Annotated in this window: 58 protein-coding genes and 1 tRNA gene (1 of these 59 cut by a window edge); 21 read left to right on the forward strand and 38 right to left on the reverse strand. The window is 66.6% G+C overall.

The features are described 5' to 3' along the window. A partial coding sequence (locus tag AC0IYU_RS30490) for a hypothetical protein (RefSeq protein WP_472124997.1) occupies positions 1-2,022 on the reverse strand: 2,022 nt, incomplete at its 3' end. A 519-nt stretch (positions 2,023-2,541) separates the two neighbouring features. On the opposite strand from AC0IYU_RS30490, the gene AC0IYU_RS30495 reads away from it, so the two are divergent. The 7 genes from AC0IYU_RS30495 (at position 2,542) to AC0IYU_RS30525 (ending at position 10,409) form a co-directional block, all read left to right on the forward strand. Continuing rightward, positions 2,542-3,876 (forward strand): EAL domain-containing protein, encoded by a 1,335-nt coding sequence (locus AC0IYU_RS30495; protein WP_472125000.1) that lies wholly within the window; start codon positions 2,542-2,544, stop codon positions 3,874-3,876. Positions 3,877-3,918: 42 nt separating this feature from the next. After that, the gene (locus tag AC0IYU_RS30500; protein WP_472125003.1) at positions 3,919-4,650 is read left to right on the forward strand and encodes a winged helix-turn-helix domain-containing protein; all 732 of its coding nucleotides are present in this window, start codon (positions 3,919-3,921) and stop codon (positions 4,648-4,650) included. A gap of 101 nt (positions 4,651-4,751) precedes the next feature. After that, positions 4,752-5,453, forward strand: coding sequence for a response regulator (locus AC0IYU_RS30505; RefSeq protein ID WP_472125006.1), 702 nt, complete (start codon positions 4,752-4,754; stop codon positions 5,451-5,453). Continuing rightward, the gene (locus tag AC0IYU_RS30510; protein ID WP_472125009.1) at positions 5,450-7,846 is read left to right on the forward strand and encodes an ATP-binding protein; all 2,397 of its coding nucleotides are present in this window, start codon (positions 5,450-5,452) and stop codon (positions 7,844-7,846) included. Before AC0IYU_RS30505 ends, AC0IYU_RS30510 begins: the two co-directional genes overlap by 4 nt. Positions 7,847-7,960: 114 nt before the next feature. Further along, entirely contained in the window at positions 7,961-8,983 is a 1,023-nt protein-coding gene (locus AC0IYU_RS30515) for a thiamine pyrophosphate-dependent dehydrogenase E1 component subunit alpha (protein ID WP_472125012.1), read from the forward strand. 5 nt (positions 8,984-8,988) lie between these two features. Next, positions 8,989-9,966, forward strand: a complete 978-nt coding sequence (locus tag AC0IYU_RS30520; protein ID WP_472125015.1) for an alpha-ketoacid dehydrogenase subunit beta — start codon at positions 8,989-8,991, stop codon at positions 9,964-9,966. 20 nt (positions 9,967-9,986) lie between these two features. Next, on the forward strand, positions 9,987-10,409 hold the full coding sequence (locus AC0IYU_RS30525) for a MarR family winged helix-turn-helix transcriptional regulator (protein ID WP_472125018.1): 423 nt from the start codon (positions 9,987-9,989) through the stop codon (positions 10,407-10,409). A gap of 332 nt (positions 10,410-10,741) precedes the next feature. Here AC0IYU_RS30525 and AC0IYU_RS30530 read toward each other — a convergent pair whose 3' ends face one another. Then, entirely contained in the window at positions 10,742-11,509 is a 768-nt protein-coding gene (locus AC0IYU_RS30530; protein ID WP_472125021.1) for an SDR family oxidoreductase, read from the reverse strand. 124 nt (positions 11,510-11,633) lie between these two features. On the opposite strand from AC0IYU_RS30530, the gene AC0IYU_RS30535 reads away from it, so the two are divergent. Both AC0IYU_RS30535 and AC0IYU_RS30540 read left to right on the forward strand, forming a co-directional pair. After that, positions 11,634-12,602, forward strand: coding sequence for a LysR family transcriptional regulator (locus tag AC0IYU_RS30535; RefSeq protein ID WP_472125024.1), 969 nt, complete (start codon positions 11,634-11,636; stop codon positions 12,600-12,602). Positions 12,603-12,680: 78 nt separating this feature from the next. Next, positions 12,681-13,700, forward strand: coding sequence for a Bug family tripartite tricarboxylate transporter substrate binding protein (locus tag AC0IYU_RS30540; RefSeq protein WP_472125027.1), 1,020 nt, complete (start codon positions 12,681-12,683; stop codon positions 13,698-13,700). A 9-nt stretch (positions 13,701-13,709) separates the two neighbouring features. On the opposite strand, the gene AC0IYU_RS30545 is transcribed toward AC0IYU_RS30540, so the two are convergent. Next, positions 13,710-14,033, reverse strand: a complete 324-nt coding sequence (locus tag AC0IYU_RS30545; protein ID WP_435487532.1) for a DUF1840 domain-containing protein — start codon at positions 14,031-14,033, stop codon at positions 13,710-13,712. A gap of 12 nt (positions 14,034-14,045) precedes the next feature. Then, a complete protein-coding gene (locus AC0IYU_RS30550) occupies positions 14,046-15,317 on the reverse strand; it encodes a class I SAM-dependent methyltransferase (RefSeq protein ID WP_472125029.1) in 1,272 nt (423 codons plus the stop codon). A 130-nt stretch (positions 15,318-15,447) separates the two neighbouring features. Here AC0IYU_RS30550 and AC0IYU_RS30555 point away from each other — a divergent pair, with 130 nt between their 5' ends. Genes AC0IYU_RS30555 through AC0IYU_RS30580 form a run of 6 tightly spaced genes read left to right on the forward strand, consistent with a single transcriptional unit; the run spans position 15,448 to position 22,382 of the window. Beyond that, a complete protein-coding gene (locus AC0IYU_RS30555; protein WP_472125032.1) occupies positions 15,448-17,829 on the forward strand; it encodes a bifunctional salicylyl-CoA 5-hydroxylase/oxidoreductase in 2,382 nt (793 codons plus the stop codon). A gap of 1 nt (position 17,830) precedes the next feature. Continuing rightward, the gene (locus AC0IYU_RS30560) at positions 17,831-18,310 is read left to right on the forward strand and encodes a MarR family winged helix-turn-helix transcriptional regulator (protein ID WP_435437515.1); all 480 of its coding nucleotides are present in this window, start codon (positions 17,831-17,833) and stop codon (positions 18,308-18,310) included. Continuing rightward, positions 18,307-19,161 (forward strand): enoyl-CoA hydratase family protein, encoded by an 855-nt coding sequence (locus AC0IYU_RS30565; RefSeq protein WP_435487535.1) that lies wholly within the window; start codon positions 18,307-18,309, stop codon positions 19,159-19,161. The genes AC0IYU_RS30560 and AC0IYU_RS30565 overlap by 4 nt, the downstream gene beginning before the upstream one ends. 4 nt (positions 19,162-19,165) lie before the next feature. Further along, complete coding sequence (locus AC0IYU_RS30570) at positions 19,166-20,359, forward strand: acyl-CoA dehydrogenase family protein (RefSeq protein WP_472125035.1); 1,194 nt, start codon at positions 19,166-19,168, stop codon at positions 20,357-20,359. 5 nt (positions 20,360-20,364) lie between these two features. After that, entirely contained in the window at positions 20,365-21,987 is a 1,623-nt protein-coding gene (locus tag AC0IYU_RS30575; RefSeq protein WP_472125038.1) for an AMP-binding protein, read from the forward strand. Further along, on the forward strand, positions 21,984-22,382 hold the full coding sequence (locus tag AC0IYU_RS30580; protein ID WP_472125041.1) for a RidA family protein: 399 nt from the start codon (positions 21,984-21,986) through the stop codon (positions 22,380-22,382). Before AC0IYU_RS30575 ends, AC0IYU_RS30580 begins: the two co-directional genes overlap by 4 nt. A gap of 28 nt (positions 22,383-22,410) precedes the next feature. Here AC0IYU_RS30580 and AC0IYU_RS30585 read toward each other — a convergent pair whose 3' ends face one another. Further along, positions 22,411-23,388 carry a GlxA family transcriptional regulator gene (locus tag AC0IYU_RS30585; protein WP_472125118.1) on the reverse strand — a complete coding sequence of 326 codons (978 nt, stop codon included), beginning with the start codon at positions 23,386-23,388 and terminating at the stop codon, positions 22,411-22,413. Positions 23,389-23,495: 107 nt separating this feature from the next. On the opposite strand from AC0IYU_RS30585, the gene AC0IYU_RS30590 reads away from it, so the two are divergent. Then, positions 23,496-24,146, forward strand: a complete 651-nt coding sequence (locus tag AC0IYU_RS30590; RefSeq protein ID WP_472125043.1) for an HD domain-containing protein — start codon at positions 23,496-23,498, stop codon at positions 24,144-24,146. A 112-nt stretch (positions 24,147-24,258) separates the two neighbouring features. Here the strand turns inward: AC0IYU_RS30590 and AC0IYU_RS30595 are convergent. The 18 genes from AC0IYU_RS30595 to rplN form a co-directional block, all read right to left on the reverse strand. Beyond that, a tRNA-Met gene (locus AC0IYU_RS30595) sits at positions 24,259-24,335 on the reverse strand. A gap of 18 nt (positions 24,336-24,353) precedes the next feature. After that, the gene (gene rplQ / locus AC0IYU_RS30600) at positions 24,354-24,752 is read right to left on the reverse strand and encodes a 50S ribosomal protein L17 (protein ID WP_116910279.1); all 399 of its coding nucleotides are present in this window, start codon (positions 24,750-24,752) and stop codon (positions 24,354-24,356) included. A gap of 93 nt (positions 24,753-24,845) precedes the next feature. Then, a complete protein-coding gene (locus AC0IYU_RS30605; RefSeq protein WP_093059385.1) occupies positions 24,846-25,835 on the reverse strand; it encodes a DNA-directed RNA polymerase subunit alpha in 990 nt (329 codons plus the stop codon). Between the two features lie 142 nt (positions 25,836-25,977). Next, on the reverse strand, positions 25,978-26,601 hold the full coding sequence (rpsD, locus tag AC0IYU_RS30610; RefSeq protein WP_009124826.1) for a 30S ribosomal protein S4: 624 nt from the start codon (positions 26,599-26,601) through the stop codon (positions 25,978-25,980). A gap of 130 nt (positions 26,602-26,731) precedes the next feature. Next, the gene (gene rpsK / locus AC0IYU_RS30615) at positions 26,732-27,136 is read right to left on the reverse strand and encodes a 30S ribosomal protein S11 (protein WP_009124825.1); all 405 of its coding nucleotides are present in this window, start codon (positions 27,134-27,136) and stop codon (positions 26,732-26,734) included. 12 nt (positions 27,137-27,148) lie between these two features. After that, on the reverse strand, positions 27,149-27,514 hold the full coding sequence (gene rpsM / locus AC0IYU_RS30620; protein WP_093243005.1) for a 30S ribosomal protein S13: 366 nt from the start codon (positions 27,512-27,514) through the stop codon (positions 27,149-27,151). A 23-nt stretch (positions 27,515-27,537) separates the two neighbouring features. Continuing rightward, positions 27,538-27,651 carry a 50S ribosomal protein L36 gene (rpmJ, locus tag AC0IYU_RS30625; RefSeq protein ID WP_013544106.1) on the reverse strand — a complete coding sequence of 38 codons (114 nt, stop codon included), beginning with the start codon at positions 27,649-27,651 and terminating at the stop codon, positions 27,538-27,540. 66 nt (positions 27,652-27,717) lie between these two features. After that, entirely contained in the window at positions 27,718-29,031 is a 1,314-nt protein-coding gene (gene secY / locus AC0IYU_RS30630; RefSeq protein WP_435437510.1) for a preprotein translocase subunit SecY, read from the reverse strand. 27 nt (positions 29,032-29,058) lie between these two features. Next, complete coding sequence (rplO, locus tag AC0IYU_RS30635; RefSeq protein WP_101491466.1) at positions 29,059-29,490, reverse strand: 50S ribosomal protein L15; 432 nt, start codon at positions 29,488-29,490, stop codon at positions 29,059-29,061. A gap of 11 nt (positions 29,491-29,501) precedes the next feature. Beyond that, the gene (gene rpmD / locus AC0IYU_RS30640) at positions 29,502-29,687 is read right to left on the reverse strand and encodes a 50S ribosomal protein L30 (protein WP_009124818.1); all 186 of its coding nucleotides are present in this window, start codon (positions 29,685-29,687) and stop codon (positions 29,502-29,504) included. A gap of 25 nt (positions 29,688-29,712) precedes the next feature. Further along, a complete protein-coding gene (gene rpsE / locus AC0IYU_RS30645; protein ID WP_013544109.1) occupies positions 29,713-30,231 on the reverse strand; it encodes a 30S ribosomal protein S5 in 519 nt (172 codons plus the stop codon). Positions 30,232-30,249: 18 nt separating this feature from the next. After that, on the reverse strand, positions 30,250-30,615 hold the full coding sequence (gene rplR, locus AC0IYU_RS30650) for a 50S ribosomal protein L18 (RefSeq protein ID WP_042672913.1): 366 nt from the start codon (positions 30,613-30,615) through the stop codon (positions 30,250-30,252). Between the two features lie 14 nt (positions 30,616-30,629). Further along, complete coding sequence (gene rplF / locus AC0IYU_RS30655; protein ID WP_435437508.1) at positions 30,630-31,163, reverse strand: 50S ribosomal protein L6; 534 nt, start codon at positions 31,161-31,163, stop codon at positions 30,630-30,632. 24 nt (positions 31,164-31,187) lie between these two features. Next, a complete protein-coding gene (rpsH, locus tag AC0IYU_RS30660; RefSeq protein WP_056516708.1) occupies positions 31,188-31,583 on the reverse strand; it encodes a 30S ribosomal protein S8 in 396 nt (131 codons plus the stop codon). Positions 31,584-31,603: 20 nt separating this feature from the next. Beyond that, positions 31,604-31,909 carry a 30S ribosomal protein S14 gene (gene rpsN, locus AC0IYU_RS30665; protein WP_093436359.1) on the reverse strand — a complete coding sequence of 102 codons (306 nt, stop codon included), beginning with the start codon at positions 31,907-31,909 and terminating at the stop codon, positions 31,604-31,606. An 8-nt stretch (positions 31,910-31,917) separates the two neighbouring features. Beyond that, a complete protein-coding gene (rplE, locus tag AC0IYU_RS30670; RefSeq protein ID WP_013544114.1) occupies positions 31,918-32,457 on the reverse strand; it encodes a 50S ribosomal protein L5 in 540 nt (179 codons plus the stop codon). A gap of 11 nt (positions 32,458-32,468) precedes the next feature. Next, complete coding sequence (rplX, locus tag AC0IYU_RS30675; RefSeq protein ID WP_435437507.1) at positions 32,469-32,801, reverse strand: 50S ribosomal protein L24; 333 nt, start codon at positions 32,799-32,801, stop codon at positions 32,469-32,471. Between the two features lie 12 nt (positions 32,802-32,813). Continuing rightward, a complete protein-coding gene (rplN, locus tag AC0IYU_RS30680; protein ID WP_009124801.1) occupies positions 32,814-33,182 on the reverse strand; it encodes a 50S ribosomal protein L14 in 369 nt (122 codons plus the stop codon). A 269-nt stretch (positions 33,183-33,451) separates the two neighbouring features. Between rplN and AC0IYU_RS30685 the strand changes: the two genes are divergently transcribed. After that, complete coding sequence (locus tag AC0IYU_RS30685; RefSeq protein WP_472125046.1) at positions 33,452-34,594, forward strand: esterase-like activity of phytase family protein; 1,143 nt, start codon at positions 33,452-33,454, stop codon at positions 34,592-34,594. After that, on the forward strand, positions 34,591-35,457 hold the full coding sequence (gene proC, locus AC0IYU_RS30690) for a pyrroline-5-carboxylate reductase (protein WP_435437505.1): 867 nt from the start codon (positions 34,591-34,593) through the stop codon (positions 35,455-35,457). The genes AC0IYU_RS30685 and proC overlap by 4 nt, the downstream gene beginning before the upstream one ends. Before the next feature lie 6 nt (positions 35,458-35,463). Here proC and AC0IYU_RS30695 read toward each other — a convergent pair whose 3' ends face one another. From AC0IYU_RS30695 to AC0IYU_RS30750, 12 genes are all read right to left on the reverse strand, one after another. Next, positions 35,464-35,934: a MaoC/PaaZ C-terminal domain-containing protein gene (locus AC0IYU_RS30695; RefSeq protein WP_472125049.1), complete on the reverse strand. Its 471-nt coding sequence runs from the start codon at positions 35,932-35,934 to the stop codon at positions 35,464-35,466. An 11-nt stretch (positions 35,935-35,945) separates the two neighbouring features. After that, positions 35,946-36,806 (reverse strand): 4-hydroxybenzoate octaprenyltransferase, encoded by an 861-nt coding sequence (ubiA, locus tag AC0IYU_RS30700; RefSeq protein ID WP_472125052.1) that lies wholly within the window; start codon positions 36,804-36,806, stop codon positions 35,946-35,948. Positions 36,807-36,881: 75 nt separating this feature from the next. Further along, positions 36,882-37,457, reverse strand: coding sequence for a Dps family protein (locus AC0IYU_RS30705; protein ID WP_435437502.1), 576 nt, complete (start codon positions 37,455-37,457; stop codon positions 36,882-36,884). 133 nt (positions 37,458-37,590) lie between these two features. Beyond that, entirely contained in the window at positions 37,591-38,556 is a 966-nt protein-coding gene (locus AC0IYU_RS30710; protein ID WP_472125055.1) for a LysR substrate-binding domain-containing protein, read from the reverse strand. Between the two features lie 91 nt (positions 38,557-38,647). Continuing rightward, entirely contained in the window at positions 38,648-41,038 is a 2,391-nt protein-coding gene (locus tag AC0IYU_RS30715; protein ID WP_472125058.1) for a sensor domain-containing protein, read from the reverse strand. Between the two features lie 238 nt (positions 41,039-41,276). After that, positions 41,277-42,287 (reverse strand): TRAP transporter substrate-binding protein, encoded by a 1,011-nt coding sequence (locus AC0IYU_RS30720; RefSeq protein ID WP_472125060.1) that lies wholly within the window; start codon positions 42,285-42,287, stop codon positions 41,277-41,279. Positions 42,288-42,291: 4 nt separating this feature from the next. Continuing rightward, positions 42,292-44,019: an acetyl/propionyl/methylcrotonyl-CoA carboxylase subunit alpha gene (locus AC0IYU_RS30725; RefSeq protein ID WP_472125064.1), complete on the reverse strand. Its 1,728-nt coding sequence runs from the start codon at positions 44,017-44,019 to the stop codon at positions 42,292-42,294. Positions 44,020-44,029: 10 nt separating this feature from the next. Then, positions 44,030-45,619, reverse strand: coding sequence for a 5-oxoprolinase subunit B/C family protein (locus AC0IYU_RS30730; RefSeq protein ID WP_472125120.1), 1,590 nt, complete (start codon positions 45,617-45,619; stop codon positions 44,030-44,032). A gap of 5 nt (positions 45,620-45,624) precedes the next feature. Next, on the reverse strand, positions 45,625-46,401 hold the full coding sequence (locus tag AC0IYU_RS30735) for a LamB/YcsF family protein (RefSeq protein WP_472125122.1): 777 nt from the start codon (positions 46,399-46,401) through the stop codon (positions 45,625-45,627). 51 nt (positions 46,402-46,452) lie between these two features. Then, on the reverse strand, positions 46,453-47,148 hold the full coding sequence (pcp, locus tag AC0IYU_RS30740; RefSeq protein ID WP_472125067.1) for a pyroglutamyl-peptidase I: 696 nt from the start codon (positions 47,146-47,148) through the stop codon (positions 46,453-46,455). Positions 47,149-47,158: 10 nt separating this feature from the next. After that, complete coding sequence (locus tag AC0IYU_RS30745; protein ID WP_472125070.1) at positions 47,159-48,115, reverse strand: DUF979 domain-containing protein; 957 nt, start codon at positions 48,113-48,115, stop codon at positions 47,159-47,161. Positions 48,116-48,117: 2 nt separating this feature from the next. Next, entirely contained in the window at positions 48,118-48,861 is a 744-nt protein-coding gene (locus tag AC0IYU_RS30750) for a DUF969 domain-containing protein (RefSeq protein ID WP_472125073.1), read from the reverse strand. Between the two features lie 332 nt (positions 48,862-49,193). Here AC0IYU_RS30750 and AC0IYU_RS30755 point away from each other — a divergent pair, with 332 nt between their 5' ends. Continuing rightward, positions 49,194-49,898, forward strand: a complete 705-nt coding sequence (locus AC0IYU_RS30755; RefSeq protein ID WP_472125076.1) for a GntR family transcriptional regulator — start codon at positions 49,194-49,196, stop codon at positions 49,896-49,898. 24 nt (positions 49,899-49,922) lie between these two features. Next, positions 49,923-50,555, forward strand: a complete 633-nt coding sequence (locus AC0IYU_RS30760; protein ID WP_435487550.1) for a LysE family translocator — start codon at positions 49,923-49,925, stop codon at positions 50,553-50,555. 6 nt (positions 50,556-50,561) lie between these two features. On the opposite strand, the gene recG is transcribed toward AC0IYU_RS30760, so the two are convergent. The 3 genes from recG to AC0IYU_RS30775 are packed head-to-tail and all read right to left on the reverse strand — an operon-like array spanning position 50,562 to position 54,870. Further along, positions 50,562-52,697 (reverse strand): ATP-dependent DNA helicase RecG, encoded by a 2,136-nt coding sequence (gene recG / locus AC0IYU_RS30765; RefSeq protein WP_472125124.1) that lies wholly within the window; start codon positions 52,695-52,697, stop codon positions 50,562-50,564. A 5-nt stretch (positions 52,698-52,702) separates the two neighbouring features. Further along, complete coding sequence (locus AC0IYU_RS30770; RefSeq protein ID WP_472125079.1) at positions 52,703-54,187, reverse strand: TIGR01777 family oxidoreductase; 1,485 nt, start codon at positions 54,185-54,187, stop codon at positions 52,703-52,705. Beyond that, entirely contained in the window at positions 54,184-54,870 is a 687-nt protein-coding gene (locus tag AC0IYU_RS30775) for a DUF4166 domain-containing protein (RefSeq protein WP_472125082.1), read from the reverse strand. Before AC0IYU_RS30775 ends, AC0IYU_RS30770 begins: the two co-directional genes overlap by 4 nt. A gap of 114 nt (positions 54,871-54,984) precedes the next feature. Between AC0IYU_RS30775 and queA the strand changes: the two genes are divergently transcribed. After that, positions 54,985-55,454 carry the 5' portion of a tRNA preQ1(34) S-adenosylmethionine ribosyltransferase-isomerase QueA gene (queA, locus tag AC0IYU_RS30780; RefSeq protein WP_472125085.1) on the forward strand. Its footprint extends 574 nt past the window's final position, so the window shows 470 of its 1,044 coding nt (coding positions 1-470); it begins with the start codon at positions 54,985-54,987; the stop codon falls past the right edge of the window.

The following is a 55,454-nucleotide window of genomic DNA, read 5'->3' on the forward strand; positions in this document are numbered from 1 at the left end:
ATCGCCGGCAGCAGTCGAAGCGGTGTTGGCAGTGCCTTGCGCCGTGTCGGCCGCCTTCTTTGCCTCGGTGGCAGAAGCCTGTGCCGCAGTGGCTGAACCCTTGGCTGCCTCGGCGACAGCGCTCACTGCCTTCAGTTGACTGACGTTCACCGCATCCGCCTCGGCCTCGCCGGCAGCCACGTTGGAGATCTTGGTCGTCGCCTGGTCTGCACGGCGGGCGTCGTAGGTCTTGGTGAGAGGGTTGTAGCGCAGCGCGGCGTCGAAAATCAGGCCCAGCGACTCGTTGGTCTTGGCCAATTCACCGTCCAGGGCGCCGATGGCACCGAGCACCGTCGTGGGTTGATTGGCAGGTTGGCCGTTCGCGCTATCGCCCAGACTGGCCAGCTTCAGCTTTGGCAGCACCAGTTCGCCAGTGGGGCTGACGGTGGTGCCGGGGCCCATTGCCGCGAGCACCGATTCGGCGCCGCCCCCTTTCGGGAGCTTGTTCAAGCGCGCCTCAAGTTCGACGTCCTTGGCGCCGAGCTTGTTGATCTCGGTATACGCCGCATGCAGCTGCTGGCCAACGACCACGTCGGTGCTGGTCGCATTCACGGAGCCGGGTCCCGCGTTGATGATTTGCCGAGGCTGCGCGGCGGTGCCCACGCTGACAACGGACCCTGGGGTCTCGCCTCGAGGGGCATAGGTCGTACCGTTCAGGACCACCGGGGCAACCTTACGTACATCGTCAGTGACGGCGCCGGTGCCCAGCGCAACGCCGGACCCGTGCTCCACCCTCGCACCGCTGCCCAGGGCCACGCCAGCAATGGCACCGAGAGGCACCTTCGCCGACGCCCCGAGCGCCACGCCTTGTGCGGATTCGACAAGGGCGCCGCGCCCGCCTGCAAATGCATCGGCAGCGCTTGCCGTTGCCAACGTACCAATCGCAGTACCTTTGGAGCCATTTGCGACTGCTTTGAAGCCAATTGCCACTGCCTGGGGGCCCGAAGCCTTCGCTGCGCCCAGCCCATTGCCGTCTGCATTGAAACCCGAGTCAGCGCCAATGGCCACTGAATTCTCGCCGCTGGCATTTGCACCCTGCCCCATCGCAATAGCTCCGTTCGCGGACGCGATCGACTGCCGGCCCATCGACATCGCGGACACGCCCGAGGCGGCCGAAGAGTTGCCAACCGCGAACGAGCCGTCGCCGGAGGCGATGGCCGAGTAGCCGAAGCGTCCTCCTAGAGCAAGCGAATTGCTGCCCGTCGCCTGAGCGCCATGTCCCAAGGCCGTCGAGGTACCGCCGTCGACGTTATGTGTGACTGCCCCCTCCCCTATTGCAAGGCCACCATTGTTCGCCTGCGCACCATTTCCGATTGCCAGGCCACCCCGAACGCCTGCGCTCGGCCCAGCAAAGTTATTGGTTCGGCCTACAGCCTTGGCGTTTTGACCAATCGCGATGCTGCCCTCGCCAATTGCCAGGGTTCCGTTGTTGCCTATCGAGATCGGAGCTTTGGCAACACCGACCCCGATAAAACCGCCATTGACGAACAACTCGCCGCCCAAGGAAAGCGATTTCGGGCCAGATGAGGGCACACCCGCCACCCCACCGGTGCCATAGAACAGAACGCGGCCCGTCTGCGTCGCCGCATCTGCGGGAGAGCAATTGCCGGTCGTCAGAACTCTCATATGAGTGGCAGGATCAGCCGCAACATCCGAGCTCTGATTGAGAAGCGTCCTGTCGGAGAGGTAGTGGATGCAGCTGTTACTGCCGCCGGCATTGATGTAGACGCCCGGCAGGGCTTGCGCCATCGCGGGCGAAACAGCCGAAAAGCCGGCTGCCGCCACAATTCCCAGCAGTCCGAGGCCGGTTCCTCCACGGTGCTTCATGCCGAGCACCCGGCAGGCCAGGCGCATCAATGCGCTGATGCGTTTGCGCTGCGAGCGGCTCTGTCCCGCTGCGGATACGGCGCCTGCCGCCAGGAAGGGCGCCTTGAAGTTGAAGAGAAAGTTGCGCTTGGTGGCCGCGATCGATCGGGTGTTCACAGAAAAAGCTCACTGGGTCGTGGTTCGCTCGGCACCGCTCGAAGCGGAAGGCCCCGCCCTGCATGAAGGGAGAGGCCGAGCGAAGGTCGAAGAATTCGCCTGACTGACTGATTCGGCTCAGCCGGTCGGCGATCGGAGTGGGATTCCCGCGAGCAACCCGGTCTGCGACCGGTTGCCACGGCGCTGGCGCCGCGCTGGAAATCACTGGCCGCGACTTTATTGACCGCACCTTTTTAGTGAAATAGGACTGGTCTGAAAAAACAAGACGGGCTGAAATCTTGGCATTTAATGGCTCACATCCGTGAAAAATTACCGTTTCCATGACGTTCGCGCGGACGCTTTTCGCCTTTCATCAACCATTCAGGCTTGCAATCAGACCAGTCTGAAACTGTCCGGCATTAATTCACAGAAATTCTAAAAAATTATCCAGGTCAACGGTTCCCTGATTTTTAGTCCCAGTCTGATTTCCTGCATTCGACGACGTTGGTAGATTCGCCGCCGTCACAGCAGGAGAAATCATTGAAATCGGAAAAACCGGCGAGCAGCCCCTCTGCGCCATTCGGCTCGATGCGCGTCGCAGCCTTGAGCGATACGCCCGCGAAGGCTCTCGATCTGGAACGCACTTTGCGCGATGTGGGTGTTGTCGATGTCACCTGCATCCATACCCTCGACGCATTGCACCGCCAAGTGTGCAAAGGGTTGGTGGACGTGGTGGTGGGCGATGTGTCACACGACCTCTGCAATGCATTGGGTGCGCCCGAGGTGCTGAAAAAGGCACGGTCGCAGGGCGGAGCTCATCCAATTCCGAATTTGCTGTGGTTTGGGAAATCGACCACCAGTGCCGGCCATGCCTGGTGGGACGAACCGACCGGAGGCAGGGTCAATTCAAGGCACGGAAAAATCAAGCTGATTGGCGGCGTTCCTGTTTCCGCTTTGCGCCTTTACGGAAAACTGCTTCGCACGTCCGGCATTTACGTCGCAATTTCCCATGAGGAGGGATTGGCCGGTCTTTCGGATGCATTGGCAGCCTTGTCAAAAATCAAGCGTGTCTGCATGGCGCCATTTGTAGCGCCCGCGTGCATCTTGCCGACCGAGGAAGAAGTGGTCGAAGCGCTGGCAACGGGCGAAGGGCTTCGCGTGGTCTTCCAGCCTCAATTCAACCTGTCGAGTCACGAAATTGTCGGCTGCGAGGCGCTCGTTAGGTGGCGGCATCCGCGTTGCGGCGACGTGTCGCCGGCGCTGTTCGTCGAAATGGCGGAGCGGCTCGGGCTGGATCTTCTGCTGTTCAGTTTTGTGAAAACCAGAGCCGTCGGCATGTTGACGCGCCTTGTTGCCGCCTCGGCCGAGATCCCTGTTGCAGTCAATGCTTCGGTTCGCACGCTGTGCACGCCAGCCTTGGCCGAGCGGGTCGCGCAGCGGATGCAGTTGGCCGAGCTTTTGCCGCAATTGCTGAAGATCGAATTGACGGAGGACATCGTCATTTCAGATCTACCGGCGCTCGGCGCTGCCGTGCCCACCCTTCAGGCCAAAGGCATTCCCGTTTCTCTGGACGATTTCGGGAGTTCCGGCTCCACGCCGCTGGTGCTTTGCAAGGCGAAATTCAATGAAGTGAAGATCGACGCGGCGCTGGTGCACAGCGCCCTGCGCTCCGCAAACTCGCGTGAAAGCCTGCGCGACTTGGCCAATGCGGCAGCTCAAAGAAATTTCCGGCTCGTTGCGGAAGGCATCGAAACGCAAGAGGCCGTGGCGATGCTCAAGGAAGTCGGCTGCAATTTCGGTCAAGGCTATTTTCTTTCCGCACCGATGGAGGCCGAGGCCTTTTTTCAGGCCCTGACCGCACAGTCCGTCGCTTGATCCACCCATCCATTTCGGCAAACATATTTCACGGGCAGCCAAATGAACAACCTCGAAAAGCTAGAACTGTGTCTGATCGACGACGAAGGGCAAAGGAAGCAGTTGCTCAACAACCTGATTCACGCAGGTTATACCTCGACAATCAAATGCGACTCCAATGCCTTCATCGAGCAGGTCATCGACAGGAAGAAATACGACGCCGTGCTGATGGATGTGCAGGATTTCAAATGGCGACTGGTTTTGAAGGTGTGCGACGCGGCCAAGATTCCCGTCATTTTCATCATGAATTCGAAGAAGCTGGAAATCTTCGATTTTCCGTGCCGCGACTGTATTTATTTCGATGTAGTTTCAGGTTCCGAATTCAACTATTTAGAGCTTCAATGGCGCCTGAGCGCTTTGCTCGCCCGTGCACCGCGCGCCAAAGATTTCGAAATACCTACCAACGGCTATTCCTGGGGCGACTACCGGTTCATCAATGGTGCACGAACGGTGGTGCACCACAAGGGCGTCGAAATTCCCCTGCAACGCAGGCAATTCATTTTTGCCCTCGCGCTTTTCCAGAACGTCGGAACGGTGGTTTCGCGCGATCACATGGCGCGGTGTTTCGGCGAGAGTCCGAAGCTGGGATCGCGCTCGATGGACGTGTGCGCCGTCAACGTTCGAAAGAAGCTCCAGCTCAGCGAACAGAACGGCCTGATCCTGCGCGCCGTCTACGGCCGCGGCTACCAGCTGGTTTCGCTTTCGGGCAACAGAATCCCAGCGACGCTGGCCTGAATTCGCTGGCTTGAAATGAAGACATCCAACGCCCGGCGCGAAGCCGCGCCGAAGACTAGACTGAGCCTCCCAGGGCGGTGTCACAGAAAAGGCCTAGGCCTTTGGAGCGCTCGCACAGCGCGACACGAAAGCTGATCAGCATGGAACGTTTACGCATCGCGCTGCTGGACGATCACGCCGTCGTTCGCCACGGCCTTGCCAGCAGACTGCAGGCAGAGCCCGACTTTCTCGTCGTCGGTGTCTATGGGAAAAGCAGCGACGCCATGCGGGGCCTGGGGGAAAGCCCGGCCGACCTGCTTCTGCTGGACTTTGCGCTGAGCGCGGACGAGCTCGACGGCGTCTCGCTCATTCGCGCCTTGCGCGTCAAGTTCCCGCAATGCCGCATCCTGGTTCTCTCGTCGCATCACGACCCGGCCACCGTTGCCCTGGCGCTGCGCGTGGGTGCGCGCGGGTTCGTCGGCAAGGGCGAAGACATGGTCGACCTCATCAAGGCCATCCGAACCGTCACGGAGGGCGCGATCTACCTCAGCTCGGACATGTCCTACCGGGTCGCAGAGGCGTCCATCGAGCCGGCGTCGGACGAGAAGACGAACGCGCTCGACGGCGCCTCGCTCACGGCGCGCGAGCAGGAGGTCATACGCTGCTATCTGGCAGGCATGACGGTGACGGAGATTGCAGAGAAGTTCAATCGCAGCATCAAGACCATCAGCTCGCAAAAAGCTGCCGCGTTCCGCAAGCTGGGCGTCACGTCCAACAACGGCCTGTTCAAGATCAAGCACACCATCGACATCGATCTGCAATGAAGCTCTTCGGGCCGCGCCTGCTTGCCGTGTCGGCGGCCTTGTCCGCGCTGGCGTCATTCGGCTGCGCGGCCGCCGGGAGGTCATTGCTGAGCGAGCAAGAGAACGCCTGGATCGCGCAGCACCCAACCCTGCGCGTGGCGCTGTCGCCGACCTCGCTGCCGATCGAGTACTTCGACAAGGGCGTGGTGCGCGGCCTGTCCGTCGAGTACGCCAACTTGATCGCAAGCCGGACCGGGCTCGGGTTCGTCTATGTCAGCGTGGCGGACAAGTCGAAGCGCGACATGCTCAGGGATGGCGAAGCCGATCTGTGCTTCGTGATCGCATACGACGACGCGCCTTCGACGTTGTCCGGAATCTCGTCGGTTCCGGCGAAGGGTGCGTATCCGTTGCTGACCATTTCCAGGCCGGGACAGGCCTTGGTGAAGGACCTTCGTCAGCTGGAAGGCAAGACCGTCGTGGTCGTCAAGGGCTGGCCGTTCGAAGACGAACTGAAGGCTTCTGTCCCCGGTGTCACGCTGGTGAACGGCGCCAACGCCCCGGACGTGCTGGCAAAGCTGGTGGCCGAGCAGGCCGACTTTGCGATCGGCAACGAGCTCCTCTTTCTGCCCTACCTGCACCGCCGCTGGGGGGGACAGCTCCAGACCGCCGGCATCTACGGGACCCGGCTGGGCAGGACCACCGCACTGGTGCGGGAAGACGACGTGGTGCTGCAGTCGATCCTGCAGAAGACGCTGGCTTCGTTCTCGAATGAGGACACCCACGTCCTGTACGAGAACTGGATGGACCGGGACTCGCCGGACGTGCCTTCGGCCGGGGCGCTCGGGCGCCACTTCGCGCTCGAGCTCGGGCTGGCGGGCCTGCTCGCGCTGCTGGCTTGCATCGTGCTCGTGCAGTTCTACCGGCAGCGCAGGGCCGCGATGCGCAACGAGCGCGAGAAGGCGCGCTTTCTCGCCATCGTGAGCCACGAGATCCGCTCGCCCATGAATGCGGTGCTGGCCGCCGTCGAGTTGTTGCGCAACACGCCACTGAACGAGCAACAGCGGCATTTCGCGCAGTTGGCCAACAGCGGCGGGCTCACGCTGCTGCGGCTGGTGGACGATGTGCTGGACATTTCCAAACTGGAGGCTGGCCAGTTGAGGCTCGATCGCGAGCCGGTGGACTTGAACGCGCTGGTTCGCAACATCGCGGATCTGCATCGCCTGCGTGCGCACGAGAAAAAGATCGCCCTCGATGTCACGGCAAGTCCGCTTCCTTCCTGGTTGATGCTGGACGAGGCGCGCGTCGCTCAGATCTTGCACAACCTGATCTCCAACGCGATCAAGTTCACGGAAGCGGGCGGCGTGACCGTCACCGTGTCCGCCTCTGCCGCGAGACCTGGGTGGTCGGACGTGGTCGTGGACGTTGCCGATACGGGCATTGGCGTGTCGCCCGAGACGCAGGCCAGGCTGTTCCAGCCCTACGTGCAGGCCGCCAACACCTACAAGCGCTCCGGCGGAACAGGCCTGGGGCTGGCGATCTGCCGCGAGCTCGCGACATTGATGGAGGGCAGGATCGAGCTGGCCAGCGAGCTGGAAAAGGGCACGACGGTCACCTTGTCGTTGACAGCCGAAGTCGTGGCGGACGATGACCCTCGCCTGGCCACGAGGACTTCGGACGCCGCGCTTCAGGATATCGCTGCGCGCGCACGGCTTGTCGAGTCCCAGGGTCGCTTGCGGGTTCTCGTCGTCGAGGACACCCCCGTCAACCAGCAGGTCCTGCAAGCACAGATCGAATCGCTGGGATGCAAGGTCGAGATGGCCGTGGATGGCGCGCAGGCGGAGACCGCGTTCGCCGAAGGCTCGTTCGATCTCATCCTCATGGACTGCGATCTTCCGGACACTGACGGCTACACCCTTTCCAGGGTGTTGCGAGAAGTGGAGGGCGAACTGGAGCGCGCGCGCACACCGATCATTGCCATTTCCGCATCCAATGACGAGGCTCACGTCGAGCGCTGCTTCGCATCGGGAATGGACGGCGTCCTGAGCAAGCCCATCCGCACCAGCAAGCTTCAGAACGTCATTGAGCTCTGGTGCGCCCCCCACGATGCAACGCCAGCAAGCGCGCATGCGCCCGAGGCGTTGCCCGACGTCCCCGCCGCCACTTGCAGCACTGTGCGCGACCACTTGCAGGCAGACCTGAACGCCGTGCGCGACGCCATGGCCTCGAACGACACGGACGCCGCCCGCCGCGCGGCGCATCGACTCCACGGGGCAGCGCTCACGCTTGGATTGGACACACTCGCACAACCGGCCGGACAGCTCGAGGCATTGCTGCGAACCGGCGCAGGTGACGAGAGCCGATCGGCCTTGGCGTCTCTCCTGGAGTGCTGGCATCTGCAATTCCCGTCTTCTTAGCTTTCGGTCAGCAAGCCCTTCGTGGCACGGCGGCGGGTAAGTCCGGTACGCCGATTCCCTCTCGCTTGATACGATTTTCACCAAAGCGCCTGTTCCATGGGCGATGGAGACAAGATGGACCTGCACACATCCAGCGCCGCTGCCCAGGCGCTGTACCGCGTCATGGTGCGCATCCGCGCCTTCGAGAACGCCGCCGAGACGGCCAGCCAGGGCGGCGTGAGCGCGTATGGCCAGCAGGCCGCCGGCGCCGCCAAGGTCCGCGGGCCGCTGCACCTGTCGACCGGCCAGGAAGCGGTGCCGGCCGGGGTGTGCGCGCACCTGCGCACCACCGACTACCTCACCTCCACCCACCGCGGCCACGGCCACACGCTGGCCAAGGGCGCCGACCTCGCGCGGATGATGTGCGAGCTGTTCGGCAAGGCCACCGGCTTCAACGGCGGCAAGGGCGGCTCGATGCACATCGCGGACTTCTCGGTCGGCATGCTGGGCGCCAACGGCGTGGTGGCGGCAGGCCTGCCGATCGCGGTGGGCGCGGCGCATGCGCAGAAGCTGCTGAAGAAGCCAGGCGACATCACGGTCTGCTTCTTCGGCGACGGCGCCATCAACCGCGGGCCATTTCTCGAAGCGCTGAACTGGGCACGGGTGTACGCGCTGCCCGTGCTCTTCGTCTGCGAGGACAACCGCTGGAGCGCGACCACGGCCAGCGGGCCGATGACGGCGGGCGACGGCGCGTCGGCGCGCGCCGCGTCGATGGACATCGCGGCCACGCAGGTCGACGGCAACGACGTGTTCGCGGTGCACGAGGCCGCCGCCCGGCTGGTGGCCGAGGTGCGCGCCGGCAGCGGGCCGCGCCTGCTGCATGCGCTGACGTACCGCGTGAAGGGGCATGTGTCGGTCGACCTGGCCGCCTACCGCGACCCGGCCGAACTGGCCGCCGCGCTGCAGACCGACCCGATCGCCCGGGCGCGGGACCGTCTGCTGGGTTCGGGCATCGCCGCCGCGACGCTCGATGCCATCGAGAACGCGGCGCGCGACGAGGTCCACACCGCCCTGGCGGTGGCCGACGCGGCACCCTGGCCCGACGCCGGCGCCGCCTTCACCGACGTGCAGACCACCGGCGCAGGCCAATGGAAATGAAGGCAATGAACGCAATGAACGCCACGACGAAGGACCTGAGCTACGCCGAAGCCGCCGTGCTCGCCCTGCAGCGCGAGATGCAGGCCGACCCGCGCGTGGTGGTGCTCGGCGAGGACGTGGGCCGCGGCGGCATCTTCGGCCAGTACAAGGGGCTGCAGGACCACTTCGGCCCCGAGCGCGTGATCGACACGCCGATCAGCGAGGCCGCGATCATGGGCGCCGGCGTGGGCATGGCGCTGGCCGGGCTGCGCCCTGTGGTCGAGATGCGGGTGGTCGACTTCGCGCTGTGCGGCATGGACGAGTTGGTGAACCAGGCCGCCAAGAACCGCTTCATGTTCGGCGGCCAGGGCCGGGTGCCGCTGGTGGCGCGCATGCCCGGCGGCATCTGGGACGCCTCGGCCGCACAGCATTCGCAGTCGCTGGAGGCGTGGTTCGCGCACCTGCCGGGCGTGGTGGTGGTGTGCCCGTCGACCCCGCAGGACAACCACGGCCTGCTGCGCTCGGCGCTGCAGTGCGGCGACCCGGTGGTCTACATCGAGCACAAGACGCTGTGGGGCGTGCGCGGCGAGGTCGACGAAGACGTCGCCGTGCCGCTGGGCAAGGCGGCGCGCGTGCGCGAGGGCAACGCGCTCACGCTGGTGAGCTGGAGCAAGCAGATGCAGGCCTGCGCGGCCGCCTGCGACGCGCTGGCGGCCGAGGGCATGGCGGTCGACCTGATCGACCTGCGCACGCTGTGGCCATGGGACCGCGACACCGTGCTGTCGTCGTGCGCGCGCACCGGGCGCCTGCTGGTCGTGCACGAGGCGGTGCAGGCGGCGGGCTTCGGCGCCGAAATCGCGGCCAGCGCGGCGGAGGCCACGGGCTGCCGCGTCGCGCGGCTGGGCGCGCCGCGCATTCCGGTGGGCTATGCGCCGGTGCTGGAGGCGCAGTCGCGCGTCGGGGTGGAAGCGATCGTGGCGGTGGCGAAGAAGCTGGCGGGCTGAAGCCGAGATCACCGATCTGCATGGACCCGCTCTTCTTCAAGCTGGTGCGGGTGGTCAACCTCACGGCGCGACCGTTTCATGAGCGCGTGGGCCGCGACCATCAGCTCACGCTGAACGAGTGGCGCGCCATGGCCGTGCTGGCCGCGCAGCCCGGGCTCAACGCCACGCAGGTCGCCGACCAGACCGGCCTCGACAAGATGGCCGTGAGCCGCGCGCTGGCCGGCCTGAAGCGCCACAAGCGCGTGCAGCGCCACGACGACCCGACCGACCAGCGCAGCCGCCGGCTCTATCTGACGGCTGCCGGCAAGACGCTGCACGAAACCGTGAGCGCCCTGGGCCGCGAACGCGAGGCCGCGCTGTTCGCGGGCGTCGATGCCGATGAACTGGCCCGGCTGGACGCAACGCTCGACAAGCTCATCGACGCCGTCCAGCGCACCAACTGACCAACGAAACGGCCGCCCTCTCCCCGCCCCTTCCAGAAACACCGTGGAACCGGCTCCGCCGGGCCACCGGTGTTGCCCCCGGTAGGGGGAAGGAGAAGCGACACGAAGTGCGCGAAGCCTGGGGGCGAGCCAAGTGCTCCGGCTTCGCCGGGCCACCGGTGTTGCCCCCGGTAGGGGGAAGGAGAAGCGACACGAAGTGCGCGGAGCCTGGGGGCGAGCCAAGTGCTCCGGCATCGCCGGGCCACTGGTGTTGCCCCCGGCAGGGGGAAGGAGCAGCGACACGAAGTGCGCGAAGCCTGGGGGCGAGCTTCATGCCGCCTTGGGGGCGAGCCCTATGCCGCGAACCCGCCGTCGATGTTCAGCCCGGCGCCCGTCACGAACGCCGCTTCCGGGCTGGCCAGGTAGGCCACCATACCCGCGATCTCGTCGGCATGGCCGTGGCGGTCGATGGCCATGAAGCTGTGCATGGTGGCGGCCATCGGGCCGTTGGCCGGGTTCATGTCTGTGTCGACCGGGCCGGGCTGCACGTTGTTGACCGTGATGCCGCGCGGGCCCAGGTCGCGCGCCAGGCCCTGCACCAGGCCAGTGAGCGCCGACTTGCTCATGGCGTACACGCTGCCGCCGGCAAAGGGCATGCGCTCGGCGTTGGTGCTGCCGATGTTCACGATGCGCCCGCCCGAGCCCATGTGCGCCAGCGCGGCCTGGATGGCGACGAACACGGCGCGCACGTTGACGGCAATGGTGCGGTCGAAGTCGGCCAGGCTGAACTGGTCGACGGGGCCCAGGTGCAGCACGCCCGCGCTGTTGACCAGGATGTCGATGCGCCCGCCGAAGTGCCGGGCGGCCTGGTCGATGCCGGCCTTGAGCGCGTCGGCGTCGGCGCTGTCGATCTTCAGCGCCAGCGCGCGGCCGCCTTCGGCCTCGATGGCGCGCGCCAGTTCGTCGGCGGGGGCCTGCGAGGCGCTGTAGCTGAAGGCCACGGCCGCGCCGTCGCGCGCCAGGCGGCGCACGATGGCCGCGCCGATGCCGCGCGAGCCGCCGGTGACAAAGGCGACCTTGCCGGCCAGGACGGGAGAAGAAGAAGCGATGTTCGAGGTCATGATTTTTCCGATCGGTTGGAGGAAGAAGGCCTTCAGTGTCGGCATTCCATTCCCTTCGCGGTAGCCACCAATTGGCGCAATCAACTTCAACCCATGGTTGAAGATGCGAGGGAGAATGCACGGCATGGAACCGCTCAACCACCTCGAATCCTTCGTGCAAAGTGCCGAGGGCGGCAGCTTCTCGGCCGCCGCCCGGCGCCTGGGGCTGACGCCGGCCGCGGTCAGCAAGAACGTCGCGCGGCTCGAGGCCCGGCTGGGCGTGCGGCTGTTCCAGCGCAGCACGCGCCGCCTGACGCTGACCGAGGGCGGCGAGCGCTTCCTGGCGCAGATCGGCGGCGCACTGGCCACGCTGCAGGCGGCCGTGGCGGGCATCGACACCGACGACGGCCAGCCGGCCGGCACGCTGAAGGTGAGCATGGGCCAAGCCTTCGGGCGCGAGCATGTGCTGCCGATGCTGGGCGACTTTCTGGCGCGCTACCCGGGCATCGTGCCGGACTGGCATTTCGACAACCAGCAGGTCGACCTGGTGGGCGAAGGCTTCGACGCGGCCATCGGCGGGGGCATCGAGCTGCCGGCCGGGCTGGTGGCGCGGGAACTCTCGCGCATCCACGTGGTGGCGGTGGCCTCGCCCGCGTACATGCAGGGGCGCAAGCGGCCGCGGCACCCGTCGGAGCTGGCCTCGCTCGACACGCTGCTGCGCCGGTCCTCGCCCACGGGACGGGTGCGAAGCTGGACGCTGCGGCATGCCAAGGGCAAGGGCCAGGACGGCCAGGAGCGCCAAGAGCGCCAAGACCGCGAGGAGGCCACCGTCGAGCTGCCCCGGCCGCGCGCCATCTTCAACGACCCCGAAGCCATCGCGCATGCGGCGCTCATGGGGCTGGGCGTGGCCATGCTGCCGATGCCCTTCGTGGAGCGCGGACTGCGCAGCGGCGCGCTGGTTCGGCTGCTGCCCGAGTGGTATCAGGATGCGGGCGCGGTGTGGCTGTACTACCCGAGCAAGAAGCTGCTGCCGCCCAAGACGCGCGTGTTCATCGACTTCGTGCTGCAGCGCTTTCGCGACGAGCGCTTCGCGCAGCGGATGCAGGTGGGCTGACCTGGCGAACGGCCGGCCCGTCAGGTCACGGGGTTTTCACCCGCGACGCCCGCGGCGCGCCCCTGTACAAACGCGCGCATGACTTCTTTCTCATTTCAATCGAATCGCCGCACCGCGCTGGCCGCTTCCCTCGCAACCGCCCTCACCGTGATGGCCGCTCCTTCGTGGGCCCAGGCCACCTGGCCGACCAAGCCGGTGCGCATCGTCGTGCCGTTCGCGGCCGGCGGCACCACCGACATCCTCGCGCGCGCCATGGCGCCCGAGCTCTCCAAGGCCTTCGGCCAGCAGTTCATCGTGGACAACCGCGCGGGCGCCGGCGGCAACGTGGGCGCCGAGCTGGTGGCGCGCGCGCCGAACGACGGCTACACGCTGCTGATGGGCACGGTGGGAACGCACGGCATCAACCGCGCGCTGTACCCCAAGCTGCCCTTCGACCCGATCAAGGACTTCGTGCCGATCACGCTGGTCGCCGCCGTGCCCAACGTGATGGAAATGAACGCCGAGAAGGCCAAGGCGCTGAACATCCACAACGTGCAGGACTTCATCAAGTACGCCAAGGCCAACCCCGGCAAGCTGAACATGGCGTCCAGCGGCAGCGGCACCTCGATCCACCTGGCGGGCGAGCTGTTCAAGAGCATGACCGGCACGTTCATGGCGCACATTCCGTACAAGGGCTCGGGCCCGGCGCTGCTGGACATGGTGGGCGGCAACGCCGACGTGATGTTCGACAACCTGCCGTCGTCGATGGCGCAGATCAAGGCCGGCAAGCTCACCGCGCTGGCCGTGACGAGCGCGCAGCGTTCGCCGGCGCTGCCGGACATTCCGACGGTGGCGGAGGTGGGTGGCCCGACGCTCAAGGGCTTCGAGGCGAGTTCGTGGTTCGGGCTGCTGGCGCCGGCCGGCACTTCGCCCGACATCGTCAACCGGATTCAGCAGGAAGTGGCCAAGTCGCTGAACACGCCGGCCATCAAGGAAAAGATGCTCGCGCAGGGCGCGCTGCCCAGCGGGAATTCACCCGCCGACTTCACGAAGCTCATTGCGAGCGAACACGTGAAGTGGGCGAAGGTCGTCAAGGACTCCGGCGCGAAGGTGGACTGACCCGAAAGCTCAGGTCTTCCAGGTCACGTCCTTCTTGTCGGCCAGGGAGTCCTTGAGCATGTGAAGCAGGGGGGCTGCACGCTGGTGCAGTCCTACATGCTGCTTCTCTGCATCGGCGGCATGGCCTTCGACGGCGTAGTCGTCGTGGTTGTGGGCGTTGCCGCCCTCGCGGGCCAGCGCGGCCTCGAGCGCGGAGATGGCGCCGGGAATCTGCTCGACGGTGATGATGCCTTGCGGCGCGACCGACTTGCCGACGATGTCGAGCAGCTGGCGTGCGTGCACTTCGAGCATGACGAAATCAGCGGAAGCCCGGGACTGGAAACGATAGAGCATGGTGTTCCTCACTCACTTGTAGATGTAATCACGGGCAAAAGGGTACACCGACTGCGCGCCGCGCAAGACGCCTGCGCGCCCTACATTGCCGTCAGGCTTTGTCGACAACATCTGGTGCAAGGAAATCCAGCCCTGCTCGAAACTCATGGCCGAGCCCGCCAGGTACAGGCGGTAGGCGCGCAGCACGCGCTCGGCGTTCTCGGCCTGGCGCCCGCCGTTGCGCTGGAGCACCTCGAGCGCGGTGCCAAGCTGCGCCTCCAGCGCATCCGACCAGGCCCACAGCGTGCGTGCGTAGTGCGGACGCAGGCTTTCGGTGTCGACCATCTCCAGGCCCGCAGCCGCGGTGTCGCGCAGCACGTGCGTCACGTGCAGCAACTCACCGCCCGGGAAGATGTACTTCTCGATGAAGTCGCCCATGCCGGCGCCCAGCTGGCGGTAGTTCAGCTCGCCCGAGGTGATGCCGTGGTTGAGCACCAGCCCGCCCGGCTTGAGCAGCGCGTGGATCTTGCGGAAATAGGTCGGCATGTTGGCAGCGCCGACGTGCTCGAACATGCCCACCGATGAGATCTTGTCGAAGGGCTGCGCGTCGGGCAGCTCGCGGTAGTCGCGCAGTTCCACGCGCACCCGGCCCTGCAGGCCTTTTTCCTCGATGAGCCGCTGCACGTACGCATGCTGGTTCTTCGACAGCGTGATGCCGGTGGCGTCCACGCCGTAGTGCTCGGCCGCCCAAATCAGCAAGGCGCCCCAGCCAGAGCCGATGTCCAGGTAACGCTCGCCCGGCTGCAGCATGAGCTTGCGGCAGATGTGGTCGAGCTTGGCTTCCTGCGCCTGCGCGAGCGTGAGCTCGGGCGTGCGGAAGTAGGCGCACGAATACACGCGGCGCGGGTCGAGCCACAGGGCGTAGAAATCGTCGGAAACGTCGTAGTGGAACTCGATCTGGGCCGCGTCCTTGCGCAGCGAGTGCGAGCCGCGCGACTTGGCGCGGTGCTGCAGGCGGCTCCACCAGCTGGTGTCGGTCTCGGCCGGGTTGCCGGGCAGCATGCCCACGGTGGCGTCGATCAGGTCGCGCATGGCGCCCTCGATCTGCACCTTGCCCTCGACGTAAGCCTCGCCGATGGCGCCCACCTGGTGGGCGGCCAGCTTGGCAAGCACCTTCCACTCCTTGAAAGCCAGCGTGACGCGGGCTCCCGCCTGGGCAACGCGCCGGCCGTCCGGCAGTTCCAGGGCAATGGGAACAGGCAGCGAGGCCAGCTGCGACTCGATCTTCAGTATCAAGTTTTGCATGGGGGCCATGGTATTGATTTTTCAAAGTTTTTGCATGACTCCCCGCGCCGGCGGGGGCGTCGAGCGGCGCGCCGGCCCCCGTTACGAATCCTCATTGACAGCAGATTGTTTATGCCTAAACTATTCAACCATGAACAGCCTCAGCACGGTCAAAACCGCTCCCGCCTCGGACCTCCAACGCATCCTGTGCATCGGCGGCGGGCCGGCAGGCCTGTATTTCGCCCTGCTGATGAAGGCGCGCAACCCGCAGCTCCAGATCACTGTGTTGGAACGCAACCGCCCCTTCGACACCTTCGGCTGGGGCGTGGTGCTGAGCGACCAGACGCTGGGCAACCTGCGCGCGGCCGACGGCCCCACCGCGGCGCTCATCGGCAACGAGTTCCACCACTGGGACGACATCCAGGTCTTCTTCAAGGGCGGCCAGGTGCGCTCGGGCGGCCACGGCTTCTGCGGCATCGGCCGCAAGCGGCTGCTCAACATCCTGCAGGAACGCTGCCTCGCGCTCGGCGTGGAACTGGTCTTTGAAACCGATGCCGCCGACGACCAGGCGGTGGCCGCCAAGTACAACGCCGACCTGGTCATTGCCAGCGACGGCCTGAACAGCCGCATCCGCCAGCGCTACGCCGAGGTGTTCAAGCCCGACGTCGACCTGCGCGAGTGCCGCTTCGTGTGGCTGGGCACGCACCAGACCTTCGACGCCTTCACGTTCGCCTTCGAAGAGACCGAGCACGGCTGGTTCCAGGCGCACGCCTACCAGTTCGACGACAAGACCTCGACCTTCATCGTCGAGACGCCCGAGGCCGTGTGGAAAGCCCATGGCCTGGACCAGATGGAGCAGCCCGAGGCCGTCGCCTTCTGCGAGAAGCTGTTCGCCAAGTACCTGGGCGGCCACTCGCTCATCAGCAACGCCACGCACCTGCGCGGCTCGGCCAACTGGATCCGCTTTCCGCGCGTGGTGTGCGAGCGCTGGACGCACCGCATCGACGTCGAGGGCCGCTCGGTACCTGTCGTGCTGATGGGCGACGCCGCGCACACGGCGCACTTCTCCATCGGCTCGGGCACCAAGCTCGCGCTGGAAGACGCGATCGACCTGGCCAACGAATTCGCGCAGGGCGGCACCGTCGACCATGTGCTCGAAGGCTACGAAGCGCGCCGCAGCGTCGAGGTGCTGAAGATCCAGAACGCCGCGCGCAACTCCACCGAATGGTTCGAGAACGTGCCGCGCTACACCGGCATGCAGATCGAGCAGTTCGCGTACTCGCTGCTCACGCGCTCGCAGCGCATCAGCCACGAGAACCTGCGCGTGCGCGACACGCAATGGCTCGGCGGCTACGAGCAGTGGCTGGCCGGCGGCAAGGCGATGCCGCCGATGCTCATGCCCTACACCGTGCGCGGGCTCACGCTGAAGAACCGCATCCTGGTGTCGCCGATGGCCACCTACAGCGCGGTCGACGGCGTGCCGCAGGACTTCCTGCTGGTGCACCTGGGCGCGCGCGCGCTCGGCGGCGCCGCGATGGTGTTCGTCGAAATGACGAGCCCAACGCCCGAAGGCCGCATCACCCCCGCCTGTACCGGTCTCTACAACGACACGCAGCAGGCCGCGTTCAAGCGCATCGTCGATTTCGTGCACACGCAGTCGAGCGCGAAGATCGCGATGCAGCTCGGCCACAGCGGCCCCAAGGGCTCCACACGCGTGGGCTGGGAAGGCACCGACGAGCCACTCGAAAGCGGCAACTGGCCGGTGCTGGGCGCGAGCGCCGTGCCCTACGGCGAACAGAACCAGCTGCCCGCCGCGATCACGCGCGAACAGATGGACACGCTGCGCGACCAGTTCGTCGACGCCACGCGCCGCACGCTGGAGGCCGGCTTCGACTGGCTCGAACTGCACTGCGCGCACGGCTACCTGCTGTCGGCCTTCATCAGCCCGCTGACCAACCTGCGCACGGACGAATACGGCGGCGACATCGAAGCGCGCTGCCGCTATCCGCTCGAGGTGTTCCGCGCCATGCGCGCCGTATGGCCCGAAGACAAGCCGATGAGCGTGCGCATCTCCGCGCACGACTGGGCCCCCGGCGGCAACACCGACGCCGATGCGGTGGCAATCGCGCGCCTGTTCAAGCAAGCCGGCGCAGACTTCATCGACGTGTCGTCCGGCCAGACCACGCGCACCGCCAAGCCGGTGTACGGCCGCATGTACCAGACGCCGTTCTCGGACCGCATCCGCAACGAGGTCGGCATTGCGACCATCGCGGTCGGCGCCATCACCGACGCCGACCAGGCCAACAGCATCATCGCGGCCGGCCGCGCCGACCTGTGCGCCGTGGCGCGCCCGCACCTGGCCGACCCAGCGTGGACGCTGCACGAAGCGGCCAAGCTGCAAAGCCGCTACGTCGACTGGCCGAAGCAGTACCTGAGCGGGCGCGACCAGATGTACCGCGAGATCGCCAAGCAACAGCAGATCGCCGCGGCCACCGCATCGGCTGCCGCCGCGAACACTGACGAGACGCACTGACATGGACCTCGAAGCGCGCGCGCACAGCGAACATCCGGAAGCCTTGCGGCTCTGGCTGCGGCTGCTTACATGCACCCAGCTGATCGAGAAGCAGGTGCGCAACGAACTGCGCTCGCAGTTCACCACCACGCTGCCGCGCTTCGACCTGATGTCGCAACTCGAGCGCTCGCCCGAGGGCCTGAAGATGAACGAGCTCTCGCGCCGCATGATGGTCACGGGCGGCAACGTCACCGGCATCACCGACCAGCTGGTGACCGAAGGCCTGGTGGAGCGCATCAACGTCGAAGGCGACCGCCGCGCCTGGCGCGTGCGCCTCACGGCGCGCGGACGCAAGCTCTTCAACGAGATGGCGCAACAGCACGAAGACTGGATCGTCGGAGCCTTCTCCGGCCTCAGCACCAAGGAGATCGCGCAGCTGCACAAGCTGCTCGGCAAGGTCAAGCAACACTCACACAACCAATCGATGGCGGAGACCGAATGAAGCACTACATCGGCGCAGGCAATCCCATGCGCGCCCAATTCGAAGCGAAGGCAGCCTACAAGGCCGAGCACTTCGCATGGAGCTACGACAACGGCATCGGCACCGTCACGCTGAACCGGCCCGAGCGCAAGAACCCGCTCACCTTCGACTCGTACGCCGAACTGCGCGACCTGTTCCGCGCGCTGAACTACGCGACCGACGTGAAAGTGATCGTCGTCACCGGCGCGGGCGGCAACTTCTGCTCGGGCGGCGACGTGCACGAGATCATCGGCCCGCTGACCGGCATGCGCATGCCCGAGCTGCTGGAGTTCACGCGCATGACGGGCGACTTGGTGAAGGCCATTCGCGCCTGTCCGCAGCCCATCGTCGGTGCGATCGACGGCGTGTGCGCCGGTGCCGGCGCGATGATCGCCTTGGCCTGCGACCTGCGCTACGGCTCGCCCGCCACGCGCACCGCGTTCCTGTTCACGCGCGTAGGCCTTGCTGGTGCGGACATGGGTGCGTGCGCACTGTTGCCGCGCGTGATCGGCCAGGGCCGTGCGTCGGAGCTGCTGTTCACCGGCCGCGCCATGACGGCGCAGGAAGGCCATGCCTGGGGCTTCTTCAATGCGCTGCACGAAAGCGATGCGCTGCTCGAGGCCGCCACCAAGGTGGCGCGCGACCTGGCCGAAGGCCCGACCTTCGCGCACGGCATGACCAAGACCATGCTCGCGCAGGAGTGGTCGATGACCATCGACCAGGCCATCGAAGCCGAGGCCCAGGCCCAGGCCATCTGCATGCAGACCGAAGACTTCAAGCGTGCGTACGAAGCCTTCGCGGCCAAGCGCAAGCCGGTGTTCGGCGGAGACTGACGCGATGATGACCAAAGCACCCGCGCCGCCCTCGACCGCGCACCTCGCACTGCCCTTCTTCGACGACGCGCATCGCGCGCTGGCCGATGGCCTGCTGCCCTGGGCGGCGGCACAGGAGGTGGACGAACATGACGATCGCGCCGCATGCCGCGACTGGGTGCAGCGCCTCGGCGAAGGGGGATGGTTGCGCTACTGCGTGCCGGGCACCTCGGGCGGGGCGCTGGAGCGCCTCGACTCGCGCGCACTCGTGCTGCTGCGTGAAACGCTCGCCTTCCATTCGCCGCTTGCCGACTTCGCCTTCGCGATGCAGGGTCTGGGCAGCGGCGCGATCACGCTTGCTGGCACGCCCGAACAGCATGCGAACTACCTGACTGCAGTTGCGAAGGGCAGCAAGATCGCGGCCTTCGCGCTCAGCGAGCCCGAAGCGGGCTCCGACGTGGGTGCGATGGCGATGCGCGCCGAAGCCACCGCCGATGGCTGGAAGCTGAACGGCGAGAAGACCTGGATCAGCAACGGCGGCATCGCCGACTTCTACTGCGTGTTCGCCAAGACCGAGCCCAACGGTGGCACGCGCGGCATCACGGCCTTCATCGTCGATGCGACGACACCGGGCCTCGACACCTCCGAGCACATCGACGTGATGGCGCCGCATCCGCTCGCGACACTGCGCTTCGAGAACTGCGTCGTGCCGCGCACCGCGCAACTCGGTGAGCTCAACGGCGGCTTCAAGCTGGCGATGCGCACGCTCGACATCTTCCGCGCATCGGTCGCTGCCGCGGCACTCGGCATGGGCCGACGCGCGCTGGCGGAGGCCATTTCGCATTCGAAGAACCGGCGCATGTTCGGCCAGACGCTCGCGGACTTCCAGCTCACGCAGGCCAAGCTCGGCGAGATGGCCGCGCTGATCGACAGTGCCGCACTGCTCACCTACCGGGCGGCATGGATGCGCGACGACGCGGAGCAACGCGGTGCACCCGCGGTCGGCGACGTGTCCGCTGCCGCCGCCATGGCCAAGATGTGCGCCACCGAGAACGCGAGCCGCGTGATCGACATGGCGCTGCAGATGCACGGCGGCCTGGGCGTGAAGGTTGGCACGAAGATTGAAAGCCTCTACCGCGACATCCGCTCGCTGCGCATCTATGAAGGCGCGACGGAAGTTCAACAACTGATCATTGGCAAATCCGTTCTGCGGGGATAAATACCGTGTCTGCCCAAGTCGACCGCTTCGTTCACGACCGCCTGCCGCCTGCCGAGCAGCTGCCCGCCTTTCGCTATGAGCTGCCCGAGCTGCAGTTGCCCGACCAGCTCAACCTGGTCGAGGAGCTGCTCGACAAGGCCGCCGCGAAAGGCTTCGGCGACAAGCCGATGCTGCGTTCGCCCGCGGGCACGCTGACGTACGCGCAAGCGGCCGTCGAGGTCAACCGCATCGCACAGGTGCTGACGGAAGACCTCGGGCTGGTGCCGGGCAACCGCGTGCTGCTGCGCGGCGGCAATTCGGTGGCAATGGCGCTGTCGTGGCTGGCAGTGGTGAAGGCGGGCCTCATTGCCGTGGCCACGATGCCTTTGCTGCGTGCGAAGGAACTGGGCGAGATCATCGACAAGGCACGGCCCGTGGCCGCGTTGTGCGACGGGCGCCTGCTCGACGAACTCCTGATCGCCCAGCGCGAGTACCCGGTGCTTGCAACGGTGCTCGCATTCAACAAGCCCGATGCACCCGACTCCCTCTCTGCACACGCAGCAACGAAGAGCGGCGTGTTCAAGGCCTGCCCCACGGCATCGGACGACATCGCGCTGCTCGCGTTCACCTCGGGCACCACCGGCAAGCCGAAGGCGCCCGTCACCACGCACCGCGACGTGCTCGCGATGTGCGAGACATGGCCGCGCCATGTGTTGCACGCGCACAGCGACGACATCGTGATCGGCTCGCCGCCGCTGGCCTTCACCTTCGGGCTCGGCGGGCTGCTGGTATTTCCGATGTGGGCTGGTGCCTCGGTCTACTTCGCCGATGCGCCGTTCACGCCCGAAGGGCTCGTGAAGCTCATCAACGAGGTCGGTGCGACCATCTGCTACACCGCGCCCACGTTCTATCGCCAGATGGCGCCGTTCGTGAAGCAGCACGGCCTGCCCACGCTGCGCATCAGCGTGAGCGCCGGCGAGGCGCTGCCCGACGCGACGCGCCAGCTGTGGAAGGAAGTCTCGGGCATCGAGATGCTCGACGGCATTGGCGGCACCGAGGTGTTCCACATCTACATCTCGGCCGCCGGCGACGACGTGCGCCGCGGCGCGGTCGGCAAGGCGGTACCCGGCTTCATCGCGAAGGTGGTGGACAACGCGGGCAACGAAGTGCCGCGCGGCACCGTCGGCAAGCTCGCGCTGCAAGGCCCCGTGGGCTGCCGATACCTCGAAGACCCGCGCCAGACCGACTACGTGAAGAACGGCTGGAACTACCCCGGCGACTCCTTCGTGCAGGACGACGACGGCTATTTCTTCTACCAGGCGCGCGCCGACGACATGATCATCACGGCCGGCTACAACGTCGGCGGCCCGGAGGTCGAAGACGCGCTGCTCAAGCACCCGGCCGTGGCCGAGTGCGGCGTGATCGGCAAGCCCGACGCCGATCGCGGCATGATCGTGAAGGCGTTCTGCGTACTCAAGCCCGGCCAGGAGGGCGATGCCGCCCTGGTGAAAGCGCTCCAGGACCACGTGAAGGCGACCATCGCGCCGTTCAAATACCCGCGCGAGATCGAGTTCGTGACGGTGCTTCCGCGCACCGAGACCGGCAAGCTCCAGCGATTCAAACTGAGACAACTCAACACCACACCATGATCAACAAACTCCTGCAGCCTGAAGGCTGGTTGCCTCCCAAGGGCTATGCGAACGGTATTGCCGCGCGCGGCACGATGCTGTTCGTCGGCGGCCAGATCGGCTGGAATGGGCAGCAGCAGTTCGAGTCGGACGACTTCATCGAGCAGTGCGGGCTCGCACTGCGCAACATCGTCGAGGTGCTGCGCGCGGGCGGAGCGGGCCCCGAGCACATGGTGCGCATGACCTGGTACGTGACGGACCGCGACGAATACAGCCGCCGGCTCTCCGAGCTCGGCCCCGTCTATCGCGATGCGATGGGCCGCAACTTCCCGGCCATGACCTGCGTGCAGGTGGCGGCGCTGGTCGAGCACCGCGCGAAGGTCGAGATCGAGGTGACGGCGGTCGTTCCGGACTGATGCCGTTCCCGCGCACCGCCGTCGTGTCTCACACGATGGCGTGCGCGAAACGCTTGCGGTACTCCGCGGGCGTGATGCCGACCTGACGCCGAAACGCACGGCGCAGCGTGTCGGCATCGGCAAAGCCGCACAGCGACGCCACCTGCTTGGGTGCGGCGTCCCCCACCTCCAGCAGGCGGCGCGCGGCAGCCACGCGAATCTCTTCCACCCATGCCGCGGGCGTGACCCCCACTTCCTGCCTGAACAGCCGCGCGAAATGGCGCTCGCTGAGGCCCATGCGCGCAGCGAGATTCGCGACGCCATGGCCCATGGCGGGGTTCGCCGCAATCCAGCGCTGAACCTCCTGCAAGGCCGAACGCCCCGTGGGTGCGGCTTCGCCCTTGCGGCTGAACTGCATCTGGCCACCGGGGCGCTTGAAGAACATCACGAGTTGAGCGGCGACCTTCATCGCGATTTCGCGGCCCAGGTCTTCTTCCACCAGAGCGAGCGCCAGGTCGAGGCCCGCGGTCACGCCGGCGGCGGTGCGTACGCGGCCGTCGCGAACGTGGATGGCGTCTGCATCGACGGTGACCGAAGGGAAATCCAGTGCGAGTTGATCGGCCACCGCCCAATGCGTGGTCACACGACGGCCGTTCAGCAAGCCGGCCTGCGCCAGCACGAAGGCACCACTGCAGACGGAGCCGAAGCGGCGCACCTTGGGTGTGCGCTGGCGCAGCCATGCGGTCACGTCGAGGTCGAACAGGGTGGTTGCCGCATGCGGCGTGCCGGCGACGAGCAGCGTGTGGATGGGCTCGTTCATCTCGTCGCCTATCACCGCGTCGGGCATCAGCCGCACGCTTGACGAGCTGCGAATGGCGCCGCGCCGGCTCGCGACGACCCGCATGCGATAGGCCTCCGCACGGGCTTGTACGTTGGCTTCGGCGAATACATCGAGCGGGCCCGACACGTCCAGCAGCTGGACGCCGGGCATGGCGAGGATCGCGATGGTCTTGGCGCTGCGTGCGATGTCGGTGTCTCCTTCAGTCGTGCAATGGCTGGATTCGTCGCCTCATGGCGGTTCAGGACACTCTATCCGAACCCTAGAGTCATGCTTACACGCACAGGAGAATCCACATGGCTTTGACGACGACAGACATCGAAGGGGTGCGCATCCCCGACAGCAAGCTCGCACACGAGATCACCGAACTGGTCCGGGACACGGCGCCGCCGCTGCTGTTCCACCACTCGAGCCGGGTCTACTACTTCGGCGCATTGGCCGGCAAACGCCGCGGGCTCACGTTCGATCCGGAACTGCTGTACGCGGGCGCGATGTTCCACGACATGGGCCTGCTGAAAAAGCACAGCAGCGCGCAGGAGCGCTTCGAGGTCGACGGCGCGAACGTGGCGCGGGACTTTCTGCGGGGACACGGGATCTCGCAACAGGACATCGACCTGGTGTGGACGTCGATCGCGCTGCACACGACGCCCGGGATTCCACAGCACATGCATCCGGTGGTGGCGCTGGTCACGGCCGGTGTCGAAATGGACGTGCTGGGGCTGGCCTACAAGGAGTTCAGCGAGGCCGAGCGCACACGGGTCGTGCATGCGCATCCCCGAACCGAAAACTTCAAGGAAGACATCATCCAGGCCTTCTACGAAGGCATCCGGCACAAGCCGCAGAGTACGTTCGGCAACGTCAAGGCCGACGTGATCGCGGACAAGGAACCGCACTTTCACCGGGGCAACTTCTGCAGCGTGATCCGATGCTCGGCCTGGCACGGCTGAGGTTCATCTTCAGAAACTCTGGAAACAAAAAAGCCCTCATTGCGAGGGCTTTTTCAATTCATTTACCTGACCAAGAAAAAAGGCCCTTTGAAATTCAAAGGGCCTTTTAAATTGGTTGCGCGAGCAAGATTTGAACTTGCGACCTTTGGGTTATGAGCCCAACGAGCTACCAGGCTGCTCCATCGCGCGGCAAGTATAAATTATAGCTTATTCAGCAGCGTTTTGCTCAGCTGCGTCGTCTTTAATTTCAGCACGGTCGACCAGTTCGACGAGCGCCATCGGAGCGTTGTCGCCCACGCGGAAGCCCATCTTCAGGATGCGGGTGTAGCCGCCCGGGCGCGCGGCGAAACGCGGGCCGAGTTCGCCGAAGAGCTTGACGACGCTGTCGCGGCTGCGCAGGCGGTCGAAGGCCAGGCGCTTGTTGGCCAGCGTGGGCTTCTTGGCGAGCGTGATCATCGGTTCGATGACACGGCGCAGTTCCTTGGCCTTGGGGACCGTGGTCTTGATGACTTCGTGCTCGATGAGCGAATTCATCATGTTCTGCAGCATCGCAAGGCGGTGCGAGCTGGTGCGGTTGAGTTTGCGGAGTCCGTGACCGTGACGCATGGTGCTTTTCCTTTACTTTATAAAAACAGGCAGCCGTATCAGGTACTGCCCGGTGCACTGGCCCTTTTCCGGGCCAACCTTCAAAAATTTAAATCAACGCTTGTCGAGGCCGGCCGGTGGCCAGCTTTCGAGCTTCATGCCCAAGGTCAGGCCGCGCGAAGCGAGGACTTCCTTGATTTCGTTGAGCGACTTGCGACCCAGGTTAGGGGTCTTGAGCAACTCGTTCTCGGTGCGCTGGATCAGGTCACCGATGTAGTAGATGTTTTCGGCCTTCAGGCAGTTGGCCGAGCGCACCGTCAGTTCGAGTTCGTCGACAGGGCGCAGCAGGATCGGATCGAATTGCTGTGCGCTGCGCGGTGCGGGTGCATCGAATGCAGCGAGTTCGCCGCCTTCGAGCTGCGCAAACACGGCGAGCTGCTCGACCAAAATTTTAGCCGATGCGCGCACGGCGTCTTCGGCGGTGATCGCACCATTGGTTTCGATCTCGACCAGCAGCTTGTCCAGGTCGGTACGCTGTTCGACACGGGCGCTTTCGACCGTGTAGCTCACGCGCTTCACGGGCGAGAACGACGCGTCCAGAACGATGCGGCCAATCGACTTGGTCGGCTCGTCGGCGTAGCGGCGCATCGTGCCGGGCACGTAGCCGCGACCCTTTTCGACCTTGATCTGCATGTCGAGCTTGCCGCCTTGCGACAGGTGCGCGATCACGTGGTCAGGATTGATGATCTCGACGTCGTGCGGGGTCTGGATGTCCGAGGCCAGGACAGGGCCTTCGCCGTCCTTGCGCAGGCTCAGCGTGACTTCGTCGCGGTTGTGGAGCTTGAACACCACGCCCTTGAGGTTCAGAAGGATGTTGACGACATCTTCCTGCACACCGTCGATCGACGAGTACTCATGCAGAACGCCAGCGATCGTGACTTCGGTGGCAGAGTAGCCCACCATCGACGACAGCAGAACGCGACGCAGCGCGTTGCCGAGCGTGTGGCCGTAGCCGCGCTCGAAAGGTTCGAGCGTGACCTTGGCCTTGTTCGGCGCAAGTTGCTCGACCTGAATGGTCTTGGGTTTCAGCAGGGTGGTTTGCATGCAGACTTCCTCTCAATACCCCCGGCTCGTTACACCGGTAAGGCTGGTGAAGCACCTGACCCGCAGCAGAGTGCGGGGCAGGAACGTGAACAACAATAACAATCTCCCGCATGCGCCGAAGGGCGGATGCGGGAAGAAAAAATCAACGCGAATAGAGTTCGACGATCAGCGATTCGTTGATGTCGGCTGCGAATTCGTCGCGATCGGGCACCTTCTTGAACGTGCCTTCGGCCTTGTCGGCGTTCACATCGACCCATGCCGGAATACCGACTTGCTGGGCGAGCTGGAGCGCTTCGACGATGCGGTTCTGCTTCTTCGACTTGTCGCGCACGGCGATTACGTCACCGGTCTTGACCAGGTACGACGGGATGTTGACCGACTGACCGTTCACCGTGATCGCCTTGTGCGACACGAGTTGACGCGCTTCAGCGCGGGTCGAGCCGAAGCCCATGCGGTAGACGACGTTGTCCAGGCGCGATTCGAGGATGAACAGCAGGTTGGCACCGGTGTTGCCACGGCGACGATCGGCTTCTTCGAAGTAGCGGCGGAACTGCTTTTCGAGCACGCCGTACATGCGCTTGACCTTCTGCTTTTCACGCAGTTGGAGGCCGTAGTCGGAAGTGCGCTGACCCGAGGTGCGACCGTGCTGGCCGGGCTTGGAGTCGAACTTGGCCTTGTCCTGGATCGAGCGGCGGGCGCTCTTCAGGAACAGGTCGGTGCCTTCACGGCGGGAAAGTTTGGCCTTGGGGCCGAGGTAACGTGCCACGATTTTTCCTTTGTGTATCTGCCGCAGTTGCCTGCGGGAGCCACCTGCGAGACGCGGGTGGCGGTGGGCTTAGATAAAAAACAAATGCGCAGCCGCTATTCAAAGCCGGCTGCGCCTTGCAGACTGACGCTCAGATGCGGCGACGCTTCTGGGGGCGGCAGCCGTTGTGCGGAACGGGCGTCACGTCGGCAATGGAATTGATCCGGATGCCGAGCGCAGCCAGTGCGCGCACCGACGATTCGCGACCGGGGCCGGGGCCCTTGATCTCGACGTCGAGGTTCTTGATACCTTGTTCAACAGCAGCACGGCCGGCAACTTCGGAAGCCACCTGCGCAGCGAACGGCGTCGACTTGCGCGAGCCCTTGAAGCCCTGGCCACCCGACGAAGCCCACGACAGGGCGTTGCCCTGGCGATCGGTGATCGTGATGATGGTGTTGTTGAACGAGGCATGCACGTGGGCGATGCCGTCCGCAACGTTCTTGCGAACCTTCTTGCGAACGCGCTGTGCGGCGTTGTTTGCAGGTGCTTTAGCCATGCTGGTCTATCCTTATTTCTTCAGGGACTGCGCAGCCTTGCGCGGACCCTTGCGGGTGCGGGCATTGGTGCGCGTGCGCTGGCCGCGCATCGGCAGGCCGCGACGGTGACGGAAGCCGCGATAGCAACCGATGTCCATCAAACGCTTGATGTTCATCGTCGTTTCGCGACGCAGATCGCCTTCGATGGTGAAGAGAGCGATCTGATCACGGATCTTCTCGAGATCGCCGTCGGTCAGATCCTTGATCTTCTTCGAATATTCGATGCCGCTCGCTTCGCAGATTTGACGGGCGCGGGTGCGACCGATACCGAAAATGGCGGTCAGGCCGATTTCAGCGTGCTTGTGCGGCGGGATGTTGATGCCAGCAATACGTGCCATGTGCGTCCTCTAATACTCTTCAATCAACCCTGGCGCTGCTTGTGGCGCGGGTCGGTGCAAATCACACGCACCACACCTTTACGGCGGATGACCTTGCAATTACGGCAGATGGTTTTGACCGAAGCCGAAACTCTCATTTCATTCTCCTAAAACTGTTTAACGTGGCGGTCTACCGCCCGGACTCAATACTGAAAAACACAGCCCTACGATGTCTTGAAGTTAGCCTTCTTCAGCAGCGATTCGTACTGCTGGGACATCATGTAGTTTTGCACCTGGGCCATGAAGTCCATCGTGACGACCACGATGATCAGCAGGGAGGTACCACCGAAGTAGAACGGCACGTTGTACTTCAGGATCAGGAACTCTGGCAGCAGGCAGACGAAGGTGATGTACACCGCGCCGGCCAACGTCAGGCGAACCAGAATCTTGTCGATATAGCGAGCGGTCTGGTCACCCGGGCGAATGCCAGGAATGAATGCACCACTCTTCTTCAGGTTGTCGGCCGTTTCCTTGCTGTTGAACACGAGAGCCGTGTAGAAAAAGCAGAAGAAAACGATCGCAGCGGCATACAGCAGCACATAGATCGGCTCACCCGGACGCAGCGCGCCAGCGATGTCCTTGATCCAGCGGAAACCACCTTCACCCGTGCTGAACCAGCCAACCACCGTTGCGGGCAGCAGGATGATCGACGAAGCGAAGATCGGCGGAATCACGCCAGCCATGTTCAGCTTCAGCGGCAGGTGCGAAGACTGGCCACCATAGACCTTGTTGCCCACCTGTCGCCGCGCATAGTTCACCAGAATCTTGCGCTGGCCGCGTTCCACGAACACCACGAAGTAAGTGACCAGCACCACGACCGCGATGATGAAGAGCGCAATGATGGGGTTCATCGCACCGGTCGTCACCAGGGACGCCAGGCCGCCGATGGCGTTGGGCAGGCCAGCTGCGATACCTGCAAAGATCAGGATCGAGATGCCGTTGCCCAGGCCGCGTTCGGTGATCTGCTCGCCGAGCCACATCAGGAACATCGAACCGGCCGTCAGGCTCACCATGGCGGTCAGGCGGAAGCCGAAGCCGGGTGCGATGACCAGGCCGGCCGACGACTCGAGCGCCACCGAGATGCTGAACGACTGGAACAGCGCCAGACCCAGCGCGCCGTAGCGCGTGTACTGAGTGATCTTGCGGCGGCCAGCCTCGCCTTCCTTCTTCAATTGCTCGAAGGTAGGAATCACGTAGGTCATCAACTGCATGATGATCGACGCCGAGATGTACGGCATGATCCCCAACGCGAACACGGTGAAACGCGACAGCGCCCCGCCCGAGAACATGTTGAACAGGCTCAGAATGCCGCCCTGCTGGCCCTGGAACAACGCTGCCAGCTGGTCCGGGTTGATACCCGGCACAGGAATGTGAGCGCCGACCCGGTAGACCACGAGCGCGAGCAGCAAAAACACGAGCCGACGACGAAGGTCGCCGAACTTGCCTGTTTTTGCGATCGTTGCCGCGTTAGTTGCCACGAAGAACTTCTTTCAGTCCGAGGGTGATCAGGCGAAGCTGCCGCCGGCTGCTTCGATAGCAGCCTTGGCGCCAGCCGTTGCACCCACGCCCGTCAGCTTGACGGCCTTGGTGAGTTCACCGGTCTTGATGATCTTGACGACCTTGGCGAGCTGGCCCACCAGGCCGGCTTGCTTCAGCGCCAGGACGTCCACTTCGGCCAGGCCGAGCTGCTCGAGCGCAGTCAGCGTGACTTCGGCGTTGAACTTCAGCAGGTGCGACTTGAAGCCACGCTTGGGCAGGCGACGCTGCAGAGGCATTTGACCGCCTTCGAAGCCCACCTTGTGGAAACCGCCTGCGCGCGACTTCTGGCCCTTGTGACCGCGACCTGCGGTCTTGCCGATGCCAGAGCCGATACCACGGCCAACGCGACGCTTGGCGTGCTTGGCGCCGGCTGCCGGCTTGATGCCATTGAGTTCCATATCAGTCTCTCTTACAGAACTTTGACCAGATAACTGATCTTGTTGATCATGCCGCGCACCGCCGGGGTGTCTTGCAGCTCGCTCACGCTGTTGAGCTTGCGCAGGCCGAGGCCACGCACGGTCGCGCGATGCGATTCCTTGGTGCCAATCGGGCTCTTGACCAATTGCACCTTGAGGGTTTGTTGTTGCGTCGTCATTTGAATGCTTCTTTCAGGCTTGCGCTCAAGCGAAGATTTCTTCGACGGTCAGGCCACGCTTGGCAGCCACCGCGGACGCGGTCGTCGAGTTCTTCAACCCGTCGAGCGTGGCGCGAACCATGTTGTAGGGATTCGACGAACCATGGCTCTTGGCCACGATGTCGGTGATGCCCATGACTTCGAACACGGCGCGCATCGGGCCGCCGGCGATGATGCCGGTACCCTTCGGGGCGGGGATCATGACGACCGAAGCGGCGCCGTGATGACCCGTCACGCGGTGATGCAGCGTGCCGTTCTTGATCGAGATCTTGGCCAGGTTGCGACGGGCTTCTTCCATTGCCTTCTGCACGGCAGCAGGCACTTCCTTCGACTTGCCCTTGCCCATGCCGACGCGACCTTCGCCGTCACCCACCACGGTGAGTGCCGCGAAACCGAGGATACGACCACCCTTCACCACCTTGGTGACGCGGTTGATCGCGATCATCTTCTCGCGCAAACCGTCTTCAGGGCCTTCGTTCTGCGTTCTTGCTTGAATCTTTGCCATTTTGAATCTCGTGTCCGGTTAGAACTGCAGACCGGCTTCGCGGGCGGCCTCGGCCAGCGCCTTGACGCGGCCGTGGTATGCGAAACCAGCGCGGTCGAAAGCGACCTTCTCGACGCCTGCAGCCTTCGCCTTTTCAGCGATGCGCTTGCCGACTGCGGTGGCTGCGGCGGCATTGCCGCCCTTGCCCGAACCGCCGAGCGAGGTACGCACTTCGGCTTCTGCCGTCGATGCGGTTGCAATCACCTTGGTGCCGTCGTCGGAGATGACGGTGGCGTAGATGTGCAGGTTGGTGCGGTTCACCGTGAGACGGGCCACGCCCTGCGTCGCGATGCGAATGCGGGTCTGGCGCGAGCGGCGAAGACGCTGTGCTTTTTTGGTCAACATCATTTTGCTGCCCCTTACTTCTTCTTGGTCTCTTTGATCACGATCTTCTCGTCCGAATAACGGATGCCCTTGCCCTTGTAAGGCTCAGGCGGACGAACAGCGCGGATCTCAGCGGCGATTTGACCAACGCGCTGACGGTCAGCACCCTTGATCACGATTTCGGTCGGGGTCGCAGTGGCCACCGTGATGCCTTGCGGCATTTCGATGTTGACCGGGTGCGAATAACCGACTTGCAGGTTCAACTTGTTGTTGGAGGCTGCAGCCTTGTAGCCGACGCCGACCAGGTTGAGCTTCTTCTCGAAGCCCTTGGTCACGCCAACCACCATGTTGTTCACCAGCTGACGGATCGTGCCGCTCATCGCGTTCGCTTCACGCGATTCGTTGGCGGGCTCGAAGCTCAGCTTGCCGTCATTGCTGACGACCTTGACCAGTGCATTGCGATGCAGGACGAGCGAACCGCCCGTGCCCTTCACGCTGATCTGGTCTTCCTTGATCGACACATCCACGCCTGCGGGGATGGTGATCGGCATTTTTCCTACTCGGGACATTTCAGTAACTCCTCGATGTCTCGGTTAGGCGACGTAGCACAGAACTTCGCCGCCGACACCGGTGGCGCGAGCCTTGCGGTCGGTCATCACGCCCTGGGGGGTCGTGACGATCGCAACGCCAAGGCCGTTCTGGACTTGCGGAATGGCTGCACTGGCCTTGTAGACGCGCAGGCCGGGGCGGCTCACGCGTTCGATACGTTCGATGACCGGACGGCCAGCGTAGTACTTCAGCGTGATGACGAGTTCGGACTTGCCTGCATCGGTCTTCACTTCGAAGCCGTCGATGTAGCCTTCGTCCTTCAGGACTTGTGCAATCGCAGCCTTCACCTTGGAAGACGGGATCGACACAGTGGGCTTCGCCACCATCTGCGCGTTACGGATACGCGTCAGCAGGTCGGCAATGGGATCACTCATGCTCATGTTGTTTGCTCCTGCCTGGCTTACCAGCTGGCCTTGGTGACACCGGGGATGTCGCCAGCGAAAGCCAGTTCACGGATCTTGGCGCGAGCCAGACCGAATTGACGGAAGGTACCGCGCGGGCGACCGGTGATCGCGCAACGGTTGCGTTGGCGGGTCGGGTTCGCATTGCGCGGGAGCTTTTGCAGGCCCAGACGGGCAGCTGCGCGCTCTTCGTCGCTCTTCTTCAGGTCGTTGGAAGCCGCCTTCAGTTCAGCGTGCTTCGCAGCGAACTTGGCAACCAGCTTGTCGCGCTTGAGTTCGCGCTGGATCAAAGATTGTTTAGCCACAGTTCGCCTCAGTTCTTGAACGGGAAACGGAAACCAGCCAGAAGCGCCTTGGCTTCTTCGTCGGTCTTGGCCGTCGTCGTGATGCTGATGTTGAGACCGCGCAAGGCATCGACCTTGTCGTACTCGATCTCGGGGAAAATGATCTGTTCCTTGACGCCGATGTTGTAGTTGCCACGGCCGTCGAACGCACGGCCGGAGATGCCGCGGAAGTCGCGAACACGCGGCAGCGCGATGGTCACGAAACGGTCCAGGAACTCATACATCTGCACGCCACGCAGCGTGACCATGCAGCCGATGGGCTGGTTTTCGCGGATCTTGAAACCGGCGATAGCCTTCTTCGACTTGGTGACCACGGGCTTCTGGCCGGCGATCTTGGTCAGGTCGGCGACAGCGTTGTCGAGAACCTTCTTGTCGGCGACTGCTTCACCCACGCCCATGTTGAGCGTGATCTTGGTGAGGCGCGGGACCTGCATCGGCGACTTGTAGCCGAACTTTTCAGTCAGGTCTTTCGCGATCTTTTCGCGATAGTGTTGTTGGAGACGTGCCATGTGAGTACCTCTTAGGCGAACTTGATTTCGTCGCCGCTGGACTTGAAGACGCGAACAGCCACGCGCTTGCCGTCAGCACCCTGGGTGACCTTGATGCCCACGCGATCGGCCTTGCCGGTCGCGGCATTGAAGATCGCCACGTTGGATTGGTGAATGGGCATGGACTTCTCGACGATGCCACCGGTCGTACCCTTGAGCGGGTTCGGCTTGGTGTGCTTCTTGACGAGGTTCAGGCCGTCGATGACGATGTGCGAATCGTCCTTGCGGAGCGAAACGGTACCGCGCTTACCCTTGTCACGACCGGCCAACACGATGACCTGGTCGCCTTTGCGAATCTTGTTCATGGCGTTGTGTCCTTAGAGAACTTCGGGTGCCAGCGACACGATCTTCATGAACTTCTCGGTGCGCAGTTCGCGCGTGACCGGTCCGAAGATGCGGGTGCCGATAGGCTCCAGCTTGGCGTTGAGCAACACTGCAGCGTTGCCGTCGAACTTGACGAGCGAGCCGTCAGCGCGACGGATGCCCTTGGCGGTGCGGACCACCACTGCGCTGTAGATCTCGCCTTTCTTGACGCGACCACGCGGAGCGGCTTCCTTGATGCTCACCTTGATGACGTCGCCCACGCTGGCATAACGCCGCTTGGAGCCACCGAGCACCTTGATACACAGGACGGATTTCGCGCCCGTGTTGTCGGCCACTTCGAGCCGGGATTCAGTTTGGATCATTTCTTGATATTCCCAACTTGTACCGATGAGCCTCCAGGAGGGAGACACCGCGGTCAGTCTTGGTCCCGTCGTCCACGCCCCGAACCACTCGGGGCGCTTCCGCTTTGGGCTGAAAGCTTCGCCTTTTAGAAGCGAAGCCCGCGATTGTTGCATGCACTCAGGGCGATGTCAACAACCCCATTCCGCCATTTCGCACTGGCACTAGACTTCAGGGCGTGCGCTCCCCCGAGAAGTCCCTTTCGAACGCCCCTTTGCCGCCTTCGCCGCCCTTGCGCCGGCGCCTTCTGGCGGGCGCGGCCGGCCTGCTGGCGCTGAGCCTGGCGGGCTGCAGGAGTGCCTCCCCGACTTCCAGCCCCGGAACTGGCCGGCTGCGCCGCATCGCCGAAGCGCGATGGCCGCACCGCGTCAATATAGAGGGCACCACGGCAGGCGGCCTCTCGGGCATCGACTACGACCCGATCCAGGGGGAGTACCTGCTGATCAGCGATGACCGGTCGGACCTGGCCCCCGTGCGCTGCTACACGGCCCGGTGGCCGCAGCCCCGGCTGGCGCAGCCCGAGCCCGTCGGCGTGGTGCAGCTGCAACGCCCCGGCGGCGGCCCCTGGCCGAACCGGCGCCATGCGGTCGACGGGCTCCCCGTCCCCGACCCGGAAGCCCTGCGCCTGCGGCCGGCGACCAATACCCTGCTCTGGACCAGCGAGGGCGACGTCGCCCGCGGCTTCGGGCCCGCGCTGTACGAGTCGGCTCGCGACGGCCGCTTCCTGCGCGAGTTCCCGATGCCGGCGATGTTCCAGCCCGATCCGGCGCAGCGCCGCGGCCCGCGCGACAACCTCGGCTTCGAGGGCGTCACCCTCACGCCCGACGGCCGTTTCGCCTGGCTGGGCATGGAGAACGCCCTGGTCCAGGACGGTCCCGAGCCCACCGTCGGTGCGCCCGGCGGCCCCTGCCGCTTCACCCGCATCGACCTGCAAACCGGCCAGGCCGACCGCCAGGTGGCCTACGTGCCCGACGCCATCCCGCTGCGCCCGCTGGTTCCCGGCACCTACGCGGACAACGGCGTGAGCGAGATCCTGATGCTCGACGCCGACCGCATGCTGGTGCTGGAGCGCGCCTACGCCACCGGCACGGGCAACTCGCTGCGCCTGTACGAGATCGACACCCGCGCGGCCAGCGACGTGCTCGCCGTCGACGCGCTGGCGCCGGGCAACCACCGCCCCGCGGCCAAGACCCTGGTGGCCGACTTCGCCACGCTCGGCCTGTCCCGCCTCGACAACACCGAAGGCATGTGCTGGGGGCCGCCGCTGCCCGACGGCCAGCGCGTGCTGGTGGTCGTGAGCGACGACAATTTCAACCCGCTTCAAGTGACCCAGTTCGCCGCCTTCGCCTACACAGACCGCATCGACCGACCATGACCATCGCCGTCACCTTCCTCCCCCGCACCGGCCCCGCGCCGCTCCCGCCGTTGCCGCCCGTGGCCTTCATCGGCGGCGGCAACATGGCGAGCGCCATCATCGGCGGCCTGATCCAGCAAGGCACACCGGCGGACGCGTTCGAGGTGGTCGAGCCCTTCGAGGAGGCCCGCGCGAAGCTCGCCCAGTCTTTCGGCATCACGGCGCAGGCAGAGGCCGGCGAGGCCCTGTCGCGCTGCGGCGTGGTGGTCTGGGCGGTCAAGCCCCAGACCTTCGCGGACGCGGCCCGCCCGGTGCGCGAATTCGCGACCGACGCCCTGCACCTGAGCGTGGCCGCGGGCATTCCCTCGGACAGCATCGCCCGCTGGCTAGGCACCGAGCGCGTGGTGCGCGCCATGCCCAACACGCCGGCACTCGTGGGCAAGGGCATGACGGGCCTGTACGCCCGCCCCGGCGCCGAGAGCGCCGACCGCGCGACGGTCGGGCAGCTGCTGGCGCCCACCGGCGAACTGATCTGGGTCGACGCCGAATCGGCGCTCGACGCCGTCACCGCCATGTCCGGCTCGGGTCCGGCCTACGTGTTCTATTTCATCGAGGCGATGACCGAAGCCGGTGTCGAGATGGGCCTCACGCCCGAGCAGGCGCAGCAGCTGGCCATCGGCACCTTCACCGGCGCCTCGGCGCTGGCGCACAGCGCGACCGAGCCGCCTTCGGTGCTGCGCGAGCGCGTCACCTCCAAGGGCGGCACGACCTACGCAGCCATCACCTCGCTGCAGCAGGCCGACGTGAAGGCGCAGTTCAAGACCGCGATCCGCGCGGCGCAGAAGCGCGCCGCCGAACTGGGCGAAGAATTCGGCCGCAGCTGAAGGCGCTCAGGCCGGCGGCAGTGCGCGCGGCCCGAGGAAGAACAGCCACTCGGCGGCCAGCGTGACCGTGCCGTCCTCCAGCTCGAGCAGCACTTCCTCTTTCAGCAGGAAGCTGCCGTCCGGCTTGGGCGTCACTTCCAGGATGCGCACCCGCGCCCGGAAGCGCGCGCCCACCGGCATGGGCCGCACAAAGCGCAGCCGGTCGAAGCCGTAGTTCAGCGCGTGGTTCGAATCGAAGGGCAGCAGCATGCGCATGGCCTCGCCGGTCAGCCGGATCAGGTGCGAAACCTGGAAGAAGCCCTGCACGATGGTGCCGCCGTAAGGCGCGTCACGCGCCGCGCGCTCGGGGTCGAGGTGGATCCACTCGCCCTCACCGTCGCCCGACAGCTCCGAGTAGCGCTCGACCATTTCCTGCGTGATGCGATGCCATTCGGAGAAGCCCGCCTGGCCGATCTTGTGCGTCAGTCTCTCCAGCATCGAAGAAGCCCTCAGCGCACCGCGTAGCCGGCCACGATGCCGGCGAACACGGTGAAGCCCAACCAGTGGTTCAGGCGGAAGGCCTTGAAGCAGCCGTCGCGCGTGCGGTCATGAATCAGCCGCCAGTGCCACACGGCCTGCGCCGTCGCCAGGGTGATGCCGGCATAGAACAACACGCCCAGCGCGTGACTCGCGCCGGCCCAGCCCCAGATCGCCAGAAAGATCGCGTAGCTCGTCATCACCGCGGCCACGTCGAGGCGCCCGAAAGTGATGGCCGAGGTCTTCATGCCGATCTTCAGGTCGTCGTCGCGGTCGACCATGGCGTACTCGGTGTCGTAGGCCAGCACCCAGAACAGGTTGCCGACCAGCAGCCACACGACCAGCACCGGCACCGTCGACTGCACCGCCGCGAAGGCCATCGGAATGCCGAAGCTGAAGGCGATGCCCAGCACCGCCTGGGGCACCGAGACGAAGCGCTTGGCGAAGGGATAGGCCAGCGTGACGGCCAGCGCCGCGAACGACCACAGCACCGTGAGCCGGTTGGTGGTGAGCACCAGGGCGAAGGCCGCCAGCGCCAGCACGGCGCCGAGCCCCAGCGCCTCCTTGACCGACATGGCACCGCTGGTCACGGGCCGTTGCGCGGTGCGCTTCACGTGGCGGTCGAAGTCGCGGTCGGCCACGTCGTTGATGCAGCAGCCGGCACTGCGCATGAGGAAGGTGCCCAGCGTGAACACCACCAGCAGGTGCCAGCCGGGCCAGCCGTCCGCCGCGAACCACAGCGCACCGAGCGTGGGCCACAGCAGCAGCAGCCAGCCGGCGGGACGGTTCCAGCGGATCAGGTCGAGGTACAGCGCGAAACGGCGGGCAAGCATTGCGATTGCGGCAGGCAAAAAAAGAGCGGCCATTGTGCCGCTCGTTTCGGGTTGCCTGGGTCCGAAGGACGGGGATCAGTCCTCCAACAGCGAACGCAGCATCCAGGCCGTCTGGTCGTGCACCGTGCAGCGCGCGGTCAGCATGTCGGCCGTCGGGTCGTCGCCGGCTTCTTCGGCCACCGGAATGAATTCGCGCGCGATGCGCGACACGGTCTCGTGGCCCTTCACCAGGATGCGCACCATCTCCATCGCCTTGGGCGGGTTCTGCGGCACGTCGGGCACGGTGGCGATCTTGCTGAACTCGGCGTACGAGCCCGGCGCGTAGTGACCCAGGGCGCGAATGCGCTCGGCCAGCACGTCGGTCGAATTCCAGAGCTCGGTGTACTGGCCCATGAACATCGCATGCAGCGAGTTGAAGTGCGGGCCCGTCACGTTCCAGTGGAAGTTGTGCGTGGTGAGGTACAGCGTGTAGGTGTCGGCCAGCACGCGGCTCAGGCCTTCGGCAATGGCGGCGCGGTCCTGGCGCTCGATGCCGATGTTGATGATCGGCGCGTTGCGGCTGCCCGACTCCTGCGCGACCACCGCGCCGCCCTTCTTGGGCACCTTGCCGGCGGAGGAAGCTGACGACGATTTCTTCGGGGCTTTGGCCATGGCGAGAACTCTTTCTTCAAGTTGGGGGAACACCGGAATTCTGGAAGCCGGCGCGCGGCTTCGCAACAGCGTCACTCTATCTCAGCGATGAACGATTCCGAACCGCGGCGGCGTAGGCCGATTCCGCGAACTGCTAGGACAGCCGCTTCACGCCCGGCAGCTCGCACGCATAGATGGCATTGCGCAGCGCCGCAATGGCCTCGTAGCGCGTGAAGGTGCGCCGCCACGCCAGCACCACGCGGCGCGTGGGCGGCTCGCGGTCGTGCGCGTCGCGCACGGGCAGGTAGCGCACCATCTGCTCGAATTCCTTGCGGCCCTTGACCCTGGGCTTGAGTGCCTCGGCCGGCACCGACAGGCGCGGCACCAGGGTCACGCCCATGCCCGAGGCCACCATGTGCTTGATGGTTTCCAGCGAGGAGCCCTCGAAGCTCTTGCGGATGCCTTCGGCATTGCTGGAGAAGCGCGCGAACTCGGGGCACACCTCGAGCACGTGGTCGCGAAAGCAGTGGCCCGTGCCCAGCAGCAGCATGGTCTCGCTCTGCAGTTCTTCGGAGGTGATCGATTCGCGGTCGGCGAACTTGTGCTTGACGGGCAGCGCCGCCATGAAGGGCTCGTCGTACAGCGGCGCCATGGCAAGGCCGGTGTCGGGAAAGGGCTCGGCCATGATGGCGCAGTCGATCTCGCCGGCGCGCAGCATCTCCAGCAGCTTGGCCGTGAAGTTCTCCTGCAGCACCAGCGGCATCTGCGGCGTGCGGGCGATCACCTGGCGCACCAGGTCGGGCAGCAGGTACGGGCCGATGGTGTAGATCACGCCCAGGTTCAGCGGACCGGCCAGCGGGTCCTTGCCGCGCTTGGCGATCTCCTTGATGCTGGCGGCCTGGTCGAGCACGCTTTGCGCCTGCTGCACGATCTGCTCGCCCAGCGGCGTGACGGTCACTTCGCCGGCGCTGCGCTCGAAGAGCTTGACCTCGAGTTCGTCCTCGAGCTTCTTGATGGCCACCGACAGGGTCGGTTGGGAGACGTAGCAGGCCTCGGCCGCCTTGCCGAAGTGCCGTTCGCGGGCTACTGCGACGATGTATTTGAGTTCGGTGAGAGTCATAGCTTGCGTCAATTATGCGCAAGGGGCCGCAACCGGGCTGGCCCGGGGCCGCAAGGCCCTGCCAAAGTGCCGGTACCTGCCGCTGCGCCCCTCAGCGCAACGCTTCCACGTCCTCGACCATCTCGACGAGCATCGGCGCCGTCATCGGCCGGCCCAGCAGAAAACCCTGCACTTCGGCGCAGTGGTCCTCGATCAGCGTCTGGAGCTGGCCGTCGGTCTCCACGCCCTCGGCCGTGACCGACAGGCCCAGCGCCTTGCCCAAGGCCAGGATTGCCTTGACGACGTCGCGGCTGCCGTCGCGCTGCTCGATGTCGGCGATGAACTGCCGGTCGATCTTGATGACGTCGAACGGGAAGCTGCGCAGCGAGCTCAGCGACGCGTAGCCGGTGCCGAAGTCGTCGATGGCCAGCTTCACGCCCAGCGCCTTGAGCTCGCGCAGCACGATGCCCGCGCCCTCGGCGTCGTCCATCAGCACGCCTTCGGTGATCTCGATCTCCAGCCGCTCGGGCGCCAGGCCGGCACCCGCCAGCACGTCGCGCACGCGCTGCACCAGGCGGCCGTCGCGAAACTGCACCGGCGACACGTTGACCGACACGCCGATCTCCGGCCACTGCACCGCGGCCTCGCAGGCCGTTTGCAGCACCCAATCGCCCAGCGGCAGGATCAGCCCGCTCTTTTCCGCCAGCGGAATGAAGTCGTCCGGCCCGATGCGCCCGCGCTGCGGATGCGCCCAGCGCACCAGCGCCTCGGCGCTGCGGATCGATTGCGTGCGTGCGTCGAAGCGCGGCTGGAAGTCGAGGTAGAACTCGCCGGCCACGATGCCGCGGCGCATTTCCTCGATCATGCGGCGGCTGGCCGTCACGCGGTCGTTCATCTCGTTGGCGAAGAAGCAATAGGTGTTGCGGCCGTTGTGCTTCGAGCGGTACAGCGCGGTGTCCGCCGAGCGCAGCAGCTCGTCGGGCGTGGTGCCGTCGGCCGGCGACACCGCCACGCCGATCGACGCGCCGACCTCCAGCATGCCCACGTCGTTGCGGATGGGCGCGGCAATGGCCTCCAGCAGCTGCTGGCAGAAGGCGTCGATCTCCTCGTCCGCCAGGTGGGGCGCGGCAATCACGAACTCGTCCCCGCCGATGCGCGCGGCCAGCTGGTCGCTCTTGAGCGAACGGCGCAGCCGGTCGGCCACCTCGCCCAGCACCTTGTCGCCGACCGGGTGGCCGTAGGTGTCGTTGATGGGCTTGAAGCGGTCGAGGTCCAGGTACAGCACCACCAGCCGCGCCTGCGGATGCGTCAGCGCGGACGCCATGAACGCCGACAGGCGCGTGCGGTTGGGCAGCGAGGTGGCCGCGTCGTGCTGCGCCTGGCGCTGGGCGTCCTCGAACGCCTGGGCCAGCGCCACGTCGGCAGTGACGTCGATCGCGAACTTGATGATGCGCGTGAGCTGGCCGTTCAGGTCGTACACCGGGTTGTACGAGGCCTGCAGCCAGAGCTCGCGCCCGTCCTTGCCGATGCGCTTGTGGCGCCCCGAGACGAACTTGCCCGAGCGCAGCGTCTGCCAGAACTGGGCATACGCCTCGGTGTCGGCCACGCCGGGCTCCATCAGCATCCGGTGGTGGCGGCCCACCACCTCGTCCAGCGCGTAGCCGAAGGTCGCGAGGATGTTCGCGTTGGCATCGAGGATGGTGCCGTCGACGCGGAAGGTGATCACGCCCTGCGACTTGCCGATGGCCTCGATCTGGCTCTGGAAATCGGCCTGGCGCAGCTTTTCCTGCGTGATGTCGGTGGCGTACTTGACCACCTTTCGCACACGGCCCGCGGGGTCGAAGATCGGGTTGTAGGTGGCCTGCAGCCAGACCTCGCGGCCGTGCTTGCCCAGGCGCCGGTACTCCGCTGCGTGATGGTTGCCGCCAGCGAGCGCGGCCCAGAAGGCGGCGTACTCCGCGCTTTCGGCGTAGGCCGCGTCGACGAACATGCGATGGTGCCGCCCCGCCACCTCGTCCAGCCGGTAGCCCATGGCGTCGAGAAAGCGCGCGTTGGCATCGAGCACCGTGCCGTCGAGCGCGAACTGGACCACCGCCTGCGACAGGTTGATGGCCTGGATCTGGCCGCGGTCGTCGGCGGCCTTGAGCACGCGCGACGAGATGTCGTTCGAGGTCTCCACCACCTGCCGCACCACGCCGTTCGCGTCCGCCAGCGCGGTGTAGAAGGCCTGGACCCAGCGCCGGGTGCCGTCCTTGTGCAGGCGCATGCGCTCGACGACGCGCTGCTCGCCGCGCAGCACCTCGTCCCAGATGGCGGACGGGCTGTCCGGCAGGCCGTCCGCGGGGCTGATGTCGAGCAAGTCGCGCCCTTGCAGCTCGTCGAGCGTGTAGCCCCAGGCACTCAGGAAATGGTTGTTGGCCCGCAACACGCGGCCCCGGACGTCGAGCGTCAGCGTGGCGAAAGCGCCGTCGAGCGCCCGCAAACCGGCCGGTGCAGTCGGCACCTCCCGCCCCCCTTCGGGCCCTGCGAAAGCCCCGCCCCTGTCAGCATTGATCCACGCGTCTTGCATCTTGCACACCGGCATTCATCGAACCGAAGAACTGCAGAAAGAGCCATTCCCCTGGACCTGCGGTCTCGTGTTGCGTTGTCGTTGCCTGAAGCGACTTGCGGGTGTCTTTTGCTCGGAAATGCAGGGTAAAACCCGAAGATGATACGAGGATTTGAAACAAAAGTTAACTGATTCAGCGCTTGTCGAAGTACGGAACGAACACATCGTTGGCCCCCACGCCCACCTGCTTGACCCAGTCCAGCGAGAAATGCTCGCCCAGCCGCTGGAGGTCGCGGCTGAACAGGTAGGGCACCGGTTCGATCTTCACGCCGTTGCGCCGCAGTTCGTCCATGGCGCGGGCCGGGGCGGCGGCGCTGGCAGCCCAGCCACGCCACTCGGCGGCCGCGCTGGCCGTCTCCAGCGCGGCGCGCGAGGCCGCAGGCAATGCGTCCCAGGCCTTTGCGTTGGCGAACACGAGGTTCTTGGGAAACCACGCGTCAATGTCGTAGAAGAAGCGCATCGACTGCCACACCCGGCTTTCCACGCCCGTGACGGCCGAGGTCATCATGCAGTCGATGCGCCCGTCCGCCAGCGCGCGGTCGAGCTCGGTGGCCGGCACGTCGACCGGCACCGCGCCCATCAGCGTGGCGATGCGTGCGGTGGTGGCGTTGTAGGCGCGCATGCGCAGGCCGCGCAGGTCGCTCATGCCGCCCAAGGGCCGGTTCGCATACAGGCCCTGCGGCGGCCACGCCACGGCATAGAGCACGCGCAGGCCGCGCTGCGCGAACGACCGCTCGATCAGCGGCCGCTGGATGCGCCACAGCCGCATCGCGTCGGCATAGCCGTGGGTGATGAACGGCACCGAGTCGGCGCCGGCCATCGGCACGTCGGCAACCAGGCTGCTCATGATCGCTTCGCCGGCCTCGACCTTGCCGTCCTGCACCGCGGCGCGGATGGCATTCAGGGCCACCAACGTGTTCTTCGGATGGACCTCGATGCGCAGCTGCCCCTGGGTGGCCAGCTCGACCTGCTGGGCCATCGCCAGCAGGTTGACCGTGTGGAAGTTCTCCGCCGGATAGCCGGTGGCCAGCCGCCACACGGTGGCACCGGACGCGGCCGAAGCGGGGGACAGCGCCGACATCGCCCCCGCACCGCACGCCAGCAACGTGAATGACCGGCGGCTGATGACGGGGGAGCGGTTCATGGCATCAGCCGATGGTCGCCAGCGTGGCGCCCGCCGCCACATAGCCGCCCGCCGCCACCGCGAAGGCGATGCGCCCCGCGCGGTGCGCGACGACCTGCATCTCCATCTTCATCGCCTCCATCACGGCGACGACCGCGCCCTGCGCCACCTCGTCGCCGTCGGCGACCTTCCAGCCCTGCAAGGTGCCGGACACCGGCGCGGCCACGGCGGCGGCATCCGCCACGACCGCTTCGGCGGGCGCCATGCCCGCAGCACCGGCGGCCGACGACAGCCCGCTCAACAGCACCGCCGGCAGGCCCAGCGCCATGCGCCGGCCGCCGACTTCGATCGCCGTGCGCAACAGCGCCGTGTCGGGCAGCGGGTCGGGCCGCATCGCCGCGGCCTCGCCGTTGGCGAAGTCGGTCTCGATCCAGCGCGTGTGCACCTTGAACGCGTCGCCCGACACGAAGTCGGGGTGCGCCATCACCGCGCGGTGGAACGGCAGCACCGTGGGCAGCCCTTCGATGCGGAACTCCTTCAGCGCGCGGCGCGCCCGCGCAATCGCCTGCTCGCGCGTGGCACCGGTGACGATGAGCTTGGCCATCAGCGAATCGAAGGTGCCCGGCACCTGCGAGCCCGCGTCCACGCCCGTGTCCACGCGCACGCCCGGGCCCGAAGGCGCGTCGAACACCTTCACCGGCCCCGGCGACGGCAGGAAGCCGCGCCCCATGTCTTCGGCATTGATGCGGAACTCGAAGGCATGGCCGCGCGGCGCGGGCGTCTGCGTGATCGACAGGGGCAGCCCCTCGGCGATGCGCAGCTGCTCGATCACCAGGTCGATGCCCGTGGTTTCCTCGGTCACCGGATGCTCCACCTGCAGCCGCGTGTTCACCTCGAGGAAGGAGATCGCACCGCTCGCGCTCAGCATGAATTCGACCGTGCCGGCGCCGGTGTAGCCGGCCGCCGCGCAGATGTCGCGCGCCGACTGGTGGATGCGCTCGCGCTGTGCGTCGCTCAGGAAGGGGGCGGGCGCCTCTTCCACCAGCTTCTGGTTGCGCCGCTGCAGCGAGCAGTCGCGCGTGCCGACCACCACCACGTGGCCGTGCGTGTCGGCCAGCACCTGCGCCTCGACGTGGCGCGGCCGGTCGAGGAACTGCTCGACATAGCACTCGCCGCGCCCGAAGGCCGTCACGGCCTCGCGCACCGCCGACTCGTAGAGCCCCTCGACCTCGTCGAGCCGCCACGCCACCTTGATGCCGCGCCCGCCGCCACCGAAGGCGGCCTTGATCGCGACCGGCAGGCCGTGCGTCTCGGCGAAGGCGAGCACCTCGCCGGCGCTGCTCACCGGGTCGGCCGTGCCCGCCACCAGCGGCGCGCCGACCTTGAGCGCGAGCTTGCGGGCCTGCACCTTGTCGCCCAGCATCGCGATGGCGGACGGCGACGGGCCGACCCACGTCAGGCCGGCATCGATCACGGCCTGCGCGAACGCCGCGCTCTCGGAGAGGAAGCCGTAGCCCGGGTGCACCGCGTCGGCACCGCTGCGCCTGGCCACGGCCAGCAGCTTGGCGATGTTCAGGTAGGTGTCGGCGGGCTTGTCGCCCTCCAGCCCGTAGGCCTCGTCGGCCATGCGCACGTGCAGCGCGTTCAGGTCGGCATCGGCATACACCGCGACCGACTGCACGCCGTGGTCGGCACAGGCGCGCGCAATGCGCACGGCGATTTCGCCGCGGTTGGCGATCAGGAGTTTTTTCATCGGGGGGCTTTCACGGTGCGCTGGGCGCGACGGGGCCGGGAGCGGCAATCGGGTGGAAGCGGACGCGCGCGTTCACGGGGATCTGACCCGCGCGGTCCAGGTGGTGGGTGGCGACGGAAGCGATCACGGGGTAGCCGCCGGTCAGCGGATGGTCGGCCAGGAACAGCACGGGCTGGCCGCTGGGCGGCACCTGCAGTGCGCCGTACGCCGTGCCCTCGCTGGGCAGTTCGGCGGGGTTGGCGCGCGCCAGCGGCACCTCGCCCGACAGGCGGATGCCGACGCGGTTCGACTGCGGCGTGACCACCCACGACTGGCTGCACAGCAAGGCGACCGCCTCGGACGTGAACCAGTCGGTGCGCGGGCCGAGCACGATGTCGAGCACGACTTCCTGTTGCACCGTGGGGAGGTCGTCCGGCGGCGTTTCGGCGGCGCCCACCAAGGCGCCTGCCGCCACCGCGCACACGGGCAGCACGTCGCCCGTGGCCACGGCGGGCGGGCCGATGCGCGCCAGCGTGTCGGTCGACAGGCTGCCGAGCACCGGCGCCACGTCGAAGCCGCCGCGCACCGCCAGGTAGCTGCGGATGCCGGCCTGCGGCTCGCCCAGCGCCAGCGTGTCGCCGTCGGCCAGCGCGACCGGCTGGTAGCGCGGCAGCGGCCACGCCACGCCATCAGCGCGGGTCATGGTGACGGGGCCCTCGGCACCGGTGACGGCCACCACCGCATCGCCGCGGCAGACGAACTGGAAGCCGCCATAGGCGATCTCGATGCAGGCCGCGTCCGAAGGGTTGCCCACCAGCCGGTTGGCCGCCTGCAGCGAACGCCGGTCCATCGCGCCGGACGCGGACACGCCCTGCTTCGCCTGGCCGTGGCGGCCGCCGTCCTGCAGCAGCGCCTGCAGCCCGGCGGCACGGATCTCGAAGGCGCAGCCGTTCGCCGCGACAGGGCGGGAAGGCACGGCCTCCACCGCCGCGGGCTCTGCCTTCGGCAGCGCCGTGGCGTCCACGAAGCGCACCGTGTCGCCCGGCTGCAGCAGCGCCGGTGTTTCGCGCGACAGGTCCCACATCGGCGCATCGGTGATGCCGATGATCTGCCAGCCGCCCGGGCTGGCCTGCGGATAGACACCGCTGAAGCTGCCCGCCAGGCCCACCGCGCCCGCCGGAATGCGCGTGCGCGGCACCGACCGGCGCGGCACGTTCAGGCTGGCGTCGCCGCCCGAGAGGTAGGCGAAGCCGGGCGCGAAGCCGGTGAAGGCCACCGTGTAGTCGCTGCCGGTGTGGCGTCGCACCACTTCCTCGGGCGCGATGCCCAGCAGCCCGGCCACCTCGGCCAGGTCTTCGCCGTTGTAGCGCACCGCAATCTCGATGCGCTTGTCGATGCGCGTCTCGCGGGCGTCGAGGCTGCGCTGGCCGATCTGCCGCACGAGTTCGTCCGCGCCGATGGCGGCCGGACGGAACGTGACCAGCAGCGTGCGCGCGGCGGGCACCAGCTCCTCGATGCCGGCGATGGGTTCGGCGCGCAGCGAGGCCAGCAGCGCCAGCGTCTGCGGCAGGTCGTCGAGCTCGACCAGCAGCGCATTCAGGTTGACCGGAAGAAAGCGCATCGTCATCAGTCAGCGCTCGCAAGGCCGTCCACGAAAGGCCGAATGGTCACGCCCGCCTGCTCCAGCCGCGCGCGCACCTGACGCGCCATCTCGACCGCGCCCGGGCTGTCGCCGTGCACGCAGACCGATTCGGCCTCGATGCGCACCGTGCTGCCGTCGATGGCCGTGAGCACGCCGTCGGCGGCCAGCCTCAGCATGCGCTCGGCCACCTCGCCGGCGTCGTGCAGCACCGCGCCGGGCTCGCGCCGCGACACCAGCGTGCCCTGGGGCGTATAGGCGCGGTCGGCAAAGGCCTCGGCCACGGCGCGCAGGCCTTCGCCGCGCGCCCAGCCCAGCAGGGGCGAGCCCGCCAGCGCCACCAGGCACAGCGTGGGGTCGGCCTGCTGGATGGCGGCGATCACGTCGCGCGCCTGGCGCTCGTCGTGGGCGATGGTGTTGTAGAGCGCGCCGTGCGGCTTCACGTAGCGCACCGTGGTGCCGGCGGCGGCGGCCAGTCCCTTGAGCGCGCCGATCTGGTAGATCACGTCGGCGCGCAGGTCGGCGCTTTCCACGTCCATGTTGCGGCGCCCGAAGCCCACGAGGTCGCGGTACGACACATGCGCGCCGATGGCCACGCCGCGCTCCCTGGCCTGGCGCAGCGTGCGCAGGATGCCGGCGGGGTCCCCCGCATGGAAGCCGCAGGCCACGTTGGCGCTGCTCACGAGGGCGAGCATGGCCGCGTCGTCGCCCATGCGCCACACGCCCAGGCTCTCGCCGAGGTCACTGTTCAGGTCGATGTTCATCATGTTCGTCTCCGGCGCGCAGTGAGGCGCGCCCTGGATGTCAATGCAAGGTCAATGCAGGCGGCCGGCGGTCTCGCGCACGTCCTGGCGCACGGTGAGCGCGGTGCGTATGCCTACACGAAAGGCTTCCACCTGCGCGGCCAGCGCCATGCTCGCCACGCCCGGCTTGGGCGCGGCCTGCTCGGGCAGGTAGGGCACGTGGACGAAGCCGCCGCGCGTGTGCGCCAGGGCCGGCTGCGTCGCCAGCCGGTGCATCAGCGCATAGAAGATGTGGTTGCACACGAAGGTGCCGGCGCTGTTCGACACCGCCGCCGGCAGTCCCGCGGCGCGCATGTCGCGCACCATGGCCTTGATGGGCAATGTCGAGAAGTAGGCCGCCGGGCCGCCGGCCACCACCTCGGTGTCGATGGGCTGCAAGCCCGCGTTGTCGGGAATGCGCGCGTCGTCGACGTTCAGCGCGGCGCGCTCCATCGAGATCTCGGTGCGCCCGCCCGCCGCGCCGATGCACAGCACCAGCGGCAGCGGTGCCTTCTTGCCGAGGATGTCCGCCAGCGCCGCGTCCAGCGTGTCGATGGCGCGCCCGAACACGCACGGCAGTTGCAGCGCCTGCACCACGGCGCCTTCGCAGGCCCAGCCGTCGAGCGCGCGGGCAATCTCCCATGCGGGGTTGACGGGGTCGTTCTCGAAGGGCTCGAAGCCCGCGAGCAGCACCCGGGGTGCGCTCGCCTGCCTGGCTTTGGTGGTCATGCGCGGCGCCTTAACGGAACATCAGGAAGTACAGCAGGAAGATGTTGACCACCAGCAAGGCGGCGGCAGTGGGTATCTGCACCTTGATCACCGCGTTCTTGTCGGGCAGCTCCAGCAGCGCCGCCGGCACGATGTTGAAGTTGGCCGCCATCGGCGTCATCAGCGTGCCGCAGTAGCCCGAGAACATGCCGATGGCCGCCATCACGGCCGGGTCGCCGTGGTACACGCCCACCAGCACCGGCACGCCCACGCCGCCCGTCATCACCGGGAAGGCCGCGAAGCCGTTGCCCATGATGATGGTGAACAGCGCCATGCCCAGCACGTACACCACCACCGCCACGAAGCGGATGTCCATGTTGATGTAGCTGGTGGTGATGTACGCCACGGCCTTGCCCACGCCCGCGTCGGAGAACACCAGGCCCAGCATGCCCAGCATCTGCGGCAGCACCACGGCCCAGCCCAGCGCGTCGGTCAGGCGCCTCGACTCGCGCATGCCCTGCATCGGCGTCTCGCGCGTCAGCCAGCAGGCCAGCGCCAGCGCCACCACGCAGCCCACGCCAAGGCTCACCAGGGTGGTGTTCTTGGGGTCGAGCAGGAAGGCGTCGCCGATCTTCACCTTGCTCATGAGCACGGTGCCGATCACGGTGACGAGCGGAATCGCCAGCGCGGGCATGAAGAGCTTGTTGCCCAGGCGCGCGGCACTGGCCTGGTATTGCCCGGGCGTGGGCTCGCGGTGCTTGCCCGCGCCGACGCCGCGCAGGCCGGCAATGACGGCCATGACGATGGCGCCCCCGCCGACAACGGCCGGCGGCAGCTTGTCACCGATCAGGAAGACCAGCGCATAGAGCGCCCAGAACAGGCCGCTGGTGTAGCGCTTGGGGTGCTGCCTGTCGGTCAAAGTCATGATGGCCGTGACCGCGAGGATCAGGCCGACCAGGATGTAGAGGTGCTGGATCGAGAGAATCATGATCAGCGGCCTTCCTGGGTCGCAACAGGTGCGACGACAGCGTCTTGGGCCTTCTCACCGGCCATTTCGCGCGCGATCGACTGGTCGAGCCGGCGCAGGCGCCACGAGTGGATGATGAAGGCGGCAATGGCCGTCGGAATGCCCCACAGCGCGATGTGCAGCGGCTCCACGTCGATGCCGGCCTCGTGCAGGAAGGTGCTCATCAGCACGATGGCGCCGAAAGCCACGAAGATGTCCTCGCCGAAGAACAGGCCCACGTTGTCGGTGGCCGCGGCATAGGCGCGCAGCTTGTGGCGCAGGCGCTCGGGCAGCTTGCCGTAGCGGGTCTCGGTGGCGCCTTCGGCCATGGGTGCGAGCAGCGGGCGAACCATCTGCGGATGGCCGCCCAGGCTGGTGAGGCCGACGGCGGCGGTGAGTTCGCGCGCGGCGAGGTAGACGATCAGCAGGCGCCCGGCGGTGGCCGACTTGATGCGGCTGATCCAGTTCTGCGCGTGCTGGCGCAGGCCGTGGCGCTCGAGCAGCCCGATGACGGCCAGCGGCAGAAGAATGATCAGCGGCAGGTTGCGCGTCTTGATGAACCCGTTGCCGATGGCCGTGAGGATGGCCATCGGCCCGAAGCCCGCCGCGGCCGCCGTCACGATGGCTGTGACGATCACCACCAGCATCGGATTGAAGCGCAGGATGAAGCCCGCAATGATCACGGCCACGCCGATCAGCGGCCACAGATGAGGGATGTCAGGAGTCATGTTGGTCTTTCGTTATGGATTCAGAGACACCTTGCGCGGGAGCGCCGGCCCTTCGCTTGATGCAAACCTCGTGCCAATGAATGAGCAATTGATTTCACCTGAATCACTCATTAATCAGAGATTGTTGAACAATCATGGTGAGTGTGCCCAACAACAGTGCCCGGGTGACCCCATGAAAACCCTGATCGCGCCCGCTCCGGGTGCATCGGCCATGGCCTGAAACCTGCAATCCGGGAGCGGAATCTGCTGCAAACTCTGCTGCAAACTCTGCTGGGCCCGGTTCGCCCGGGTTCACCCGGTTTTCCCGCCCCTTCCATCCTCCCCCTTCCGGAATGACTTCACTGGCCTCCCCGACTTCCCCCGCATCGCCGGCCGCCGGCACGCAGACGCTCAACGACCGGGTCGCCGAACTCATCCGCCAGAAGATCGTGAAGGGCGAGTTCTCGCCCGGGCAGCGGCTGTCGGAGGCCGCGCTGGCCGACAGCTTCGAGATTTCGCGCAACACCCTGCGCGAGGTGTTCCGCACACTGACCAAGGAAGGGCTGCTCAAGCACGCGCCCAACCGCGGCGTGTTCGTGGCGGTGCCGAGCATCGCGTCGATCATCGACATCTACCGGGTGCGCCGGCTCATCGAATGCCAGGCGCTGGCGCAGGCCTACCCGCGGCATCCGGCCAAGAAGCACATGCGCGAGGCGGTGGAAACGGCGCTGAAATGCCGCGACGCCGGCGACTGGCTGGGCGTGGGCACGGCCAACATGGAGTTCCACAAGGGCATCGTGGAGCTGGCGGACAGCGAACGGCTGAACATCTTGTTCGCGCACATCCTGGTCGAGCTGCGGCTGGCCTTCGGCCTGCTGAAGGACCCGGAGTTCCTGCATGCGCCCTACGTGGACATGAACACCAAGCTGCTCGAACTCATCGAGGCCGGCAAGTTCGCCGAGGGCTCGGCGTCGCTCAACGACTACCTCATTCACTCCGAACGCATCGTGCTGGCCGTCTACGCGCGGCAGATGCCCGAAAACGGCCTCGACAACTGACCATTTCCACTTCAAGGAGACGCCATGACCCTGTCTGCCTACCTGCTCTTCCTGCCGGCCTGCTTCGCCATCAACATGGCCTTCGGCCCCAACAACCTGCTGTCGGTCACCAACGGCGCGAAGCACGGCGTGTCGCCGGCCGTCATGGCGGCCAGCGGGCGGCTCGTGGCCTTCGCGATCATGATCGCCATCGCGGGGCTGGGCATGGGCGCGGTGCTGGTGGCGTCGGAGATGGCCTTCGACGTCATCAAGTACATCGGCGCGGCCTACCTGGTGTGGATCGGAATCCGGCTGCTGCGTGCGCCGGCGCCCACGGCCGAGGTGCAGTCGCGCGACGCTTCGGCGCCGCTGTCCATGCGCGCGCTGGTGCGCCAGGAATTCACCGTGGCAGCGGGCAACCCGAAGGCCATCCTGGTATTCACCGCCTTCTTTCCGCAGTTCGTGGTGCCCGGCGCGTACGCCTCCAGCTACCTGCTGCTGGGCGTGACCTTCCTGGTGTTCGAGCTGGTCGCGATCGCGCTCTACGCGATGCTCGGCGCACGCATGCGCCGGCTGGCCGATGGCAGCCGCGCCATGCGCTGGTTCAACCGCGTGAGCGGCAGCATGATGGTCGGCTTCGGGCTGATCCTGGCGTTCACGCGCCGGCCGGCGGGCTGAGCGTCTTCAGGCTTTCAGGTACTCGGCCTTGGTGCCGAGCCAGCGGTCGATGTGCCGCTGGGCCAGCTCGGGGTGCTTGTGCAGCATCACCGGCGCCAGCTCGCGCGCCCAGTCGAGCAGCAGCGTGTCGGTCGCCAGGTCGGCGAAGCGCAGCAGCGGCGCGCCCGACTGGCGCGCGCCCAGGAACTCGCCCGGGCCGCGAATCTCCAGGTCGCGCCGCGCGATCTCGAAGCCGTCTCCCGTTTCCGCCATGGCCTTGAGCCGCGCGCGCGCCGCCTCGCCCACGCGCCCGCTGTCGCCCGGCGCATAGAGCAGCACGCAGGCCGAGGCCGCCGCGCCGCGCCCCACGCGCCCGCGCAGCTGGTGCAGCTGCGACAGGCCGAAGCGCTCGGCATGCTCGATGACCATGAGCGAGGCGTTGGGCACGTCGACGCCCACTTCGATCACGGTCGTGCTCACCAGCACCTGGATTTCATTGGCGGTGAACGCCGCCATCACGGCCTGCTTCTCGGCCGTGGGCATGCGCGAATGCAGCAGGCCGACATGGATGGCATCGCCCAGCGTGCCGGCCAGTTCTTCGCGCGTTTCGGTGGCGTTGCGCAGGTCGACCGCCTCGCTCTCCTCGATCAGCGGGCACACCCAGTAGACCTGGCGGCCCTGTGATATCTGCGACTGGATGCGCTCGATGACCTCGTCGCGCCGGTGGTCGGCCACCAGCTTGGTGACGATGGGCGTGCGGCCCGGCGGCAGCTCGTCGAGCGTGGAGACGTCGAGGTCGGCGTAGTAGCTCATGGCCAGCGTGCGCGGGATGGGGGTGGCGCTCATCATCAGCAGGTGCGGCTCCAGGTCGCCGCTGGCCTTGCCGCGCAGGGCGAGGCGCTGCGCCACGCCGAAGCGGTGCTGCTCGTCGATGATCGCCAGCGCGAGCTTCTTGAAGCGCACCTTCTCCGAGATGACCGCGTGCGTGCCGATGACCAGCGCCGCCTGGCCGCTTTCGACGGCGGCCGACATCTCGTCGCGCTCCTTCTTCTTCTGGCTGCCCGTGAGCCATGCCACGCGCAGGCCGCGTTCGGCCAGCAGCGGGTCGAGCCAGCCGACCAGCTTGCCGAAATGCTGCGCCGCGAGGATTTCGGTGGGCGCCATCAGCGCGCACTGGAAGCCCGCGTCGATGCAGCGCGCCGCCGCCAGCGCGGCGACCACCGTCTTGCCCGAGCCCACGTCGCCCTGCAGCAGGCGGTGCATGGGAATGGGGCGGCCCAGGTCCGCCGTGATCTCTTCGCCCACGCGCTGCTGCGCGCCGGTCAGGCCGAAGGGCAGCACGGCCAGGAACTGCGCATGCAGCGAGGCCGCGGCCGGCTCGGCGGATGAGGGCAGCACCGGCGCGCGCTGCGCCGCGCGCTCCAGCCGGGCCTGCAGCTGCGACAACTGCTGCGCCAGCAGTTCCTCGGCCTTGATGCGCTGCCACGCCGGATGGCTGTGGTCTTCGAGCGCGGCGATGGACACGTCCGGCGTCGGGTAGTGCAGGAAGCTCAGCGCGGCGCGCAGGTCCCACGCGCCGCGCAGGCCGATCTGCACCGGGATCGTCTCGTCGAGCACCGCGCGCGCCAGGCCCGAGCGCACCTCGCGCCGCAGCACCGGCTGCGCGAGGCCGGCCACGGTCGAGTACACCGGCGTGAGCGCGTTGGGCAGCGAGGTGCCGGCCGCCTTGACCGTGGGATGCATCATCTGCCGCCCCACGAAGCCGCCACGCATCTCGCCGCGCACGCGCACCTTGGCGCCGACCGCCAGCTGCTTCTGCTGCGACGGATAGAAGTTGAAGAAGCGCAGCTCGCAGGTGTCGGAGCCGTCGTCGAGGGTGGCGATGAGTTGGCGGCGCGGGCGGAACACCACCTCGCAGTCGGTCACCACGCCCTCGACCTGCGCCATGTCGCCGTCGCGCGTGTCGGCCAGCCGCACGATGCGCGTCTCGTCCTCGTAGCGCATCGGCAGGTACAGCGCGAAGTCGATGTCGCGCACCAGGCCGAGCTTGCGCAGCGCGCGCTGCACCAGGCTCAGGCCGCTGCCGGGCGGCCCTGCGGGCGCAGGCGCAGGTGCGGCGGCGGCGGCAGCGGGGGAAGGGGCTTTCTTGGCGGGCACAGGCAGGGCTTCTAGCGCGGGCGGCAAAGGTCCGTCAAGGCGCTGCGGGCATCGGGAAACGCGAAGCGAAAGTCGGTCTGCAGCAGCCGCGCCGGCACCACGCGCTGGCCTTCGAGCAGCAGGTCGGCCTGTTCGCCGAGCAGCAGCTTGACGGGCGCGGCGGGCGTGGGCATCCAGCAGGGGCGGTGCAGCACGCCGGCGGCCACGCGGGTGAATTCCTCCTGGCTCAGCGCGCCGGGCGCGGTGAAGTTCCAGGCTTGCGCGGTCGCGGGCCCGGCGGTGCCTTCCGCCACGGTCCACACATGGGCCATGGCGCGGACCAGGTCGTGCACGTGCACCCACGACAGCCACTGCCGCCCGCTGCCCAGCCGGCCGCCCATGCCCAGCGAAATCGGCAGCAGCAACTGCGGCAACGAGCCCTGGTGGCCCAGCACGAAGCCGAAGCGCATGCAGGCCACCTGCACGCCGTGCGCCACCGCCGCATGCGCGGCCTGCTCCCAGCGCCGGCACAGCTGCGACATGAAGATGTCCTGCGGCGGCGCGTCTTCGGCCAGCTCGGTGGCGTCGCCCTGCGGCTGCACGCCGTAGTAGCCGATGGCCGAGCCCGAGAGCAGCAGCCACGGCTTGCGCGGCCGCGCGGCGATCCACGCGACCAGCTGCTGCGTCAGCCCCTCGCGGCTTTGCAGCAGCTGCTGCTGGCGCCGCTCGCTCCAGCGCATGCCCAGGATGCGCGCGCCCGCAAGGTTGACGACCACGTCGATGTCGTCGGGCACCTGTTCGAGCGACTGCACACAGCGCACCGCGCCGCCGAAGCCCCAGGCGGCCGAGCGCGCGTCGCGCGTCCATACCGTCACTGCATGGCCGTCGGCGAGCAGCTGGCGCACGAGCAACTGGCCGATGAAGCCGGTGCCGCCCGTGACCAGCACGCGCTGCGGCTTCGAACCGAAGCGCACCGGCGCCTGCACGTCGCGCGCGTGCGCCTGCTTCTGGCGCTTGAAGATCGCGCGCGCCGCAAGCCCGTCGCACAACCCGGACACGCCCACGCCCACGCCGCACAACGCCAGGAAGGCACTGAGCCAGCCGTACGGCTGCCACACCATGGCCGTCGGCTGCGCGGCCCAGTCGACCGCATTCATCGCCAACAGCGCGATGAACGCACCCGCATTGATGGCCAGCACCGTGTGCGTGACCCGCTCCGTCGGCGGCAGCAGGCGGCTGCCGTCCTCGACCACGAAGTCCCACAGCGTGAGCACGATCTCCACGCCGAACACCGCCAGCAACACCCACGCCCAAGCGCCGTGCCAGGCCCACGACGACAGGCCGATGAACAGCGCGCAATAGATGGACGAGCGCGTGGCGTGGATCGACAACTCGCGCCCCGCCGTGGCGCGCCGCGGCAGCGCCTCGGTGCCCTCGTGGTGGTAGAGCGTGTCGAAGGCGCCGAGCGCGCCCTGGGCGGCCATGAGCTGCAGGGCCAGAAGGTGGGTGTCGATCATCGGGGGGCTTTCGGTTCCGGCACTTCCTCGAACACGCCGACCTGGGTGAAGGTGGTGCCCATCAGGCAGTGGCGGATCTCGATGCGGATGTTGAAGCGCTCGGGCGTTTCGTTGTGGTGCCAGAGAAAGGTCTTGCCCGGCGTGAACAGGCCCGGCAACGGAATGCGCCAGCCGAACAGGTCCCAGAAGTAGCCGTCGCTCTGGAAGTGCAGGCTGCCGTTTTCCACGCTCAGCACCAGCTTCATGCCCAGGCCCATGCCCACGTACTCCAGCACCTCGCCGCGCTCGCTCTCGCGCATGAAGCTGGTGAACTGGATGGGCTTTCGGCCGTGCAGGCGGTAGATGCGCTGCTTGTAGATGGCCGGGTCATCCGGCTTCGCGTAGACCTGGATCTCCACGGGAAAGTGGCTGTCGCTGTAGGGAATGAGCGCGCCCTGGATCATCGGCTGCGTCAGGTGGCCGAGCAGCCGGCCGAAGCGCGAGCAACGCAGCTCGCTGAGCGAGCCCAGGTAGTGCAGCGCCTTGCCCGGCGAGGGGTTCTTGTCGAAGCGGCGGCGAATGTCCGGGTGCAGGCCCTGCCAGGCCCGGCCGAGAATTTTCTTGAAGAGCTCGCCTTCGGAGGGGCCGGGGGCAACGCCCGGTTCGGACCCCGAAGAAACGCGGGCTGCTTGTGAATCGACCATCCGCTGATTCTGCCTCGGCAACCCCGTGCAGCCTCACGCCGCGGCCCGGTTTTCTCGGCATGGGAGAATGCCGGCCGTCTTCCTTGGAACGGGCCCGTCCGGCCCTCAAGCACCATGCGCGCCTTCACGCTCTCCGATTTCGATTTCGCCCTGCCACCCGATCTGGTGGCGCAACACCCGGCCACCGAACGCACCGCCTCCCGTCTTCTCGACGGCACAGGCCCCGCCCCGGTCGACCGCATCTTCAAGAGCCTGCCTTCGCTGCTGCGCGCGGGCGACCTGCTGGTCTTCAACGACACGCGCGTGGTCAAGGCGCGCCTGTTCGGCGAGAAGCCGACCGGCGGCAAGCTCGAACTGCTGGTCGAACGTGTGCTGCAGGGCCAAGAGGTCGTTGCCCACATGAAGGTGAGCAAGAAGCCGCCGGTCGGCACTACGCTGCAGATGGTCGGCGGGTTCCGCGCGACGCTCCTGGGCCGCTGGCCCGAGGAAGACGGCGCGCTGTTTCGCTTCGGCTTCGAAAGCGACGCGGGCGAAGACCCGTATGCGCTGATGCAGCGCTGCGGCCACGTGCCGCTGCCGCCCTA

The organism is Variovorax sp. AC103 (assembly GCF_979254005.1).

Coding starts and splice junctions, on each gene's coding strand:
- AC0IYU_RS30500 (WP_472125003.1), top strand. CDS start 3,919: ATGAACAACCTCGAAAAGCTAGAACTGTGTCTGATCGACGACGAAGGG.
- rplE (WP_013544114.1), bottom strand. CDS start 32,457: ATGGCACGTCTCCAACAACACTATCGCGAAAAGATCGCGAAAGACCTG.
- AC0IYU_RS30710 (WP_472125055.1), bottom strand. CDS start 38,556: ATGACTCTCACCGAACTCAAATACATCGTCGCAGTAGCCCGCGAACGG.
- AC0IYU_RS30535 (WP_472125024.1), top strand. CDS start 11,634: ATGGAACCGCTCAACCACCTCGAATCCTTCGTGCAAAGTGCCGAGGGC.
- rpsM (WP_093243005.1), bottom strand. CDS start 27,514: ATGGCACGTATTGCTGGCATCAACATCCCGCCGCACAAGCACGCTGAA.
- pcp (WP_472125067.1), bottom strand. CDS start 47,148: ATGACCACCAAAGCCAGGCAGGCGAGCGCACCCCGGGTGCTGCTCGCG.
- AC0IYU_RS30510 (WP_472125009.1), top strand. CDS start 5,450: ATGAAGCTCTTCGGGCCGCGCCTGCTTGCCGTGTCGGCGGCCTTGTCC.
- AC0IYU_RS30750 (WP_472125073.1), bottom strand. CDS start 48,861: ATGACTCCTGACATCCCTCATCTGTGGCCGCTGATCGGCGTGGCCGTG.
- rpsE (WP_013544109.1), bottom strand. CDS start 30,231: ATGGCAAAGATTCAAGCAAGAACGCAGAACGAAGGCCCTGAAGACGGT.
- AC0IYU_RS30735 (WP_472125122.1), bottom strand. CDS start 46,401: ATGAACATCGACCTGAACAGTGACCTCGGCGAGAGCCTGGGCGTGTGG.
- AC0IYU_RS30755 (WP_472125076.1), top strand. CDS start 49,194: ATGACTTCACTGGCCTCCCCGACTTCCCCCGCATCGCCGGCCGCCGGC.
- rplN (WP_009124801.1), bottom strand. CDS start 33,182: ATGATCCAAACTGAATCCCGGCTCGAAGTGGCCGACAACACGGGCGCG.
- rplF (WP_435437508.1), bottom strand. CDS start 31,163: ATGTCCCGAGTAGGAAAAATGCCGATCACCATCCCCGCAGGCGTGGAT.
- AC0IYU_RS30745 (WP_472125070.1), bottom strand. CDS start 48,115: ATGATTCTCTCGATCCAGCACCTCTACATCCTGGTCGGCCTGATCCTC.
- AC0IYU_RS30720 (WP_472125060.1), bottom strand. CDS start 42,287: ATGAACCGCTCCCCCGTCATCAGCCGCCGGTCATTCACGTTGCTGGCG.
- AC0IYU_RS30570 (WP_472125035.1), top strand. CDS start 19,166: ATGATGACCAAAGCACCCGCGCCGCCCTCGACCGCGCACCTCGCACTG.
- rpmJ (WP_013544106.1), bottom strand. CDS start 27,651: ATGAGAGTTTCGGCTTCGGTCAAAACCATCTGCCGTAATTGCAAGGTC.
- AC0IYU_RS30580 (WP_472125041.1), top strand. CDS start 21,984: ATGATCAACAAACTCCTGCAGCCTGAAGGCTGGTTGCCTCCCAAGGGC.
- rplR (WP_042672913.1), bottom strand. CDS start 30,615: ATGTTGACCAAAAAAGCACAGCGTCTTCGCCGCTCGCGCCAGACCCGC.
- AC0IYU_RS30555 (WP_472125032.1), top strand. CDS start 15,448: ATGAACAGCCTCAGCACGGTCAAAACCGCTCCCGCCTCGGACCTCCAA.
- AC0IYU_RS30530 (WP_472125021.1), bottom strand. CDS start 11,509: ATGACCTCGAACATCGCTTCTTCTTCTCCCGTCCTGGCCGGCAAGGTC.
- rpmD (WP_009124818.1), bottom strand. CDS start 29,687: ATGACGACGCAACAACAAACCCTCAAGGTGCAATTGGTCAAGAGCCCG.
- AC0IYU_RS30590 (WP_472125043.1), top strand. CDS start 23,496: ATGGCTTTGACGACGACAGACATCGAAGGGGTGCGCATCCCCGACAGC.
- rplQ (WP_116910279.1), bottom strand. CDS start 24,752: ATGCGTCACGGTCACGGACTCCGCAAACTCAACCGCACCAGCTCGCAC.
- AC0IYU_RS30525 (WP_472125018.1), top strand. CDS start 9,987: ATGGACCCGCTCTTCTTCAAGCTGGTGCGGGTGGTCAACCTCACGGCG.
- AC0IYU_RS30770 (WP_472125079.1), bottom strand. CDS start 54,187: ATGATCGACACCCACCTTCTGGCCCTGCAGCTCATGGCCGCCCAGGGC.
- AC0IYU_RS30695 (WP_472125049.1), bottom strand. CDS start 35,934: ATGCTGGAGAGACTGACGCACAAGATCGGCCAGGCGGGCTTCTCCGAA.
- AC0IYU_RS30705 (WP_435437502.1), bottom strand. CDS start 37,457: ATGGCCAAAGCCCCGAAGAAATCGTCGTCAGCTTCCTCCGCCGGCAAG.
- AC0IYU_RS30725 (WP_472125064.1), bottom strand. CDS start 44,019: ATGAAAAAACTCCTGATCGCCAACCGCGGCGAAATCGCCGTGCGCATT.
- AC0IYU_RS30540 (WP_472125027.1), top strand. CDS start 12,681: ATGACTTCTTTCTCATTTCAATCGAATCGCCGCACCGCGCTGGCCGCT.
- rplO (WP_101491466.1), bottom strand. CDS start 29,490: ATGGAACTCAATGGCATCAAGCCGGCAGCCGGCGCCAAGCACGCCAAG.
- AC0IYU_RS30760 (WP_435487550.1), top strand. CDS start 49,923: ATGACCCTGTCTGCCTACCTGCTCTTCCTGCCGGCCTGCTTCGCCATC.
- proC (WP_435437505.1), top strand. CDS start 34,591: ATGACCATCGCCGTCACCTTCCTCCCCCGCACCGGCCCCGCGCCGCTC.
- rpsK (WP_009124825.1), bottom strand. CDS start 27,136: ATGGCTAAAGCACCTGCAAACAACGCCGCACAGCGCGTTCGCAAGAAG.
- rplX (WP_435437507.1), bottom strand. CDS start 32,801: ATGAACAAGATTCGCAAAGGCGACCAGGTCATCGTGTTGGCCGGTCGT.
- AC0IYU_RS30730 (WP_472125120.1), bottom strand. CDS start 45,619: ATGCGCTTTCTTCCGGTCAACCTGAATGCGCTGCTGGTCGAGCTCGAC.
- AC0IYU_RS30605 (WP_093059385.1), bottom strand. CDS start 25,835: ATGCAAACCACCCTGCTGAAACCCAAGACCATTCAGGTCGAGCAACTT.
- rpsH (WP_056516708.1), bottom strand. CDS start 31,583: ATGAGCATGAGTGATCCCATTGCCGACCTGCTGACGCGTATCCGTAAC.
- AC0IYU_RS30560 (WP_435437515.1), top strand. CDS start 17,831: ATGGACCTCGAAGCGCGCGCGCACAGCGAACATCCGGAAGCCTTGCGG.
- AC0IYU_RS30545 (WP_435487532.1), bottom strand. CDS start 14,033: ATGCTCTATCGTTTCCAGTCCCGGGCTTCCGCTGATTTCGTCATGCTC.
- AC0IYU_RS30550 (WP_472125029.1), bottom strand. CDS start 15,317: ATGCAAAACTTGATACTGAAGATCGAGTCGCAGCTGGCCTCGCTGCCT.
- AC0IYU_RS30775 (WP_472125082.1), bottom strand. CDS start 54,870: ATGGTCGATTCACAAGCAGCCCGCGTTTCTTCGGGGTCCGAACCGGGC.
- AC0IYU_RS30520 (WP_472125015.1), top strand. CDS start 8,989: ATGAACGCAATGAACGCCACGACGAAGGACCTGAGCTACGCCGAAGCC.
- AC0IYU_RS30565 (WP_435487535.1), top strand. CDS start 18,307: ATGAAGCACTACATCGGCGCAGGCAATCCCATGCGCGCCCAATTCGAA.
- ubiA (WP_472125052.1), bottom strand. CDS start 36,806: ATGCTTGCCCGCCGTTTCGCGCTGTACCTCGACCTGATCCGCTGGAAC.
- AC0IYU_RS30515 (WP_472125012.1), top strand. CDS start 7,961: ATGGACCTGCACACATCCAGCGCCGCTGCCCAGGCGCTGTACCGCGTC.